This is a genomic window from uncultured Aquitalea sp. (assembly GCF_945957525.1).
Classification (GTDB): Bacteria; Pseudomonadota; Gammaproteobacteria; order Burkholderiales; family Chromobacteriaceae; genus Aquitalea.
In genome coordinates, this window is the sequence record NZ_CAMFLA010000010.1 from 113843 (window position 1) to 155916 (window position 42074).

Sequence of the window (42074 nt, forward strand, 5' to 3'; positions counted from 1 at the left end):
GCTGCGGATTCACAGGCGCAACCCTCGGCCTGCGCCTGATCATGCGCGTGATGGGCATGGTCATGGTCGTGGCTGTGATCATGGGCATGGTCGTGCCGATGCGCTTGGCTTGCATCGTCACGACCATGCTCCGACTCGCCGCCGCAGCCGCTTACGGGCGAGTGCGCGGGTTCGCCCTGGCTTCGGCAAACCTCGCCTGTATTTTTCAAGTTTTTATTGCTACATTTATCATCAAGTATTGAATGTAGTTTCGCATCGCCGCAGCAGGCGCCGGAACCGGTCTGGTGCGGCGGATTGTGGCGATGTGTAGCGTTCTGATGCTGGGACATGGCTGAGTCCTTTCTTGATTCACGCTATCATTGAAAACCCTGAAGTGGCTATAGGGTCAAGCACCATTTGGAGAACATCATGCTGATAGGCGAATTGGCCAAGATGACCGGCTGCGAAGTAGAGACGATTCGCTACTACGAGAAAGAAGGCTTGCTGACGCCGCCAGCGCGCACGCCTTCCGGTTATCGGCGCTACACCAACGACCAATTGGGCGAGCTCAACTTCATCCTGCACTGTCGCAGCCTGGGGATGCCGCTGGCCGACATCCACACGCTGGCGCGCTTCAAGGCGGACAGTTCGCTGGCCTGCGACGATATCAACGAGCTGATCGATCAACAGATCGGCAAAGTCCATCGCCAACTGGAAACCCTGCAACTACTGGAACAACAATTGCTGTCCTTACGCCGCAAGTGCCATGACCACAATCAGGGCGAACCCTGCGGCATCCTGCAAACGCTGGTGGAGGCCTCCGAAGGCAGCCCCTGCCCTTGCCACACCCCGTTCGATCAGGAGCCGCATCCCGCTCATCGCCACGGCGTGCACGAGTAGCCCTCCCGCGCTGTCTCTCAAGCCGCGGACAAAAAAAATGGGCCGGCTGTATAGCCGGCCCGAACAACGCTCGTTTGGGAGAACAAGAGGAGAGACACCCCGCATCACTCCCGATGATGCAAGGCTTACAGATAATCTTGGCGAATACGCCGCCTTCGCGTTTCACCCATCAAGACCCGCCGGTTGGCGCAGTGCTGGCCTACATGAAATGGCTGATCAGCGGCGCGGCAAAAATGGTGAACACACCGCCCAGCATCATGGTGAGACTGGCCACTACACCTTCTTCAGAGCCGATTTCATTGGCTTTGGCCGTACCTGCACCATGCGCTGCAGCACCCAGCAAAGCCCCGCGCGCCAAGCGGGAACGCACCGGCAGCAGCAGCAGCATCGCTTCGCCCAACAGCATCCCGCACACGCCGGTCATTACCACGAACACCGCCGTCAGATCCGGCGCGGCCCCCAACGAAGGCGCGGCGGCCAAGGCGAAAGGCGTACTGATGGAACGCGGCGCCAAGCTTTTTTGCAGCAGATCGGACAGATCAAACGCACGCGCCAGCCAGACCGAACTCAATACCGCCACCGGCATGGCCACCAGCACGCCGCCGGTCAGCGACAAGGCATGCTTGCGGATCATGGCGCGCTGCTCATACACCGGAATGGCGAAAGCCACCGTGGCCGGGCCCAGCAACCAACCCAGCCAGTGCGTATCCAGCGCGTAAGTCTGGTAGGGAATCCGCCACAGCATCACCATGGCGATCACCAGCACCGGCACCGCCAGAATCGGCGCAAAAATCCAGTGGTGCGTCTTGCGGTACAAACGCTTGGCCAGACCGTACAACACCAGTGTCAGCAACAGGCACAGCAGCGCAGTGAGATTAAACATGGCTGGCCGCCTCCCGCAGTCGACGGCGACGCTTGAGCACCACTTCCAGCTTGTAGCCGGCATCCACCACCCAGGCCGTCACCGCCATCACCAGCACGGTCGAGAGCAGGATCACCAGCAGAATGCGCAGGCCGGAGGCCATCATCAATTCGCGGTACTGCACCACAGCCACCGTGGCCGGAATGAAAAACAGCAGCATTTCAGCCAGCAACCAGCGCGCGCCCTGGCGACACCAGGACAAGGGCAGCCAGCCTGAAGCCAGCGCCATGAATACGGCAAACATGCCCAGCACGCCCGCCGGCACCGCCGGCAGAAACCGATGACTGACACCATTGGCCAACCACCATACGCCGCACAGCAGCAGCACTTGCGAAAGCGTGGCAAGCTTGCCTGCAAGTACATGTTCCATAAGGCGTTTCATGGCGAAGTCCGGTAAAGCATCAAGTGGATTCGAGTATAGACTTCTCCGCAGCATTCAAAAAATGAATTAAAATTATTCCATTCATTCCATATTGGAATCAAAATGGACGCCAAAGCCCTGCGTTACTTTGTGGAAGTGGTCAAACAGCAAAGCTTCACCCGCGCTGCCGAAGCCTTGTTCGTCACCCAGCCCACCATCAGCAAAATGGTCAAACAGCTGGAAGAAGAACTGGGCATGCCCTTGGTGCTGCGCGAAGGGCGCGGCTTCCGGCTGACCGATGCCGGCAAGGTCACCTATGAACGCGGACTGGATGTGCTGTCCGCCATGAGCCAGCTCAAGCACGAGCTGGCCGACTTGGCCGGTCTGGGCAAGGGCGAACTGGTGGTGGGCTTGCCGCCCATGGTGGGCGTGGCTTTCTTTGCGCCGGTGGTGGGCGCTTTCCGCCAACGCTATCCGGGCATTGAGCTCAAGATGGTGGAAGACGGCGCGCTTGCCATTGAAAACAGCATTCGCGGCGGCGAGCTAGAAATCGGCGTGGCGGTATTGCCGGTGGACAACAGCATCTTCCAGCAATTTGCCGTGGTGCGGGACCCGCTGTGCCTGGTGGCGCCGGCCGGCTCTCGCTGGCAAGGCAAGTCCGCCATTACCCTGCCCGATATCGCTGACGAATCGTTTGTGCTGTATCCGGAAGACTTCACCCTCTCCAGTCGCATTCACCACGCCTTCCGCGAAATGGGCAAGCCGCTGAACGTGGTTGGCCGAAGCGCGCACTGGGACTTCATCGTAGAACTGGTCACCGCCCGGCTGGGCGTCACCTTGCTGCCGCGCAGCGTGGTGGGCAGGCTGGACCGGGAACTCTATGATGTGATTCCGGTATCCAACCCCTGGTTGATCTGGCACCTTGCCCTGATCTGGCAAAAGGACGGTTATTTATCCCATGCCGCCCGCGCCTGGCTGGCCGTTACTCGCGACGTGCTTGGCGGGCTCGAATAAAGGACGCTTTTCATGCTGAGAAAACTGCTCGTACTTGCCGCACTGCTCGGTCTGGCCGCTTGCGCCGGCCTGGGTCTGAAAAAACCCGACATCAGTCTGGCCGACATCAAACCCGTCAGCGCCAGTTTGCTAGAGCAAAGCTTTGACGTGACGCTGCGCCTGCAAAATCCCAACAACCTGCCGCTGTCGGCGGATGGCCTGCAATTCGACCTGCTGCTGGCCGGCAACAAACTGGCTACCGGCGTCAGCAACCAGCCCATCAAAGTGGCGGCGCTCGCCGACACCACCTTTACCGTGAGGGTGCACACCTCGCTGACCGGCTGGCTCAAGCAGGTGGGCAAACTGATGGACGGCAACACCCGCCAGCTGGACTACCAGATCAATGGCCGGCTGGAAGGTCTCAACGGCTTTGGCAGTCTGCCCTTCACCAGCAAGGGCGAATGGAAGCTGCCGCAATGACAACCCGTCTCCTCATCACCTGCTGAACCCTGGCCCTGAAAGCGCCTTCGGCCAACCTTGTCAGGTTGGCCGAAGGCTGACAGGACGCTATCCAACGAGCTTTACTGACGCGGCGGCGCCAGGCAGTTGTTGCCCTCGAAGCTCACCGACTCCACCTCCTGCGTCTTCTTGTCCACCACAAAGTTGGTGACGCAGCGGTAAGTCATCACACCGCCCCCAGTCATGCCGTCGTACACCCAGCGCCCCGGCGTTTCAATCACGCGGGACTGACCGTTGTCGTTCACCGTGATGCGGGTGCCCGGCTCATAACGGCGGTTCTCGAACATCGGCTGCTGCTGGACGGAAGATTTGTTGTAGGTGTAGAGGGTATTGCCGTTGGGCATGGTCATCGTCTTGTCCGGCGCCCCCCAGGTGGCCAGCAACTCATTGGCGTCCCTGCCTTGCCACGCATATACCTTTTGCGCATAGCCCTCCTTGGTGGGCAGGCTGCCGCAAGCGGCGGTCAACAAGGCCAGCAGGCCTATCCATTTTTTCATGCGCATTCCCTTCAAAAACTATTCCCAAAGCTTAGCCCAATGGGCCGGCAAACCCCATAGACCAGCGCAAACGATGCCGGTTCAGCCAAAAAAAACGCCGCCCGAAGGCGGCGTTCTTGCGTCAGGCGTGAAGCCGGATCAGATCATGCCCTTGGACTTCAAGAGTTCAAACATGGTCTTGCCGATTTCAGCCGGGCTGCGGGTGTAAGCAATGCCAGCCTTCTCGAAGGCCTTGAACTTCTCTTCCGCAGTACCCTTGCCGCCGGAGATGATGGCGCCGGCATGGCCCATGCGCTTGCCCTTCGGCGCAGTAACACCGGCGATGTAGCCAACTACCGGCTTGGTCACGTAGGCCTTGGCGAACTCGGCCGCTTCTTCTTCGGCGGTGCCGCCGATTTCACCGATCATCACGATGGCGTCGGTGTCCGGATCGTCCTGGAACAGCTTCAGGGCGTCGATGTGGCTAGTGCCCGGGATCGGGTCGCCGCCGATACCGATACAAGTGGACTGACCCAGACCCAGCGCGGTGGTTTGCGCCACGGCTTCATAGGTCAGGGTGCCGGAACGGGACACGATGCCGATACGGCCCGGGTTGTGGATGTGCCACGGCATGATGCCGATCTTGCACTCGCCCGGGGTGATGATGCCGGGGCAGTTCGGGCCGATCAGGCGTACGCCGGCTTCGTCAACGGCCTTCTTCACGTACAGCATGTCCAGGGTGGGCACGCCTTCGGTGATGCAGACAATCAGCTTCACGCCGCTGTCCACGGCTTCCAGGATGGAGTCCTTGGCGAAAGCCGCCGGAACGTAGATCACGGAAGCGTCAGCCTGGGTTTGACGCACGGCGTCCTTCATGGTGTTGAACACCGGCAGACCCAGATGCTCGGAACCGCCCTTGCCCGGCGTTACGCCGCCCACAACCTTGGTGCCTACCTTCAGCGCCTGTTCAGCGTGGAAAGTGCCGTTCTTGCCGGTGAAACCTTGCACCAGCACTTTGGTGTCTTTGTTTACCAATACGCTCATTTTGAAATCCTTATGCGGTGCAGGTGATTAGAGGGCAGCCACGGCGGCGACGATTTTCTCGGCGGCGTCGTTCAGACCTTGGGCGGAAACCAGCTTCAGGCCGGATTCATCCAGCAGCTTGGCGCCCAGTTCGGCGTTGTTGCCTTCCAGACGAACCACGACCGGCACGGTCACGTTCACTTCCTTCACTGCAGCGATAATGGCTTCGGCAATCATGTCGCAACGCACGATGCCGCCGAAGATGTTGATCAGCACGCCCTTCACGGAGGTGTCGGCCAGAATCAGCTTGAACGCTTCGATCACGCGTTCCTTGGTGGCGCCGCCGCCCACGTCCAGGAAGTTGGCCGGCTGGCCGCCCTTCAGCTTGATGATGTCCATGGTGGCCATAGCCAGGCCGGCGCCGTTCACCATGCAGCCGATGTTGCCTTCCAGCGCCACGTAGTTCAGGTCGAATTCGGAAGCCTTCACTTCACGCTCGTTCTCCTGGCTCTTGTCGCGCTGAGCCAGCAGGGCCGGGTGGCGGTACAGGGCGTTGGAATCGAGGTTGATCTTGCCGTCCACGCAAGCCAGCTGGCCGTTTTCGCGCAGCGCCAGCGGGTTTACTTCGAACAGGGCGAAGTCGTTTTCAACGAAAGCCTTGTAAGCGCCCAGCATCAGCTTGGCGAAAGCGGCAACCTGGTCGCCCTTCAGCTCCAGCGCGAAAGCCGCGTCGCGAGCCTGGAACGGCTGCATGCCGACCAGCGGATCGATTTCGATCTTGATGATCTTTTCCGGGGTCTCTTCGGCAACCTTTTCGATTTCCACGCCGCCTTCGGTGGACACCATGAACACCACGCGCTGGCTGCCGCGGTCAACCACGGCGCCCAGGTAGAGTTCGCGCTGTACCGGGTACATGTCTTCGCATACCAGCACGCTGTTCACCGGCTGGCCGGCTGCGTCGGTCTGGTAGGTCACCAGATTGGTGCCGATCAGGCCTTTGGCGATTTCCGCGGCTTCTTCGCGGCTCTTTACCACTTTCACGCCACCTGCCTTGCCGCGACCACCGGCATGCACCTGGGCCTTGACGACGGCGAATTTGCCGCCCAGTTTGTCGTAAGCAGCAGCGGCTTCTTCCGGCGTGGTGGCCAGAATGCCCTGTTGTACCGGCAAGCCGTATTTGGCCAGCAGCTCTTTCGCTTGGTATTCGTGCAGGTTCATCTATGGTTTCCTTTCGGTGGAAATCAGATGGAGGCTCGGCCCCATCCTAATCTGCTTCCGCCGCATTTGCGGCAGTCATTTTTATTGTGGGGAAACGTTTTACCACCTTGTCAGTCCCCATAACAAGAGAGTTCCGACAAGCGCTACCCCCAGCGGCAAAGGCAGGCGGCCTCTCGCCTTTCCTGAACAGATAAACACCGAACAGGGAAAACTAAGGGCCGCCACAAGCAACATAAGTCCATGCAAGCCATCAAGCGTACCCGCCTCGTCAAAGGCGATCTTTATCACCCAGATCAGCGCGCCCACCATCAACAAGATCGCGATAATGGCCAAATACATGGTGATACTCATGCAAGTTCCCGCCTAACTTAACCGTGCAGCGCGCGCTTGTCGGCCGCCAGGGCAGCCTCGTGCACCACTTCGGACAAGGACGGGTGAGCATGGATGATGCGGGCCAAGTCTTCGCTGGCCGCCTTGAATTCCATGGACACCACGCCTTCGCTCACCAGTTCGGACACCATCGGGCCAATCATGTGCAGGCCGAGGATGCGGTCGGTCTTGGCGCAAGCGAGGAGCTTCACCGTACCTTGCGCATGACCCATGCCCAGCGCGCGGCCGTTGGCGCCAAAACCGGAAGTGCCCTTCTTGTACTCGATGCCTTCGGCCTTGAGCTGTTCTTCGGTCTTGCCCACCCAGGCGATTTCCGGGCTGGTGTAGATCACCCACGGAATCACGCCGAAGTCGACGTGCGGCTTCTGACCGGCGATGCGTTCAGCCACGGCCACGCCCTCTTCGGACGCCTTGTGCGCCAGCATCGGGCCGCGCACCACGTCGCCGATGGCCCAGATGCCCGGCAAGTTGGTGTGGCAGTGATCGTCCACGGCGATGAAGCCGCGCTCGTCCAGTTGCAGACCGACATTGTCCGCGCCAAGGCCGGCAGTGTTGGGCACGCGGCCGATGGAAACGATCAGCTTGTCAAACTCGACAGCGTGGCTTTCACCATTCAGCTCGTAGTTAACGGTAACGTGTTTCTTGGTGGCCTTGATCTCGCCAATCTTCACGCCCAGCTTGATATCCAGACCGGTATCCTTGGTCAGGGCCTTGAAGGCTTCCTTGGCGATCTGCTGGTCGGCTGCGGCGAGGAAGGTCGGCGCGGCTTCGAGGATGGTGACCTCCGCGCCAAGACGCTTCCACACGCTGCCCATTTCCAGGCCGATGACGCCGGCGCCGATCACGCCCAGGCGCTTGGGCACGGCGGAAAGCGCCAGCGCGCCTTCGTTGTCCAGCACCATGTGGTTGTCGGTGGGCACGCCCGGCAGCTGGCGCGGCGTGGAACCGGTAGCCAGAATCACGTGCGTGGCTTCCAGAGTGTCTACCACGGCGCCGTTGTCGCTCACTTCAATCAGCCACTTCTCGCCCTGACGGGCTTTCAGCGTGCCAAGACCGTGGATATTGGCGACCTTGTTCTTCTTGAACAGGAAGCTGATGCCGGCGGCGTTCTTGCTGATGATGCCGTTCTTGCGTTCCAGCATCTTGGCCACGTCGATCTTGGCGCTGGAAGCGGTGATGCCGTGATTGGCGAACTCATGCTGGATGGCATGGAAGTTTTCCGAAGACTGCAGCAGCGCCTTGGAGGGAATGCAACCCACATTCAGGCAGGTGCCGCCGAGGCTGGGCTTGCCTTCCGGGTTCTTGAAAGCATCCACGCAAGCGGTGCTGAAGCCGAGCTGGGCAGCGCGGATGGCCGCCACATAGCCGCCAGGGCCGCCGCCGATCACTACCACATCAAACTGTTGGCTCATTGGTTCGTCCTTGTTTTTCAGATCTTGCCGACTTTGAACAGCAAGAGGCCGAAAGCGATCATGAACAACGCGATGATGATCTTGCCAACGAAGGTGTAGGTGTCTTCGCGAATGCCGCGCTGCCGTTTTTTCCAGGTGAGGAAGCCGATTGCGACACCGGCGAGCAGGGAGGCCACGGCGTAAAGCCAGTCGGGCAGGATCATTGCGTCTCCATTACAGGTTCGAAAGGGCCGGAAGCGCGCTTCCGGCCTATGTGATTACAGGTCGAGGATCAGGCGGGCCGGATCTTCAATGGCGTCCTTGATGGCCACCAGGCTCAACACGGCTTCGCGGCCGTCGATGATGCGGTGGTCGTACGACTGGGCAAGGTACATCATCGGGCGCACCACCACTTGACCATTCTCAACCACAGCGCGCTCCTTGGTGGCGTGCATGCCGAGAATGGCGGACTGCGGCGGGTTGATGATCGGGGTGGACATCATGGAACCGAAGGTGCCGCCGTTGGAGATGGTGTAGGTGCCGCCGGTGAGCTCTTCAACGGTCAGCTTGCCTTCCTGGGCACGTTTGCCGAAGTCGGCGATCTGCTTTTCGATCTCGGCCAGGCTCAGCTGGTCGGCGTTGCGGATCACCGGCACCACCAGACCGCGCGGGCTACCCACGGCCACGCCGATGTCGAAGTAACCGTGGTAGATGATGTTGTTGCCGTCCACGGACGCATTGACGATCGGGTACTTCTTCAGCGCGGAGACCACGGCCTTCACGAAGAAGCCCATGAAGCCCAGCTTGATGCCGTGCTCTTTCTCGAACTTGTCCTTGTACTTGTTGCGCAGGTCCATCACCGGCTTCATGTTCACTTCATTGAAGGTGGTGAGGATGGCATTGGTCTGTTGCGACAGCACCAGACGCTCAGCCACGCGCTGGCGCAGGCGGGACATCGGTACGGCCTGCTCCGGACGGCCGGCCAGCATGCTGGACACGTTCACGGCGGCCGGCGTGGTGCTCAGCGCGGCGCCGCCCACTGCGGCAGCCGGGGACAGCACCGGGCCGGCCTGGGCCGGGGCAGCCGGCTTGGCGGCGGCGGCCACGTCTTCCTTCAGGATACGGCCGTCGCGGCCGGAACCGGCCACGTTGGCCAGGTTGACGCCGGTTTCAGCGGCCAGTTTGGCCGCGGACGGCATGGCCGGCGCGCCTGCGGCGGCAACCGGAGCCGGCGCGGCGGCGGCCGGAGCAGGAGCGGCAGCGGCCGGAGCGGCTGCGCCTGCGGTGGCGGCGGTGTCGATACGAGCGATCAGTTGGCCGGATACCACGGTAGCGCCGTCCTGTTCGATGATTTCAACCAGCACGCCGGCTTGCGGCGCCGGCAGTTCCAGCACCACCTTGTCGGTTTCCAGATCGATGACATTTTCGTCGCGGTTGACGAATTCGCCGGCCTTCTTGTGCCAGGTCATCAGGGTGGCTTCGGAAACGGATTCCGGCAGTTGGGGGACTTTGACTTCAATCAGCATGTTCTTCTCCATGGCGGGGCGGCTGGCGGGCCGCCCCCATCTTTTGACTGGTTAGGCGAGAGCTTACTTGGCAACCGACATGGCTTCTTCGACGAAGGACTTGAGCTGGGCGATGTGCTTGCTCATGTAACCCACGGCCGGGGAAGCGGACGACGGACGGCCGGCGAAGGACAAGAACTGCTTGCCGATCAACAGGCCCTCAAGGCGATGGCGGATCTGGTACCAGGCACCTTGGTTGCGCGGCTCTTCTTGCACCCACATCACTTCCTTGGCTTGCGTGTAGCGCGCCAGTTCGGCGGCCACTTGCTCGGTCGGGAAGGGATACAGCTGTTCCACGCGCACAATGGCGATGTCGTCTTCCAGGCCCTTTTCCTTGCGGGCGGCGGCAAGGTCGTAATACACCTGGCCGGCGCACAGCAACACACGCTTCACTTTCTTCGGATCCTGTGCCGTGCTGTCGCCGATCACCGGGCGGAAACTGCCGCTGGTGAAGGCTTCGATCGGGCTCATGGAGTCCTTGAAGCGCAGCAGGCGCTTGGACAGGAAGATCACCAGCGGCTTGCGGTACGGGCGCAGCACCTGACGGCGCAGCACGTGGAACATCTGGCTGGCTTCGGACGGCATCACGATCTGCATATTGTGCTCGGCGCACAGTTGCAGCCAGCGCTCCAGGCGGGCGGAGGAGTGCTCCGGACCCTGGCCGTCGTAGCCGTGCGGCAGGATAGTGGTCAGGCCGCACAGACGGCCCCACTTGGTCTCGCCGGAGGAAATGAACTGGTCGATGGCCACCTGGGCGCCGTTGGCGAAGTCGCCAAACTGGGCTTCCCAGATCACCAGCTTGTCCGGAGCGGAGCAGGCATAGCCGTATTCATAGGCCAGTACCGCTTCTTCGTTCAGGATGGAGTCGATCACCAGGAAGTCGCCCTGGTTGTCGGACAGATTGCGCAGCGGCACATAAGAGCCCTGATCCCAGCGCTCGCGGTTCTGGTCGTGCAGCACGGCATGGCGGTGGGAGAAGGTGCCGCGGCCGGAGTCTTCGCCGGACAGACGTACACCGAAACCGTTGGTCACCAGACTGGCGTAAGCCAGCGTCTCGGCCATGCCCCAGTCGGCGTTTTGTTCGCCGGCGGCCATCGCCTTGCGGGCGGCCAGTACTTTTTGCACGGTCGGGTGCGGCTTGAAGCCTTCCGGCACAGCGGTCAGCTTGTCGGTCAGGCGGATGATGTCGGCCTGCGGCAAGGAGGTGTCGGTCGGGTGCGCCCAGTGCGTGCCCATGTACTGGCTCCAGTCCAACGCATGTTCGCGGCGGTAGTTGGTGAGGGCGGTCTGCTCCACGTGCTCGCCCTTGTCCAGCGCATCGCGGTAGGCCTGGATCATGGCCTCCGCTTCTTCCGCCTTCAACACGCCTTCCTGCACCAGACGCTCGGCGTACATGGCGCGCACGCCCTGATGCTTGGCGATCTTCTTGTACATCATCGGCTGGGTCAGGAAGGGATCGTCGCCCTCGTTGTGGCCCAGTTTGCGATAGCACACCAGATCGATCACCACATCCTTGTTGAAGGTCATGCGGTAATCGAGCGCGGCCTGCATCACGTAACAGACGGCTTCCGGATCGTCGCCATTAACGTGGAGGATCGGAGCCTCCACCATTTTGGCCACGTCGGTACAGTACAGCGTGGAACGCATGTCGCGCGTGTCGGAAGTGGTAAAGCCCACCTGGTTGTTGATCACGATGTGAATCGTGCCGCCCGTGCCGTAGCCGCGGGTTTGAGACAGGTTGAACGTACCCTGGTTGACGCCCAGGCCCCCGAATGCGGAGTCGCCGTGAATCAGCACAGGCACGCAGGATTTGCGATCGTTGTCCTTGCGGCGGTCCTGACGTGCGCGCACGGAACCTTCCACCACTGGGTTGACGATTTCCAGATGGGACGGGTTGAACGCCAGCGACACGTGCATCGGACCATTGGCGGTCGGGATGTCGGAGGAGAAGCCCATGTGGTACTTCACGTCGCCGGACGCCATTTGCTGGGCGGCCTTGCCTTCGAATTCGGCAAACAGGTCGCGCGGCAGTTTGCCCAGCGTGTTGACCAATACGTTCAGACGGCCGCGGTGGGCCATGCCGATGATCAGTTCTTGTACGCCCTGGCCGGTGCCGGCCTGAATCAGGTAGTCCAGCGCTGCAATGGTGGATTCGCCGCCTTCCAGCGAGAAGCGCTTCTGGCCCACGTACTTGGTGTGCAGGTAGCGTTCCAGCGTTTCGGCCGCGGTAATCTGCTTGAGGATGCGCTGCTTCTTGGCCGCGTCATAGCGCGGGGTGGACAGATCGCCTTCAAAGCGTTTCTGCACCCAGTGCTTTTCGTCGGACTTGGTGATGTGCATGAACTCCAGACCGATATTGCCGCAGTAGGTCTGTTTCAGGCGGGAAATGATGTCGGACAAGGGCAGCTTCTGCGGGCCCACCAGCGAGCCCACATTGAACTGCACCGCCATGTCGGCGTCGGTCAGGCCATGAGTGGCCGGATCCAGTTCCACCATGGCGGCCTGATCCATGCGCTTGAGCGGGTCGAGATTGGCCTGACGCGAACCCAGTACACGGTAAGCCGAAATCAACTTGAGCACGCCCACCTGCTTCTGCATGGTCTCCCACTCACCCACCGCGCTGCTGCGCTGGCCGGCAATCGGCTTCTTGGCCAACTGGATGAAGGATTCCTGAATCGGCTGGTGCGGAACGTCGCGCTCCGCCGCGCCCGGGGACTGGGCCAGCTTGTCGAAATAGTCACGCCATTCGGCGGGCACCGAGTTGGGATCAGCGAGGTACTGCTCGTACAGCTCCTCGATGAACGGTGCATTCCCACCGAACAGGTAGGAATGACTGTACATGGATTGCATCATTGTTCGACCCTTTGTTTTCTACATTGCAGCGTGGAGAAAGCGTTGTGGAAAAGACGCAGCAAGGGCTTCACTCAAGGGGGAAAACCGTCTCCGTTCTTTTCCGCAGCGCTCTGTCGGCGTCTGTCGTTTCGGCGCCGGCCAACAGGCCGGGTAGTACGAAAAGGTTGGCCGAAGCGCCTTCGGCCAACCTTTCAAACAAGCTTAACGCTTGGAGATTTCCTGTACGTCGCGACGCGGAGCGCCGGTGTACAGCTGACGCGGACGACCAATCTTCATGCCCGGATCAGCGATCATTTCGCTCCAGTGAGCGATCCAGCCCACGGTGCGGGCCAGCGCGAAGATCGGGGTGAACATGGATACCGGGATGCCGATGGCGGACAACACGATGCCGGAGTAGAAGTCCACGTTCGGGTAGAGCTTGCGCTCGATGAAGTACGGATCTTCCAGGGCGATCTTTTCCAGCGCCATTGCCAGCTTGAACTTCGGATCGTTGTGCAGACCCAGTTCTTGCAGCACTTCGTCGCAGGTCTGCTTCATGATGGCGGCGCGCGGGTCCATGTTTTTGTACACGCGGTGGCCGAAGCCCATCAGCTTGTAGCGCTTGTCCTTCACGCCTTGCATGAAGTCGGCCACGTTGTCGACGCTGCCGATTTCATCCAGCATCTTCAGCACGGCTTCGTTGGCGCCGCCGTGGGACGGGCCCCACAGGCAGGCGATACCGGCGGCGATACATGCGAACGGGTTGGCGCCGGAGGAGCCGGCCAGACGTACGGTGGAGGTGGAAGCGTTTTGCTCGTGGTCGGCGTGCAGGGTGAAGATGCGATCCAGCGCGCGGGCCAGCACCGGGTTCACCTTGTACTCTTCGCACGGGGTGGAGAACATCATGTGCAGGAAGTTCTCGGCGTAGGTCAGACCATTCTTCGGATAGGAGAACGGCAAGCCCTTGTTGTAGCGGTACGCCTGGGCGGCGATGGTCGGCAGCTTGGCTACCAGACGATGCGCGGAGATACGGCGGTGTTCCGGGTTGGCGATATCCAGGGAGTCATGGTAGAAGGCGGACAGCGCGCCCACTACGCCCACCATCACAGCCATCGGGTGCGCGTCGCGACGGAAACCCTTGAACAGGCTCATCAGCTGATCGTGCAGCATGTTGTGGCGCATGATGCCGCGCTCGAATTCCTTGCGCTGGTCTGCGGTCGGCAGTTCGCCGTTCAGCAGCAGGTAGCAGACTTCGAGGTAGTCGCTCTTCTCGGCCAGTTGCTCGATCGGGTAGCCGCGGTAGTACAGCTGGCCCAGATCGCCGTCGATGAAGGTGATGCCGGATTCGCAGCTGGCGGTAGCCAGGAAGCCCGGGTCGAAGGTGAACATGCCGGTCTTGGCGAAGGTGCGAATATCAACGACGTCCGGACCCAAGGTGCCGCCCAGTACGGGCAGTTCCAGGTTTTCCTTGCCGTCGTTGTAAGTGAGCGTCACTTTGCGGTTGTTTTCCACAGCAATACTCCCAGTCAGTTGTTTTGTGGTGTTGTAATCGTTTTGGGCCCTGCACTCGTGCGATCAGATCGCCCGAAGGATCTCCACGATCGCCATCTCTTCCGGATCGTCAAGATCGGCCTTGCCGTTCACAACGTCCAGAAAATCGGTGTCGGGCAGATCGAGGAGACGCTTGTAGGCGTCGATCTCCGCCGGGGAGAGCAGATCAAAGCGCTGGGCGAAAAACTTTTCCAGCACCAGATCCAACTCCAGCAAGCCCCGGCGGGACCGCCAACGGATCCGCTTGAGTTCAATCGGATCGTAAGCGGTCATACTGCACGCTTGACCATCAGATCCTTGATCTTGCCGATGGCCTTGGTCGGGTTGAGGCCCTTCGGACACACATCAACGCAGTTCATGATGGTGTGGCAACGGAACAGACGGTAAGGATCTTCCAGGTTGTCCAGACGTTCGTTGGTGGCAGTGTCGCGCGTATCCGCAATGAAGCGGTAAGCAGCGAGCAGGCCGGCCGGGCCGACGAATTTGTCCGGATTCCACCAGAACGACGGGCAGGAGGTAGAGCAGCAGGCGCAAAGGATGCACTCGTAGAGGCCATCCAGCTCCTTGCGGTCTTCGGGAGACTGCATGCGCTCACGCTCCGGCGGCGGCGTATCGTTGATCACATACGGCTTGATCGAGTGGTATTGCTTGAAGAACTGGGTCATGTCGACGATCAGGTCGCGCACGACAGGCAGGCCCGGCAGCGGTCGCAATTCGATCGGCTGCTTGAGGTCCTTGATGTCGGTCAGGCAGGCCAGACCGTTCTTGCCATTGATGTTCATCGCGTCGGAACCGCAGACGCCCTCGCGACAGGAGCGACGGAAAGAGACGGTATCGTCCTTCACCTTCAACTTCACCAGCGCGTCCAGCAGCTTGCGATCGGTGGAGTCGATCTCCACGCTGATATCCTGCATGTACGGCTTGGCGTCCTGGTCCGGGTTGTAGCGATAAACGCGGAATTGCACGGTTTGCGTTGTCATCTGTCGGCGTCCCTTAGTACGAGCGGGTCTTGAGGGCGATGGTGTCGACGCTCAGCGGCTTGAGGTTCACCGGCTTGTAGTCCAGACGATTGCCGTCGCGGCTCCACAAGGTGTGCTTCAGCCAGTTGGCGTCGTCGCGACCGTTCGGGGTCTCGGCGGTATCCGGCGCGTCGTCGCGCACGTGAGCGCCGCGCGATTCGGTACGGGCATTGGCCGAAATCATGGTGGCCTTGGCGACTTCAATCAGGTTTTCCAGTTCCAGCGCTTCGATGCGCGCGGTGTTGAACACCTTGGACTTGTCGCTGATTTCGGTCTGCTGAACCATTTTTTCCACTTCCAGGATTTTGCTGACGCCTTCGGCCAACATGTCCTTGAAGCGGAATACGCCGCAGTGGTTCTGCATGGTGCGCTGCATGGCGACGCGGGCGTCGTTCACTTGCACGCCGTTTTTCTGGTTGTCCAGACGGGCGACACGGGCCACAGAGCGCTCCACGTCGGCGGTAGCCAATTCCGGCAGCTCCAGCGGTTGCTTGCGGATGAACTCGATCATGGAGTTGGCCGAGCTCTTGCCGAATACCAGCAGGTCCAGCAGCGAGTTGGTGCCAAGACGGTTGGCGCCGTGCACGGAAGCGCAAGCGCATTCGCCGGCGGCATAGAAGCCGGATACCGGCTTGCTGTCGACAATCACTTCACCGTGGTAATTGGTAGGGATGCCGCCCATCTGGTAGTGGCAAGTCGGCACCACCGGGATCGGGGCCTTGATCGGGTCAACGCCGGCGAACTTGATGGAGATTTCGCGAATGCCCGGCAGCTTGGACATGATCACTTCCGGATCCAGGTGCGTGATGTCGAGCAGCACGTGGTCCTTGTTCGGGCCGCAACCACGGCCTTCGTTGATCTCGGTCACCATGGCGCGGGACACCACGTCGCGGGAAGCCAAGTCCTTGGCGTTCGGCGCGTAGCGCTCCATGAAGCGTTCGCCTTCGCTGTTGCGCAGAATGCCGCCTTCGCCGCGCACGCCTTCGGTAATCAGCACGCCCGCGCCGGCCACGCCGGTCGGGTGGAACTGCCAGAACTCCATGTCTTCCAGCGGGATGCCGGCGCGAGCCGCCATGCCCAGGCCGTCGCCGGTATTGATGAAAGCGTTGGTGGAAGAGGAGAAAATACGACCTGCGCCGCCTGTGGCGAACAGTGTTGCCTTGGCCTGGAAGACGACGATTTCGGAGGTTTCCATTTCCATGGCCACCACGCCCTGCACATTGCCGTCGGCGTCGCGCACCAGATCCAGCGCCATCCACTCAACGAAGAAGTGGGTGTTGGCGCGCACATTGCGCTGATACAGCGCGTGCAACATCGCGTGACCGGTACGGTCGGCGGCCGCACAGGCGCGACGCACCGGCTTCTCGCCGAAGTTGGACATATGGCCGCCAAAGGGGCGCTGATAGATGGAGCCGTCGGCGTTGCGGTCGAACGGCATGCCGAAGTGTTCCAGTTCGGTCACAACCTTCGGTGCCTCGCGACACATGAATTCGATGGCATCCTGGTCGCCCAGCCAGTCCGAACCCTTGACGGTGTCGTACATGTGCCAGTGCCAGTGATCTTCCTCGGAATTGCCGAGGGAAGCGGATACGCCACCCTGTGCCGCAACAGTGTGCGAACGGGTGGGGAAAACCTTGGACAACACGGCCGTTTTCAGACCGGCTTCCGACAGCTGCAGGGCAGCCCGCATGCCAGCGCCGCCGGCGCCGACGATTACCGCATCAAAATGACGAACAGGTACGCCCATTACAGCCCCCAGACAACTTTAACGGAATAGATGAAACAGGACACCAGCCAGACGATGGTGAAAACATGCAGCGCCAGGCGCAGGCCCACCGGCTTGATGTAGTCCATCCACACATCGCGGATACCCACCCAGACATGCAGGAACACAGCCAGCAGAGTGGTTTGCGTCAGCACTTGCACCCAGGTCTGGGCGAAGAAGTCTTTCCAGCCGGCGTAGCTGGACGGGATGGTCAGCAGGAACAGGGCCAGAGCTACGGTATAGATCACCATGATGGTGGCCGTCACGCGCTGCATCACCCAGTCGCGCAGGCCGTAGTGAGCGCCGACTACGTTGCGGTTTACCATAGAGCAACCCCCAGAATCAGAGTCAGAGCCAGGCTGACGACCACAACGGTCTTGGCCGTGGCGCGAGCGGTTTGCAGTTCCAGACCCTTGTGCACATCAAGGAACAGGAAACGGATACCGGCGCAGAAGTGATGCATGTAAGCCCACAGCAAGCCGATGAGGATGATCTTCATCAGCGGGTGGGCGATTACCGCGCGGTAGGTTTCGAAGGACTCTGCCGAACTGAGCGAACCATGAAGGAGGTAGATCAACAGCGGGAGGGAAAAGAAGAGCGCCACACCACTGACCCGGTGCAAGATCGAGACGATGCCCGGGATGGGCAGTCTGATCGTGGCCAGATCCAGGTGCTTCGGTCGTTGCTTCTGCATATGGCTTCCTTGGATGTTCATGAACCAAGTGGTTATATCCGGGCCCCTGTCTGGAAGCCCGCCAGAAAGGTCCGCCCTTGTTGTGCTCGGGAGGTCCCTTTCAATGCTTTTCATCATAAAACCCGATGCTGCAAGGCAATATGACTTCGAAATTCTAGCAAAAATCGTCCTGACCCGGCCCGCTTTTTGCCCAATTCGCGACAATTAGATGCCATCAGGCGACATCAGGGGCGATCCACCATCACCGCCGCCTCACTGCTCAGACAGTAACGCTGCCGCCACTCCACCCGCTCGTCCGCCGCCGAAAACGACAGCCGGAGCAGGCTCAGCACCGGCTCTTCAACCGCCGCGCCAGTCAGCCCCAGCAGCGTGGCATCTTCTCTGGGCAGCAACACCCCGCGAAACTGATCCTGACTGCGCACGACGCGCACACCGAAACGCTGCTGCAACACCGCATATACGCCCGAGGCGCCGCGAAACCACCGCGCCTCCAGCCCTTCAAAGCGCTCGGCGCACAGGAAAGCCTCATCCAGCGCCACCGCCCTGCCCTGTCTGCGCCACAGCTGCCGGATGCGGAACATCGGCGCCAGTCGGCGCAAGCGCAACGCCGAAGACATGTCGTCGCTGGCATTCACGCGCGACACACCAAGAAACTCACAAGCCAGCCGGTCCGGCGACTCATCAAACAGGCCCGGCGTCCGTAGTTGGCCGAAGCCCCAATCACTGACGATGGCCGACACAAACGTGCCGCGCCCTTGCTGCCGATACAACAACCCCTCGGCCACCAGCTCGGTCAGCGCCTTCCTGACCGTGCCCTGACTGACAGAAAGCTCGGCGGCCAGATCCCATTCGCTGGGCAAAGCGTCATGTTCTTGCCATTCGCCTTCAGCGATCCTGTTGGCGACAAGCTGACGAATCTGGGCATAAAGCGGCAAGCGCCGGGGCGATGTAGTGATCATGTAACAGGCTTTTTATCATCAAACAAATCAAGCGTAAAGGTTAGTCTTATATAAGACATAAGTATTAATGAAGTCTATCAGAATTTCTGATGACGAATCCGCCGCCATGCGGCAAAGACTCGTGCTACACTCCTTGCACACCTATAGTGCAGAGCAACATCTGCTGTCTGTTGAACCGTTTTCGGATTTCTAAACAAAGGAGAGTCCATCCATGAAAGCTCCCGTACGCGTTGCCGTCACCGGCGCTGCCGGCCAAATTGGCTACAGCCTGCTGTTCCGTATCGCCAGTGGTGAAATGCTGGGCAAGGATCAACCCGTCATCCTGCAACTGCTGGACCTGCCGCAAGCGCAAACCGCCGTCAAAGGCGTGATGATGGAACTGGAAGACTGTGCCTTCCCGCTGCTGGCCGGCATGGTTGCCACCGACGACCCCAATGTTGCTTTCAAGGATGCTCAAGTCGCTCTGCTGGTGGGCGCGCGTCCGCGCAGCAAAGGCATGGAACGCAAGGACCTGCTGGAAGCCAACGGCGCCATCTTCACCGTTCAGGGCAAGGCGCTGAACGACCACGCAGACCGCAACGTCCGCGTTCTGGTGGTGGGCAACCCGGCCAATACCAACGCCTGGATCGCCATGAAGAGCGCTCCGGACCTGAATCCGAAAAATTTCACCGCCATGTTGCGTCTGGACCACAATCGCGCGCTATCGCAACTGGCCGCCAAGACCGGCAAGGCTGTCGCTTCCATCGAAAACCTGGCCGTGTGGGGCAATCACTCCCCGACCATGTATGCCGACTACCGCTTCGCCACCGTCGATGGCCAGTCCGTCAAGGGCCTGATCAACGATGAAGCCTGGAACCGCGACGTATTCCTGCCCACCGTGGGCAAGCGCGGCGCAGCCATCATCGAAGCGCGCGGCCTGTCTTCCGCCGCATCGGCTGCCAACGCCGCCATCGACCACATCCACGACTGGGTGCTGGGCAGCAACGGCAAGTGGGTAACGATGGGCATTCCGTCCGACGGCTCCTACGGCATCCCGGAAGGCGTGATGTACGGTTTCCCGGTTGTGTGCGAAAATGGCGAGTACAAGATCGTTCAGGGTCTGGAAGTGGACGAGTTCAGCCGCGAACGCATGAACTTCACCCTGGCGGAACTGGAAGAAGAGCGTGCAGCCGTCGCTCACCTGTTTGGCTAAGCCTTAGTCCGATCAGAACAAAAGCGCACCGAATGGTGCGCTTTTTGTCTTTCATCAAAACGTCCACGCATATTTGAATTTACTAATACTGACTGCCACTGGAGCAAGAGCATGATTGAAGTTGAAGTCCTGAACCAGATCGCGGCCACCATCGACAACCTGGCCCAGCGCGCCGCCGATATTCGGGGGTATCTTTGACTACGACGGTAAAAAAGACCGTCTGGAAGAAGTTTCCCGCCTGACCGAAGACCCCGATATCTGGAACGACCCCAAGCGCGCCCAGGAACTGGGCCGCGAGCGCAAACAACTGGAAGACGTGGTGTTGGTGCTGGACAGCATCATCGCCAGCGTCGCCGACAGCCGCGAACTGTTCGACATGGGCCGCAGCGAAGAAGATGACGACACCATCTTCGCCGTGCGCGAAGACCTCGAAGCCGTGGAGGCCAAAGTGGCCCAGCTCGAGTTCCGTCGCATGTTCCACGACCCGATGGACCCGAACAACTGCTTCCTGGACATCCAGGCCGGCGCCGGCGGCACCGAAGCCCAGGACTGGGCCGGCATGTTGCTGCGCATGTACACCCGCTACGCCGAACGCAAGGGCTTCAAGGTGGATGTACTGGAAGTATCCGAAGGCGAAGTGGCCGGCATCACCAGCGCCACGCTGAAGATCGAAGGCGAATACGCCTTTGGCCTGTTGCGCACCGAAGTGGGCGTGCACCGCCTGGTGCGCGTGTCGCCGTTCGACTCCAACGCGCGTCGCCACACCTCCTTCTCGTCGGTATTCGTTTACCCGGAAGTGGATGACAGCTTCGAGATCGAAATCAACCCGGCAGATCTGCGCGTCGACACCTACCGTGCTTCCGGCGCGGGCGGGCAGCACATCAACAAGACCGACTCGGCCGTGCGCATCACACACAACCCGACCGGCATCGTCGTGCAATGCCAGAACGACCGCTCGCAGCACCGCAACCGCGACGAAGCGATGCAAATGCTGCGCGCCAAGCTGTATGAGCTGGAACTGAAAAAGCGCAACGAAGCCAAGCAGGCGCTGGAAGACACCAAGACCGACGTGGGTTGGGGTCACCAGATCCGCTCCTACGTATTCGACCAGTCCCGCATCAAGGACCTGCGCACCAGTTACGAAGTGGGCAACATCAAGGGCGTCATGGACGGCGACCTTGACGGCTTCATCGAGGCCAGCCTCAAACAGGGCGTGTAAGCGCCAAGGGGCCGGCTTAGCCGGCCCCATCCAAATCTCAAACCGCAAGTTGGCCGAAAGGCCCGCAGTTACCCTGCCCTCACCAAGAGGTAGTCAACGGAGTCATCATGTCGGAACACGAACAAGCATCAGTGGTCGCTCAAGACGAAAACCAGATCATGGCGGAACGTCGCCTGAAACTGAAAGCGATCCGCGAGAAAGGCATCGCCTATCCCAACGACTTCAAGCGCAGCCACTTCGCCAAACCGCTGCAAGACGCTCATGCCGAGAAAGAGGCTGAAGCGCTTGCCGCCGAAAACGTCGAAGTCGCCATCGCCGGTCGCATGATGCTTAAACGTGTGATGGGCAAAGCCAGCTTCGCCACCTTGCAGGACAGCAGCGGTCGCATCCAGGCGTTCATCTCCCGCGACAACGTGGGTGAAGACGTGTACGCCGACTTCAAGCGTTGGGACCTGGGCGACATCATCGCGATCAAGGGCACCCTGTTCAAGACCAAGACCGGCGAGCTGACCGTGCAAGCCAGCGAAGTGCGCATGCTCTCCAAGAACATTCGCCCGCTGCCGGAAAAATTCCACGGCATTACCGATCAGGAAACCAAGTATCGTCAGCGCTACGCCGACCTGATCATGAACGAAGAGAGCCGCGACACCTTCATCAAGCGCTCCAGAATCGTGCAAAAAGTGCGCGACGTAATGGTGAGCGAAGGCTATCTGGAAGTGGAAACCCCGATGATGCACCCGATTCCGGGCGGCGCCTCGGCCAAGCCCTTCGTCACGCACCACAATGCGCTGGACATGCCGCTTTACCTGCGCATCGCGCCGGAGCTGTATCTGAAACGTCTGGTGGTAGGCGGGCTGGAACGCGTGTTCGAAATCAACCGCAACTTCCGCAACGAGGGGATGAGCACGCGCCACAACCCCGAGTTCACCATGATCGAATTCTACGAAGCGTACAGCGACTACCAGCGCATGATGGAGATGACCGAAACCATCATCCGCGAGTGCGCACTGGTATCCTGCGGTACCACCACCGTGACCTACCAGGGCAAGGAAGTGGACCTGGGCAAGCCGTTTGACCGCTTTACCATCGTGGAAGCCATCAAGCACTACAACCCGCAATACACTGACGAGCAACTGGCCGACGCAGCCTGGGTAGCCGCCGAGATCAAGCGCCTGGGCGGCAAGCTGCCCCCGGCGCCGGGCCTGGGCAGCCTGCAACTGGCGCTGTTTGAAGAATGCGCCGAAAGCCTGCTGTGGAACCCCACTTTCATCGTCGACTACCCGGTGGAAGTTTCCCCACTGGCGCGCGCCTCCGATACCAAGGAAGGCCTGACCGAACGCTTCGAGCTGTTCATCGTCGGCCGCGAACACGCCAATGGCTACTCCGAATTGAACGATCCGGAAGACCAGGCTGCACGCTTCCAGGCTCAGGTTGAACAAAAAGACGCAGGCGACGATGAGGCCATGCACTACGACGCCGACTACATCCGCGCCATGGAATACGGCCTGCCGCCGACCGGCGGTTGCGGCATCGGCATCGACCGCCTGGTCATGCTGCTGACCGATGCGCCGTCCATCCGCGATGTGATTCTGTTCCCGCACATGCGTCCCGAGTAAGCTTCGGCCAACCTCGGCAAAACACCCCGCTTCGGCGGGGTTTTTCATGCTTTTCGCTTGCTCTGGGCACAGCACTGCCGCCTGTGGCGTCATGAACAAGCACAAGGAATCCCCATGCAAACTCCTGAACTGGAAATCATTGATCTCGTCATCGGCGACGGCAAAGAAGCCGTACGCGGCGCGCTGATCATCACCCACTACACCGGCTGGCGCAGCGCTGACGGCGTCAAGTTTGATTCCTCGCTGGACAAGGGCCGTCCGTTTCAATGCGTCATTGGCACTGGTCGCGTCATCAAGGGCTGGGATATCGGCCTGATGGGCATGAGGGTGGGCGGCAAGCGTCGCCTCAAAGTGCCGGCGCATCTGGCCTATGGCGAACGCCAGATCGGCGAGCGCATCCCCCCGAACTCCGCTCTGGAGTTTGAGATTGAGTTGCTGGAGGTCTTGACTCGCGACGACTGAAGCACGCGCAGATGCCGCAGGCCGGTGGTAGCATGCAGGTTTGCCGAAGGGAGGGCCTGAACATGCAAGACGACAGCACGATGGATATCGCTGACAAAGACGCCATTTACCTCAACGGCTGGCTGGTGCTGTCCCTGCTGCTCATCATGGCCGCCGCCGTGCTGGCCAGCAGCTATCAGCGCCTGAACAGCGGGCAGCCGCCCTTCCCGCAAGTGCTGCTGTTCGGCTTGCTGATCTTCCTTTCCAAAGGCTTTGTCATCATCGGTCCCAATCTGGCGGCGGTGCTGACCTTTTTTGGCCGCTACAGCGGTACTGTGGCCCGCGACGGCTTTTTCTGGTGCAACCCGCTGGCCAACCGCAATATCGTTTCCCGCCGCATCAACAACTTCACCACCGAAACCATCAAGGTCAACGACAAGAACGGTAACCCTATCGAAATTGCCGCCGTGATTTCCTGGCGAATCCAGGACACCGCCAAGGCGGTGTTCGCCGTCAGCGATTGCGCCAGTTATGTGCAGATGGCCTGCGAGTCCGCCATTCGCGAGCTGGCCTCCGGCCGCGTTTACGATCACTCGCTGGACGGCGACGAGCACGGCAAGACCCTGCGCGGCGATCTGGACGGCGTAGCGCGTGAACTCGAGATGAAAGTGGAAGAACATGTGCGTGCGGCGGGCATCACCATTCTCAGCGCCAAGATCACGCATCTGGCCTATGCGCCGGAGATCGCTATGGCCATGCTGCGCCGCCAACAGGCCGCAGCCGTAGTGGCCGCACGCAAGCAGATCGTGGCGGGCGCCGTAGGCATGGTGAAGGACGCACTGGACGAGATTCGCGAGCAGAACATCGTAACGCTGGAAGAGGGGCAGAAAGCCGCGCTCGTAGCCAATCTGCTAACCGTACTGGTATCGGAGTCGGAAACCCAGCCCGTACTCACGCTGAACAAATAAGCCAAACAACGCCGGCCCGCCACATCTCATGACAAGCCGACGTCAGGCAGGTTGCCGGCTTGCAAGGCTAGGCGGGCATCGCCGGCGCGGTGCGATTGCGCCCCGCGCGTTTGGCCTGATAGAGCGCGGCATCCACCTGCTGCAGCAGCTCATCGACACCGGCCCAGAGCGTCTGATCGGTAGCCGCGTAGCCCACGCTCACCGTCGGACGCAGCACCTGTCCTCCCCATTCCAGCTCCAGCGCCGCAATAGCGGCGCGCACCCGTTCCGCTTCTATCTCTGTGTCCTGAAGGCACTGGCCGGGCAAAATCAGCAAAAACTCTTCACCGCCCCAGCGAATGACGCGAGCGCCCAGCCCCATTTCCTGATAGAGGCAATTCGCCACCGACACCAGCACCTGATCACCACAAGCATGGCCGAATTGATCGTTGAAGTGCTTGAAGTGGTCGATGTCGCACAGCATCAGCGCAAACGGTTCGCTCTGTTTGCGCCAGCCTCGCCAAGCCTGTTCCAGCAGAGCCATGCCTTCGCGCCGGTTGAGCAACTGGGTAAGGAAATCAGTACGCGACAGCCTGCCGTTCTCATCCATCATGGACTTGATGTCATGCACATCGCGAAAGGTCACGACATGCCAATTGCGAGTGAGGTCGGCGTGAATCTGCGCCGTCACAATAAACCAACGCTGGCGGCCGGAAGCGCAGGTGATCAAGGCCGTCATTTCCGCCGTGTCTTTACCTCTGGCTATGCAGTCTGCGACGATAGCGGCCCACTCTTCCATCACTGCCGCCCGGTACATCGGGTCCGGGTAAGCCATCAGGAACCAGCTGGCCATGCCGGGCATGGTGTCCAGCGTATAGCCCAACTGCTGATGAAATGCCCGATTGAGGAAAACATGATTGCGGTCGACCGACGCCGGCTCGGATTCTGAAATCAGTATCGGTAGCGGAATGTAATCCAGGCTGCGGAAGAAATCCGCTTTGGACAGCGACTGCGCGCTGCGCTCCCCCACAGTGCTTCTCAAGGCACTCCCCCTCTCAAACGTGCCAGCCTGTCGGAGGAGCGCTTCGCGTCTTTTCCGTCCGTCAGGTGATGAATCCGGATTGAACCGCTGGCAGTATCTTGCGAATCGCCCACCGGACACCGGCAAGACTGGCGGTAGCCATCGAAGAGGCTGCCTGCGGCCACAAGCAGATTATGTCACCGGATGCTGACTCAACAGTAGCATGCGCGGCTAGCCGGCGCACACGCAAAGCAAATGGCTGCAGAAATTAAAAAGCCGGCAAGAAGCCGGCTTTTTAATTGCATGCCGCAGCGGCGCTCACACGCCTTCGGGCAACAGGAACTCCTTGGCCAACAAGCGCGCGAACTCTTCCGCCGGCATGGGTTTGGCCACCAGATAACCCTGGATCAGGTCACAACCCTCCTGCCGCAAGAAGCGCCATTGGTCGATAGTCTCCACCCCCTCCGCCACCACCTGCATATTGAGGTTTCTCGCCATGTTGATGATGGCGCGGGCAATCGCGGTATCGTCCACATCATTGGGGATGTCACGCACGAAGGAACGGTCGATCTTGAGCTTGTCCGCCTTGAAACGCTTGAGATAAGACAGACTGGAATAACCGGTGCCAAAGTCGTCAATCGACAGCTGAAGGCCCATGCCCTTGATGATGTCGATGGTTTGCACCGTACTGGTGACATCTTCCATGATCACGCTTTCGGTCACTTCGATATCCAGCATGTCGCCCGTCAGGCCATTGGCGGCCAGTGCCTTCTCCAGCACCTCGGCCAGATCCTGCTGGCGGAACTGCAAAGCAGACAGATTGACCGCCAAGGACAGCTTCGGCAAACCCTGGCCGTACCAGAGTGCCAACTGACGGCAGGCTTCGCGAATCACCCAGTTGCCGATCTGCACGATGAAACCACGCTCTTCGGCTACTTCGATGAAGCGGGCCGGGCCCAGAATGCCCAGCGACGGGTGATTCCAGCGGATAAGCGCTTCCGCGCCCAGAATGCGCCCACTGACCATGTCCACCTGCGGCTGGTAGTGCAGCACAAACTCCTCGCGCTCCAGCGCAAAGCGCAACTGGCTTTCAATGGCGAGAATTTCCCGGGCACGTGCATTCAGGTCGGCCGTGTAGAACTTGTAGCTGTTGCGCCCGGAAGATTTGGCGTGATACATCGCCGCATCGGCGTTGCGCACCAGCGTTTCGAAATCCCGACCGTCGTCCGGATACACGCTGATGCCAATGGACGGCGTAATGGTGATGACGTGATTGTGCAGCTCGATAGAGGCGTTGAAGGCCTCGCGGATGCGCTCGGCAGCCAAGGCCGCTTCACTGGGTTCGGAAATGGCCGGCAGCAAGATGATGAACTCGTCGCCCCCCTGTCGCGCCACGGTTTCACCAGCAGCAAGGGAGGACTTGATGCGATCGGCCGCGACCTGCAGCAACACGTCGCCGGCGGAGTGTCCCAGTGACTCGTTGATGGTCTTGAAGCGGTCCAGATCCAGCAGCAGCAGGGCCATGCGTTCGTTATCGCGCAGCGCGTTGTGAATGGCCAACTCCACCCTGTCGTGCATGTGCGCGCGATTGGGCAAGCTGGTCAGCACATCGAAGTGGGCAAGGAACTGGATGCGCTCGTCAGCTGCCTTGCGCTCGGTGAGATCGCTGAAGATGGCCACGTAATGGGTAATCTCCGCCAGCGCGTTGCGCACGGCGTTGATGGCCAACCACTCTGGATACACTTCGCCGTTCTTGCGGCGATTCCAGATTTCGCCTTGCCAGGAGCCCTGGGTATTGATGGCCAGCCACATATTGTCGTAGAAGGCGCCATCGTGCCGTCCTGACGACAGGATGCTGGTTTTCTGCCCCAGTACTTCCTGCTGGGTGTAGCCGGTAATTTCCGTGAAGGCGCGGTTGACGCTTCGGATGCGCTTTTCGCCGTCGGTAATCATGATGCCTTCCACGGTGTTTTCGAACACCTTGGCGGCCAATTGCACCCGCTCTTCCGCCGCGCGCTTCTCGGAGATGTCGCGCACCATGCGCCAAACGGCATTGATGCGGCCAAAGGCGTCGCGCATGGCGACGGTTTTCACGCTGACCGGCACCGGATTGCCGAAACGGTTCATATAGATGGCTTCGAATTCATCGCAGTAACCGAAGCGCAACACCTTGTTGTCCAGATTGAAGCGCTCCAAGGCCTCGCTTTCCTGCCCCACCAGCGACCAGAAATTCTGCAGCTTGAGTTGATCAAGGCTGTAGCACATCAGGTTGAGGAAGGCCGGGTTGGCGTCGATCACCTGGCCATCCAGCGAGCTGATGACGATGCCGTCAAGATTGGACCAGAACAACTCGCGGTACTTGTTTTCCGAGCGGCGCAGCGCGTCTTCCACTTCGCGGCGGCGGGAAATGTCCGCCTCCAGCGCCAATGTCTTGGCGCGCAACTCGTCAATCAGACGCTTGAGTTCGGAACGGGTCCATTCCAGATGCTTGCCGAGTTTGCCGATTTCATCGCGGCGCGACCAATAAAAAGGCGACTCCAATTTGAGTTCGGCCAACTGCGTCGCCTGCTCGGTAAGGCTGTGCATGGGTCGCAGGAAACGGGAATGCAGAATACTCATGATGAGCAAGATGGACAGCACCAGCTGCGCCACAAGAATCAGCAGGATGTTCTTGACCTGGGTGTGCAGCGCATTGACCAGATGCTCGGTATCGAACTCCAGCGTTACCTGGCCGATTTCCTCGCCGCGGTACACCACCGGCTTTTGTACGAAAGACACGCCGCCCACGCGGCGCTCGCCGCGCACAGCGGAGAGGAATACCTGGTTGGACTGGGTATCGGTAACGCGAATGGACACCACGCGCGGGTCTTCCATCACGGAGGCGATCAGCGGGGTGCCGGCCTGTCGGCTGAGATTCCACAGCGGCTCTTGCATGCCCAGCGCGACGATGTCGAGCAAGCGCTTCTCGTCGGTTTCAAGTTGGGCAGTGAGGTTGTCGCGCTGGATATTGATGCTGAGATAACTGATGATCGACGCGGGAATGAGCAAGCCCAGCACGACGGCGATAAGAAACACCGTCCGCAAGGAAAGGCTGGAGGCTACTGTCTGCTTTTCTTCTTGGGTTGCCATTGAGTTGGTCGATCGATGACTTTGTCTTTAAATACGGCGCATGGCCGCAGCACGGAGGTTACAGCGCGCCAGTATACAGCAGGCTTACTGCATAATAAGACATTGCGCAGGCTGTTATAAGCATAATCTTCGTGCAACAAACGCGGCCTTTGCCGCCAAGGCGCTGATTTGCCTTGCACCGGCCCGCAGCCTACAATCCTGCCATCTTGAAATCAGGTTGCCGCCATGTCCGAGACTCGCTACGACACCATTATTTCCGCACGCTGGATCATTACCGTTGAACAGGACAACGAAGTCCTGGAGAACTACGCACTGGCCATCAAGGATGGCAGAATCGCCGCCATTATTCCAGCAGCCCAAGCCGCCTCCCTGAGCTGCGACAAGCGCCTTGATCTGGGCAACCATGTGCTGATGCCGGGCCTGATCAATCTGCACGGCCACTCGGCCATGACCTTGCTGCGCGGCATGGCGGACGACAAGGCGCTGATGGACTGGCTGAACAACCATATCTGGCCGGCGGAAGGCAAACATGTTCGCGACGACTTCGTCTTCGACGGCTCGCGTCTGGCCATGGCGGAAATGATTCGCGGCGGCACCACCACCATCAACGACATGTACTTCTATCACGGTGCGATGGCTCGCGCCGGCATTGCCTCCGGCATGCGCACGTTTGTAGGCTGTTCCATCCTGGAATTCCCCACCAACTACGGCAACAACGCGGACGATTACATTCGCAAGGGCATGGATGAACGCCGCGCGTTTCTTGGCGAAGACCTGATCACCTTCACTCTGGCGCCGCACGCTCCCTATACCGTCTCGGACGACACCTTCCGCAAAGTGGTCACGCTGGCCGAGCAGGAAGACATGCTGATTCATTGCCACATCCATGAAACGGCCGACGAAGTGGCCGGCAGCGTCAAGGAACACCACCAGCGCCCGATGGCGCGCCTCAAGCAGTTGGGTTTGCTGTCGCCCCGCCTGATCGCTGCGCATATGGTTCACCTTAATGATGAAGAGGTAGAACTGGCCGCTCGTCACGGCGTCTCCGTCGCCCATAATCCGGCCTCCAACATGAAACTGGCCTCAGGCATCGCGCCGGTGCAAAAACTGCTGGCAGCCGGCGTGGCGGTAGGCATCGGCACCGACGGCGCGGCATCCAACAACAAGCTGGACATGATGGCGGAAACCCGCCTGGCCGCGCTGCTAGCCAAAGTCGGCACGCTGGACCCCACCGCGGTGCCGGCCGCCACCGCCATTCGCATGGCCACCCTCAACGGCGCGCGCGCGTTGGGCATCGCCGACAAGGTCGGGTCCATCAAGGAAGGCAAGGACGCGGATCTGATCGCCATCGATCTTTCGGCGCTGGAAACCGCGCCGGCCTTTGATCCGGTGTCCCATGTGGTGTACGCCGCAGGGCGCGAGCAGGTAAGTCACGTCTGGGTGAAAGGCAAGGCGCTGCTGGCCGAGCGCCGCCTCACCACGCTTGACGAGCAGGAACTGAAAGCCAGCGGCGAGAGCTGGCGCAACCGCATTCTGGCGAAATGACATCATGAGCAACGTAGACGAACTCGAAATCGACAAATTCAGCCAACTGGCCCACAAGTGGTGGGACATGGAAAGCGAATTCAAACCGCTGCACGACATCAACCCGCTGCGTTTGGAGTACATCGACTCCTTTGCCGGCATTGCCGAACGCCGCGTGGTGGACGTGGGTTGCGGCGGCGGCATTCTGGCGGAGAGCATGGCGGTAAAGGGGGCGATAGTCACCGGCATCGATCTGGCGAAGAAATCGCTCAAGGTGGCGCAATTGCACAGCCTTGAAAGCGGTGTGCAAGTGGACTACCGCTGCGTGGCGGTGGAGACGTTGGCCGAAGAGGCGCCGGAAAGCTACGACGTGGTCACATGCATGGAAATGCTGGAACACGTGCCGGATCCGGAAAGCGTGGTGCGCAGCTGCGCCCGCCTGGTAAAGCCGGGTGGCTGGGTGTTTTTCTCCACCCTCAACCGCAACGCGCGCGCCTATTTACTGGCCGTCGTAGGCGCAGAATATGTGCTCAACATGCTACCGCGCGGCACGCATGATTACGCGCGCTTCCTCAAGCCCTCCGAGTTGTCGCGCATGGCTCGCCATGCCGGTCTGGAAATCTGCGATGTCCGTGGCATGAGCTACAACCCGGTAACCCGCATCTACGCGCTGGGCGAAGACACCCAGGTCAATTATCTGATGGCCACCCGCCGGCCCGCGAACTGACGAAAAAAAGGCCTTCGCCGCTGGCGAAGGCCCCAATCATCCCCCGGTATAACCGGATACAACCCGCTAGATTTGAGAAAACACACAGCCACACACGGTGCGGCCAAGCTTGCCTCAAAGCATGTTTGTTTAGCCCCAATGCTCTCGTGTCAGCCATTCAAACAAGCGTTTCAATCGTATGATTGATTCATCTCCCGCACAAGATTTTTCCTTTACCTCCAGGCACAACCGCCGCCTCATGCATCCTTCGCGCAACACCCAAGACCGCAATGCTGCGCCTCATGCCTGCTTTCTGACATACTCCGCCCGATTGCCTGACAATTTCACATTTTGATTGCCCGGCCAGCGCATATATAGGAAAATAATAATATTCCTTATTGGAGACGTTGATGACGTTCAAAGCCAACGATTCACTGACTGAACAAATCGCCCAATATCTCGGCAAACAAATCATTCAAGGGGAAATGGCCCCTGGCGAGCGCATTCAGGAACTGCGCATCGCCGCAGAACTGGAAGTCAGTCGCGGTTCTGTACGCGAAGCGCTGTTGATCCTGCAGCGCCGCCATCTGGTGGAAATCTACCCGCGCCGCGGCGCGGTGGTATCCAGCATCTCCGCGCAAGACGTGCGCGACTTCTTCGACCTGTGGTTCATGTTGCTGGACCGGGTGGTGACCAATCTGGCCGCCAGCTGGCGCAACGATGACCTGGCGCGTTTTTTCGAACTGATGACCGAGCTTGGAGAGTGCCAGCGCAAGGATGACTTGCAAGGCTATTACGATAACGGCGTGGAATTCCTGACCTCGCTGTACAGCTTCTCCAACAACCGCTACGTCACCGACACGCTGTTTGATTTGCTGCCGCTGACCCAGCGCTGCCTGTACGCCATCCTGCGCGCGGGCAAAAGCCAGATGGATAGCACCCACCGCTTCCTGGAAGACTTGCTGAAAACCATCATTGCCCGCGACAGTACCAAACTGCGCGTGATGGTGGCCGAGTTTGGCCAGGAATACAGCAAGCTAGCGCAGAAGTCGGCCGAAGCGCTGGCCGGCATGCGCTAATCCTGCGCCAACCGCCGCCCGAAAACGAACAAGGCCGCCCAATCGGGCGGCCTTGTTCGTTCGGCATGCAGTCCATGCCGGCGTGTTCAACAACTAGCGGCGAACATAGTCAACAAAAGCATAAGCAAGGCCCTTTTCGCTGACATGGTTCTCGCGAGCCTGCTCCCGCCACAACGCCGACGCGACTTCGGGAAAATGCGCATCGCCCTCGTACGCATCGGCGATTTCCGTCAACTTCAAGCGGTCGGCAAAGCTGATGGCCTGACGATACAAATCAGCGCCGCCGATCAGACACACCTCCTCCACGCCTTCGGCCAACTGCAATGCCTCTTCCAGCGAATGCGCCACCTCAACGCCGTCAGCGCGCCAGTCGAGCTGTCGGGTAATGACGATGTTGCGCCGTCCGGGCAAAGGACGCCCGATGGAGTCGAAGGTCTTGCGCCCCATCAGCACTGGCTTGCCCAGGGTACTGGCCTTGAAATGCTTGAGATCTTCCGGCAAGTGCCAGGGCAAGGTGTTGTTGATGCCGATGGTGCGATTGGCGGCCATGGCGGCCACCAGGGTCAGGATGGGCTTGTTCATACCGCCACCGGCGCCTTGATGTGAGGATGCGGGTCGTAGCCTTCTAGCTGGAAGTCTTCGAAACGGAAAGCCAGCAGATCCGTCACCGCCGGATTGATCTTCATCACCGGCAACGGGTGCGGCTCGCGCGACAATTGCAGGCGCGCCTGCTCGAAGTGGTTGCTGTACAGATGCGCATCGCCCAGCGTGTGTACGAAATCGCCTGCCTGCAGTCCGGTAGCCTGCGCCACCATCATGGTCAGCAAGGCATAGGAGGCGATATTGAAAGGCACGCCCAGGAAGATGTCGGCCGAACGCTGATAGAGCTGGCAGGACAGCTTGCCGTCCGCCACATAAAACTGGAACAGGCTGTGGCAAGGGGGCAGCGCCATTTCATCCACCAGCGCGGGATTCCACGCCGACACGATCAGCCTGCGCGAATCCGGATTCTTGCGGATCATCTCCACCACGTTGGCGATCTGGTCGATATGGCGTCCGTCCGGCGCCGGCCAGCTGCGCCACTGATAGCCGTAAACCGGGCCGAGGTCGCCGTTTTCGTCGGCCCATTCGTCCCAGATCGATACACCGTTTTCCTTGAGATAACGGATATTGGTATCGCCGGACAAAAACCAGAGCAGTTCGTGGATGATGGAGCGCAGGTGACACTTCTTGGTGGTCACCAGCGGAAAGCCGTCAGCCAGGTTAAAGCGCATCTGATAACCGAACACCGAACGGGTGCCGGTACCGGTGCGATCCGATTTGTCATGCCCGTGCTCAAGCACGTGGCGCATCAGGTCAAGGTACTGTTTCATGCCGTGCATCCGCGTAAAGTTCGCCAGATTGTACCGCAAATAACTGGCTTGACAGGGCCGGCATACGATACCATCCGCTTAAAAATAACCGTAGCGCCAGCAGGGGCCCAATGGCAGAAGATTCCGACCTTGAACGTACCGAACCCGCGTCAGACAAACGTCTGCAAACCGCGCGGGACGAAGGCAATGTTCCTCGATCGAAGGAGCTGTCCACGTTCGCCATCACCATGACCGGCGTCGTCCTGCTGATGGTCATGGGCGGACGCCTTGCGCGCGGCCTGATGGACACCATGAGGGATATCCTCACCTTCAATCAGACCACGGTGCGCGATGCCACGCCCGCCTTGCTGCGTTTCAAGGAAGCCCTGTTCGCCAATCTCTGGCAGCTAGCGCCGCTGTTGGGCGTGCTGGCGCTGGTGGCGCTGGCCACGCCCATCGTCATTGGCGGCTGGAACTTCACCACCAAGCCGCTGGAACCCAACCTGTCCAAGCTCAATCCGGCCAACGGCATCAAGCGCATCTTCTCGCTCAACTCCGCCACGGAAGGGCTCAAGGCCATTCTTAAAAGCATGCTGATCGGCGGCGTGGCCACCTGGTATATCTGGCGCGAACGCGCCGACATCATCGGTCTGCTCACCCTGCCGCTGGAGCCCGGCATCATCAAGATGACGGACATGCTGATCACCACCTTTTTCACCGTGACCGCCGCCATGATCATGCTGGTGGCCATCGACGTGCCTTACCAGCTGTGGAGTTATCACAAGCAGCTGCGCATGACCAAGGAAGAGATCAAACAAGAGTTCAAGGAGATGGAAGGCTCGCCCGAAGTGAAGGGCCGCATCCGCCAGCTGCAGCGCGAAGCGGCGCGCAAGCGCATGATGCAGGCAGTGCCTTCGGCCAACGTTATCGTCACCAACCCTACACATTACGCGGTAGCGCTGAAATACGATGACGGCATGCCTGCGCCGCAAATCGTGGCCATGGGTTCGCTCAAACTGGCCGAACGCATAATCGCCCTGGGACAGGAACACAAAGTTACCGTCATGCGCGCGCCCAGCTTTGCCCGGGCGCTCTACTTTAACGGCGAGCTGGGACAGGACATCCCCGCCAGGCTGTATACCGCCGCGGCACAGATCCTGGCCTACGTCTTCCAGCTCAAGGCCTATGAGAGCGATGGCGGCCTGGCGCCGGTATACCCCGACAATCTGCAGGTTCCCCCCGAACTTGACCCGGAAAGCAAACGCCAGCAAGATGCTGCCCCGACAGCGAGACCGTAATCCCGCATGGAAACCATCCTCCTCCAGTTGAAGCAACTCAACATCGCCAAGCTGGCCGGCCCCATTCTCATCATTCTGATCCTGATGATGATGGTGCTGCCCTTGCCCCCGGTGTTGCTGGACATTTTCTTCACCTTCAACATCGCGGTGTCGGTCATTGTGCTGCTGGTGGGGATCAACGTGCGCAAGCCGCTGGACTTCTCCGCCTTTCCCTCGGTGCTGCTCATCACCACCTTGCTGCGTCTCTCGCTGAACGTGGCCTCCAGCCGCGTGATCCTGCTGGATGGTCACACCGGCCCTGACGCCGCCGGCAAGGTCATCGAATCCTTCGCCCACTTCCTGATCGGCGACAACGTCGCCATCGGTATCGTGGTATTCGTCATCATCACCATCATCAACTTCGTGGTGATCACCAAGGGCGCCGGCCGTATCGCGGAAGTGTCCGCACGCTTCACTCTGGACGCGATGCCCGGCAAGCAGATGGCCATCGACGCCGACCTCAACACCGGCCTGATCGGTGAAGAAGAAGCCCGCAAGCGCCGCGCCACCATCGCGGAAGAAGCCAACTTCTTCGGCTCCATGGACGGTGCCTCCAAATTCGTGCGCGGCGACGCCATGGCCGGCATTCTCATCATGGTGATCAACATCGTCGGCGGCCTCATCGTCGGCATCGTGCAGCACGATCTGGACGCCGGCGTCGCCGCCAAAACCTACACCCTGCTCACCATCGGCGATGGTCTGGTGGCGCAAATCCCCGCCCTGATCATCTCCACCGCCGCCGGCATCGTTGTCTCGCGCGTGGGTACCGACAAAGACATGTCGGAGATGTTTCTCGGCCAACTGTTCTCCAAGCCGCCGGTGCTCTACATCACCGCTTCCGTCATCGGCATGATCGGTCTCATCCCCAACATGCCGCACTTCTCCTTCCTCTTGATCGCCACCGGCCTCGCCTTATTGGGCCGCAAAATGGAAAAGCAGGAGAAAGCACAACAAGAAACCGAGCAACGTCAGGCCGCCGCTGCGGCGGCGCCGCCAGAACAACCGATGGCCGAAGTCAGCTGGAACGACGTTCAGCACGTGGATTCACTGGGGCTGGAAGTGGGGTATCGGCTCATTCCGCTGGTAGACCGCACGCAGGATGGCGAACTGCTGCGCCGCATTCGCGGCATACGCAAGAAAATCGCCCAGGAATTGGGCTTCCTCGTACCCGCCGTGCACATCCGCGACAATCTGGAAATCAAACCCAACGCCTATCGCATATTGCTCAAGGGCGTGGAAATCGGCGTTGGCGAGGCCTATATCGGCCAGTTTCTCGCCATCAATCCGGGACGGGTCAACGGCGAGATGCCGGGCATGGCCACCACCGACCCGGCCTTCGGCCTGCCTGCGGTCTGGATCGACGCGGCCCGTCGCGACGAAGCGCAACAAATGGGCTACACCGTGGTGGACGCCAGCACCGTGGTGGCCACCCACATTTCCAACCTGCTGCAAACCCATGCAGCTGAACTGATGGGCCGCGAGGAAGTACAGGCCCTCATCGACCATCAGGCCAAGGAATCGCCCAAACTGGTGGAAGAACTGGTGCCCAAGGTGGTGCCCATCGGCATCCTGCAAAAAGTGCTGCAGCAACTGCTGGTGGACGGCATTCACATCCGCGACTTCCGCACCATTCTGGAAACTCTGGCCGATCACATCGGCACCACCCAGGACGTGGACGACCTCACCTCGGCCGTGCGTACCGCGCTGGCCCGCGTGATCGTCCAGCAACTCTTCCCCGGCGAAAACGAACTGCCGCTGATGACGCTGGACCCGGCCTTGGAAAACGTGCTGAACCAGGCCGTGAATTCCAAGACCGGCGGCGGTCTGGAACCCGGTCTGGCCGAAAGCCTGCTGGCCAGTGCCGCACAACAGGCGGAGCAAGTGGAGATTCAAGGTTACAATCCCGTACTGTTGACGCCGCCGGGATTGCGGCCGCTTCTGGCACGATTCTTGAGACGGGCACTCCCGCAATTGCGCGTGATCTCGCATAATGAGATACCGGACAATAAATCCATTCGTATAATTGCGGTAATCGGGGGAAGCAAGGGCTAACAACAGATGGTGGTAAAAAAATTCTTCGGAAAAACCACACGAGACGCGCTCAGACAAGTTCGTGAAGAACTGGGCGCCGATGCCCTCATCCTGTCCAATCGCCCGACGATGGGCGGTGGTGTGGAAATCATGGCCGTTGCCGATGCCGATGTGGCCAACCTCGCTTCCAGCCTGCCCTCTTCCGGCAGCAAGCACCCGCCGCGCAATGCGCCGGCGGTCAGCCGTCCCGCGCCCGCCATCACCCCCAGCGCCGCCGGGGCCGCCAACCGTGCCATCGCCCGCACCTACGCCATGCCGGTCGAGCCACTGGAAAGCCCCTCCGCTCCGCCTCGCGTCGAGCCGCCAATGCGCGCAGCGCCCCGTATCGAACCCTCGCTGGCGCAAGCCGCCAGTTTCAATGTTTCACCCACGCCGCCACGCGCCACCCCCGCCAGCATCGTCCCAGACTCACTGGTAGGCATGGCAACGGTAGCAGCCGGCCCAGCGCCCTCGCCCGCCAGACAGCCCGCGCCTGCCGCGCCCGCCAATCCTGCACCAGCCCAGCCGCCGGCGCTCAATGGCAATGAGCAGGAACCGGAAGTCATGGCGCAGGAACTGCGCCAGATCGGCGATGAGATCAAACTGCTGCGCAGCCTGCTGCAAAGCCAGTTGGCCAGCTTCGCCTGGGCCGACATGGAGGGCAAATCGCCCAATCGCATCGAGCTGTTCAAACATCTGCTCGGCATGGGCTTTTCGGCCAACCTCATCCGCCAGCTCATCGAGAAGATGCCGGCCCAGTACGAAGGCGATATCGCCATCAAGTGGGCGCGCTCGGCGTTGATGCACAACCTCAAGTGCGTGGACGCCAACCACGACATCATGGATCGCGGCGGCGTATTCGCACTGGTTGGCCCCACCGGGGTGGGCAAGACCACCACCGTGGCCAAACTGGCCGCGCACGCCACCATGCGCTACGGCGCCCAGCATGTGGCGCTGGTCACCACCGACAGCTACCGTATCGGCGCACAGGACCAGCTGCGCATCTACGGCAAGATTCTCGGCATTCCGGTGTTCTCCATACAGAACGAAGCCGACCTGCAACTGACGCTGGCCGATCTTTCCAGCCGCCATCTGGTCTTTGTCGATACGGTGGGGATGAGCCAGCGCGATGCCCGCGTGGCCGGACAAGCCGAAATGTTCCGCGCCGCCGGCCGGCAAGTGGAACGCCTACTGCTGATTGCCGCCAATGCCGACGGCCATACGCTGGAAGACGTGGTGCGCCACTATCGCGGCAATGGACTGGCCGGCTGCATTCTGTCCAAGATCGACGAAGCGGTCAGCATGGGTCCCAGTCTGGACGTCATCATCCGCAACCGACTCAAGCTGTTTTACATCACCAATGGTCAACGCGTGCCGGAAGACCTGCATTCGGCCAACGCCGCCTTCCTCGTGGACCGCGCGCTGCGCCCGCCGCAACCGGGTTCGCCGTTCAGCCTGCAAGGCGATGAAATGACCATCATGAATTCCGCGCAGGCGGGCTGGATGTGATGGCCATGCAGGATCAGGCCGCCAGCCTTCGCCGTCTCACCGCCCGCGCCGGGCGCGCGCCAAGCTTTGCCTTTGTCGGCTCGGAAAAAGCCGGCGTCAGCACCGTCGTCACCGAACTGGCGCAGGGCCTCGCGCACGCCGGCCATCGCCCTTTGGTGGTTGATTGCACGCTGGGCCAGGTGCTGTGCCGCCGCCTGGGCGTGCCCACAACAGCCACACTGGAAAGCCGCATGACCCATCCCGGGGGACTGGACGAGATGATGGCCACCACACGTCATGGCGTGCAACTGGTCAACCTCTATGCCCGCCCGGAAGAACGGGCGCTGTTTTCCGCTCAGCTGTGGCTGCGGCTGGGCAGTGAATTCGCCGCGCTGGAACGCGACACCTCCTTACTGCTGGTGGACGTGCCTTCCATGCTGACCGATCCGGTGCCCGCCAGCGTCGCCGACAACATCGTGCTGGTGCTCAGCCCCGCGGCCGACTCCATCACCACCGCCTACGCCAACATCAAGCGGCTGGCCGGCTATGGCCGCCAGCGTTTCAACGTGCTGGTGAACCGCGCCCGCCACCTGGAAGAAGCACGGGAGCTGTTCACCCGTCTGTCCGCCGTCACCAGCGAATTCCTCGCCGTGTCCTTGCGCTGGGTGGGCTTCGTGCCGGCGGACAACGCCGTGCGCCGCAGCCACACTCTGCACCGCCCCTTGCAAGAGGCCTTTCCCGACAGCGAGGCCGCCATCGCCTTCAGTCAGCTGGCGGCGGTCATGCCACAATGGGATTCGCCGGACATAGCGCGCACCGACACCGGTTTCATGGATCTGCTGATCGCCGCTTCGCGCGACTGGGCCGAAGCGGAAGGAGCCTCCTTGCGATGACACTGCCGTCCCATCGTCGCAAAGGCTACGCCAGCGTAGCCACTGCGGAAATCAATATCGAAGAGCACACGCCGTTGGTGCGCAAGCTGGCCAGCATGATGATGGCGCGCCTGCCCGCCTCGGTGGAGCTGAACGACCTGATCCAGGTAGGCATACTTGGTCTGATCGATGCCGCCCGCCAGTTTGATCCTACCCAGGGCGTGCAATTCGAAACCTTCGCCAGCCAGCGCATACGCGGGGCCATGCTGGATGAACTGCGCCGCGAAGACTGGCTGCCGCGCCAGGCTCGCCGACAGGCAAGACAGATAGAAGACAGCATCAACCGGCTGGAACAACGCTTGGGCCGCCCGCCGCGCGAATCGGAAATCGCCGAAGACCTCACCATGTCGCTGGAGGATTACCAGGACGCGCTGGGCGACTGCAAAGGCCTGAGTCTGGTGCATTTTGAAGACTTCTCCGACGGCGAAGGCGAGGCGCTCAACGATCCGCTCGCCAACATTGAAGACGAAAACTGCCTCACCCCGCTGGAAACCCTGACCGACGGCGCTTTCCGGCAGGCGGTGGTGGACGCCATCAAATCCCTGCCGGAACGGGACCAACTGGTCATGGCGCTCTACTACGAGCAAGAGTTGAATCTGAAGGAAATCGGCGCAGTGCTGGAAGTGTCGGAATCGCGGGTCAGCCAGTTGCATTCGCAAGCCGTGGCCCGTATTCGGGCCAAACTCAAGGAATGGCTGTAGCCGCCCCATGCGCTGTGAATACCTGCCGCAACACGGCAGTGCTTGCGCCGGCAGCCACAGCAAACCGCCCCGCCGTCGCGGGGCGAGCAAGAACAACGGGAAAACCGCGTGGATAAAATAAGCATCATCGCCCTGGTCATGGGGCTGACCGCCATCATCGCCGGCCAGGCGCTGGAAGGCGGCAACATCGCTTCGCTGCTGCAACTCACCGCCTTTCTCATCGTTATCGGCGGCACCATCAGCGCGGTCATGCTGCAAAGCACTCCTCGCCAGTTCGTCGCCGGCGTGCGCATGCTGAAATGGATTTTCCAGCCGCCGCCCTTCGATCATGAAAAAATGATCCGAGAAGTGGTCAACTGGAGCCAAACCGCCCGGCGCGGCGGCTTGCTGGCGCTGGAAGGCTTCGTCAACCAGCAAAAAGACCCCTTTACCAAGAAAGCGCTGCAAATGCTGGTGGACGGTGCCGAACCGGACATCCTGCGCTCGGTGATGGATGTGGAAATCGCCATGTTCGAACACGCCCGCAAGCAGGCGGCGCGCGTGTGGGAATCCGCCGGCGGCTACTCGCCCACCATGGGTATTCTCGGCGCGGTGCTCGGCCTGATCCACGTGATGGAAAACCTGTCCGACCCCTCCAAGCTGGGCGCCGGCATCGCCGTAGCCTTTGTCGCCACGGTGTACGGCGTGGGTTCGGCCAACCTGTTTTTCCTGCCGGTGGCCAACAAGCTCAAGCACTTGGTGGCGGCGGAAATCGCCATGAAAGAGTTGGTGGTGGAAGGCCTGGTGGCCATCGCCAACGGCGAAAATCCGCGCATCATCGAAAGTCGCCTGCGCGGCTTCCTCGCCATGCATGAATAAAGGCCGGCTCATGCCATAAAAAAGGCGCTCTCCCGAGCGCCTTTTTACGTTCTTGCGGGGCCGCATCCGGCTGCCCCCGCCGGCTTCCGGCCCGAAACGCCGCTACAACAGGTGCAACTCGCTTCCCTCGGCAGGCTTCTTCAGCCAGCCTTCCAGCAGCTTGTAAGTATCCAGATCAAAGCGCGGCGTACCTTGCAACCCGGTAGCGCCGTCGATGCGCGAGCCCAGATAGCACCAACGGTCAAACTGGTGCTCCACCGCATCGCCGGTCACTTCGTCCCGTTCGATAATCGCCACAGGCCCGGCATAAGGCCAAGCCTTCACCTTGATCCGGCCCAGCGCCTGCAACAGACGCACATTGTGCGTCATCGGTTCCTCGTGCCCGACACAAGCTCCGCGACAGCGGCCCTGTTTTAAAGCGCTGCAGCCCGCCCCCTTGCGGCTGGTCACCTGCTCCACGCCCAGCACCGCCGCACACAGACTGTTGGCCGAAGCCAGATCCGCCAGCACGCGCCGCGCCTCCTTGGGCGAGCGGAACAGTCCGTACAACTCGGCCGTGCGGCTGAAATCCAGTTGATCCGCCATCACCACGCGCGGCCGTACAAACGCATCGCCCACCATATCCAGCTGGATGGAGCACAAATCCGTCGCCAGCCTGGCGCGATGGTTATAGAAAGGCTGCAGCTCGCGCACCAGCTGATTCTCCAGCAATTGCGCCTGCAACTCCCCCACCGTCTCGTGGCAATCAATGCGGCTGATCGGCAAACGGATGGCCGGCTCCTTGCCCTGCTTGCCATCCTGCGCCAACTGAGACACCACCTTGGCGCGCACATTGCCGCCCCGTCCCACAAACAGCGCTTGCCCCTCCTGTCCATACACCGCGTACACGCCGGGCAAATCCGGCAAATCCTCCACCAGCCGCGCGTCCACCCCAGGCGGCAACTCGGGCATGGCTTGCACGGCCTCGATGCCGGAGCGCACTGCCGCATCGCCCAGCTCCGCCATCGCCGACTGCAAAAAACCGTACAGGGCCTCGGCATCGGCCATGGCCCGGTGACGCTCCGGCAGCACCAGTCCGTGCCGCTCGATGATGCTGTCCAGATTGTGCTTGTAATGCTGAGGATAAAGCTTGCGCGACAATTTCACGGTACACAGGGAATCAGCCTGCAAGCGCATGCCGACCCGGCGGAATTCGTTGCGCAAAAAACCGTAATCGAAACGGGCGTTGTGCGCCACCAGCAAGCGGCCTTTGAGCTTGTCCAGCAAGGCTTCGGCCAACGCGGCAAAGGACGGCGCGCCGGACACCATCTCATTGCTGATGCCGGTCATGTCTTGGATGAAGGGCGGAATGGTTTTGCCCGGGTTCACCAACGTCTGATAACGCTCCACCCGCTCGCCATCCAGCAGCAAGAGGCCGATTTCCGTAATGCGATCGCGGCCGATGTGGCCGCCGGTGGTTTCCAGGTCGACAATGGCCCAGGGGATGTCAAACAGCATGCGATTCCGTGATCTGCGGTGGGATGAAAGACGGCGCCGCCCACAGCCCGCGCCGAACGCGCATTTTATCACTCCCGGCCCCGGCAGCCCGCCGCCGGCGGGAAATTTCCGCCGGATTGTGGCGAAAGTGTTGACACGTCATAGCGCCACCGGTATAGTTCGCTTCCTCGCAAGACGACAAGTTTTGCGAAACAGCGCACCCGTAGCTCAGTTGGATAGAGTATTTGGCTACGAACCAAAGGGTCGGGCGTTCGAATCGCTCCGGGTGCGCCAGCTGTCCCTATAGTTTAGCGGTTAGAACACCGCCCTTTCACGGCGGTAGCCGGGGTTCGATTCCCCGTGGGGACGCCACTGCACCCGTAGCTCAGTTGGATAGAGTATTTGGCTACGAACCAAAGGGTCGGGCGT

The 42074-nt window shown here is 60.6% G+C and carries 40 protein-coding genes and 2 tRNA genes (1 of these 42 cut by a window edge); 19 read left to right on the forward strand and 23 right to left on the reverse strand.

Going from position 1 to position 42074, the window contains the following annotated elements:
* Positions 1-209, reverse strand: the start of a protein-coding gene (locus Q0P52_RS11500; RefSeq protein WP_293762253.1) for a heavy metal translocating P-type ATPase. Its footprint begins 2149 nt before the window's first position; the window shows 209 of its 2358 coding nt (coding positions 1-209); its start codon is at positions 207-209; its stop codon lies beyond the left edge, outside the window.
* Positions 210-408: 199 nt separating this feature from the next.
* Between Q0P52_RS11500 and Q0P52_RS11505 the strand changes: the two genes are divergently transcribed.
* The gene (locus Q0P52_RS11505) at positions 409-879 is read left to right on the forward strand and encodes a MerR family transcriptional regulator (protein ID WP_293762251.1); all 471 of its coding nucleotides are present in this window, start codon (positions 409-411) and stop codon (positions 877-879) included.
* A gap of 199 nt (positions 880-1078) precedes the next feature.
* Here Q0P52_RS11505 and Q0P52_RS11510 read toward each other — a convergent pair whose 3' ends face one another.
* Both Q0P52_RS11510 and Q0P52_RS11515 read right to left on the reverse strand, forming a co-directional pair.
* Positions 1079-1762 carry an LrgB family protein gene (locus Q0P52_RS11510; RefSeq protein ID WP_293762248.1) on the reverse strand — a complete coding sequence of 228 codons (684 nt, stop codon included), beginning with the start codon at positions 1760-1762 and terminating at the stop codon, positions 1079-1081.
* Positions 1755-2171, reverse strand: a complete 417-nt coding sequence (locus Q0P52_RS11515; protein ID WP_293762245.1) for a CidA/LrgA family protein — start codon at positions 2169-2171, stop codon at positions 1755-1757. The genes Q0P52_RS11510 and Q0P52_RS11515 overlap by 8 nt, the downstream gene beginning before the upstream one ends.
* A 114-nt stretch (positions 2172-2285) precedes the next feature.
* On the opposite strand from Q0P52_RS11515, the gene Q0P52_RS11520 reads away from it, so the two are divergent.
* The gene (locus tag Q0P52_RS11520; protein ID WP_293762242.1) at positions 2286-3176 is read left to right on the forward strand and encodes a LysR family transcriptional regulator; all 891 of its coding nucleotides are present in this window, start codon (positions 2286-2288) and stop codon (positions 3174-3176) included.
* Positions 3177-3188: 12 nt separating this feature from the next.
* Positions 3189-3635, forward strand: coding sequence for an LEA type 2 family protein (locus Q0P52_RS11525; protein WP_293762239.1), 447 nt, complete (start codon positions 3189-3191; stop codon positions 3633-3635).
* Between the two features lie 101 nt (positions 3636-3736).
* On the opposite strand, the gene Q0P52_RS11530 is transcribed toward Q0P52_RS11525, so the two are convergent.
* The 15 genes from Q0P52_RS11530 to Q0P52_RS11600 all read right to left on the reverse strand — a co-directional run bounded on the left by Q0P52_RS11530 (position 3737) and on the right by Q0P52_RS11600 (position 18557).
* Positions 3737-4171: a hypothetical protein gene (locus Q0P52_RS11530; RefSeq protein WP_293762236.1), complete on the reverse strand. Its 435-nt coding sequence runs from the start codon at positions 4169-4171 to the stop codon at positions 3737-3739.
* A gap of 138 nt (positions 4172-4309) precedes the next feature.
* Positions 4310-5194: a succinate--CoA ligase subunit alpha gene (gene sucD, locus Q0P52_RS11535; protein WP_293762234.1), complete on the reverse strand. Its 885-nt coding sequence runs from the start codon at positions 5192-5194 to the stop codon at positions 4310-4312.
* Between the two features lie 27 nt (positions 5195-5221).
* Positions 5222-6391: an ADP-forming succinate--CoA ligase subunit beta gene (sucC, locus tag Q0P52_RS11540; RefSeq protein ID WP_293762231.1), complete on the reverse strand. Its 1170-nt coding sequence runs from the start codon at positions 6389-6391 to the stop codon at positions 5222-5224.
* Positions 6392-6490: 99 nt separating this feature from the next.
* Entirely contained in the window at positions 6491-6742 is a 252-nt protein-coding gene (locus Q0P52_RS11545; protein ID WP_293762229.1) for a hypothetical protein, read from the reverse strand.
* A 17-nt stretch (positions 6743-6759) separates the two neighbouring features.
* Positions 6760-8193: a dihydrolipoyl dehydrogenase gene (gene lpdA / locus Q0P52_RS11550; RefSeq protein ID WP_293762226.1), complete on the reverse strand. Its 1434-nt coding sequence runs from the start codon at positions 8191-8193 to the stop codon at positions 6760-6762.
* Positions 8194-8210: 17 nt separating this feature from the next.
* A complete protein-coding gene (locus Q0P52_RS11555) occupies positions 8211-8396 on the reverse strand; it encodes a hypothetical protein (RefSeq protein WP_293762223.1) in 186 nt (61 codons plus the stop codon).
* A 54-nt stretch (positions 8397-8450) separates the two neighbouring features.
* A complete protein-coding gene (odhB, locus tag Q0P52_RS11560) occupies positions 8451-9698 on the reverse strand; it encodes a 2-oxoglutarate dehydrogenase complex dihydrolipoyllysine-residue succinyltransferase (RefSeq protein WP_293762220.1) in 1248 nt (415 codons plus the stop codon).
* A gap of 63 nt (positions 9699-9761) precedes the next feature.
* Complete coding sequence (locus Q0P52_RS11565) at positions 9762-12590, reverse strand: 2-oxoglutarate dehydrogenase E1 component (RefSeq protein WP_293762217.1); 2829 nt, start codon at positions 12588-12590, stop codon at positions 9762-9764.
* A 201-nt stretch (positions 12591-12791) separates the two neighbouring features.
* Positions 12792-14081, reverse strand: coding sequence for a citrate synthase (gene gltA / locus Q0P52_RS11570; RefSeq protein ID WP_293762214.1), 1290 nt, complete (start codon positions 14079-14081; stop codon positions 12792-12794).
* A gap of 63 nt (positions 14082-14144) precedes the next feature.
* Positions 14145-14393: a succinate dehydrogenase assembly factor 2 gene (locus Q0P52_RS11575; protein WP_293762211.1), complete on the reverse strand. Its 249-nt coding sequence runs from the start codon at positions 14391-14393 to the stop codon at positions 14145-14147.
* Positions 14390-15100, reverse strand: coding sequence for a succinate dehydrogenase iron-sulfur subunit (locus Q0P52_RS11580; RefSeq protein WP_293762209.1), 711 nt, complete (start codon positions 15098-15100; stop codon positions 14390-14392). Before Q0P52_RS11580 ends, Q0P52_RS11575 begins: the two co-directional genes overlap by 4 nt.
* A 13-nt stretch (positions 15101-15113) precedes the next feature.
* A complete protein-coding gene (sdhA, locus tag Q0P52_RS11585) occupies positions 15114-16886 on the reverse strand; it encodes a succinate dehydrogenase flavoprotein subunit (protein WP_293762206.1) in 1773 nt (590 codons plus the stop codon).
* On the reverse strand, positions 16886-17230 hold the full coding sequence (gene sdhD / locus Q0P52_RS11590) for a succinate dehydrogenase, hydrophobic membrane anchor protein (protein ID WP_293762203.1): 345 nt from the start codon (positions 17228-17230) through the stop codon (positions 16886-16888). Before sdhD ends, sdhA begins: the two co-directional genes overlap by 1 nt.
* Positions 17224-17598, reverse strand: a complete 375-nt coding sequence (sdhC, locus tag Q0P52_RS11595; RefSeq protein WP_293762201.1) for a succinate dehydrogenase, cytochrome b556 subunit — start codon at positions 17596-17598, stop codon at positions 17224-17226. Before sdhC ends, sdhD begins: the two co-directional genes overlap by 7 nt.
* A gap of 224 nt (positions 17599-17822) precedes the next feature.
* Positions 17823-18557 carry a GntR family transcriptional regulator gene (locus Q0P52_RS11600; RefSeq protein ID WP_293762198.1) on the reverse strand — a complete coding sequence of 245 codons (735 nt, stop codon included), beginning with the start codon at positions 18555-18557 and terminating at the stop codon, positions 17823-17825.
* A 211-nt stretch (positions 18558-18768) separates the two neighbouring features.
* Between Q0P52_RS11600 and Q0P52_RS11605 the strand changes: the two genes are divergently transcribed.
* The 5 genes from Q0P52_RS11605 to Q0P52_RS11625 all read left to right on the forward strand — a co-directional run bounded on the left by Q0P52_RS11605 (position 18769) and on the right by Q0P52_RS11625 (position 23993).
* Positions 18769-19749 (forward strand): malate dehydrogenase, encoded by a 981-nt coding sequence (locus Q0P52_RS11605; protein ID WP_293762196.1) that lies wholly within the window; start codon positions 18769-18771, stop codon positions 19747-19749.
* A 111-nt stretch (positions 19750-19860) separates the two neighbouring features.
* Positions 19861-20968, forward strand: a protein-coding gene (gene prfB, locus Q0P52_RS11610; RefSeq protein WP_293762194.1) for a peptide chain release factor 2 whose coding sequence is annotated in 2 segments (ribosomal slippage) — positions 19861-19944 and positions 19946-20968 — 1107 coding nt in all. Because the reading frame shifts where the segments join, the coding sequence is not laid out codon by codon here.
* A 107-nt stretch (positions 20969-21075) separates the two neighbouring features.
* A complete protein-coding gene (gene lysS, locus Q0P52_RS11615) occupies positions 21076-22584 on the forward strand; it encodes a lysine--tRNA ligase (RefSeq protein WP_293762191.1) in 1509 nt (502 codons plus the stop codon).
* Positions 22585-22698: 114 nt separating this feature from the next.
* Entirely contained in the window at positions 22699-23046 is a 348-nt protein-coding gene (locus Q0P52_RS11620) for an FKBP-type peptidyl-prolyl cis-trans isomerase (RefSeq protein WP_293762188.1), read from the forward strand.
* A 62-nt stretch (positions 23047-23108) separates the two neighbouring features.
* Positions 23109-23993 carry an SPFH domain-containing protein gene (locus Q0P52_RS11625; protein WP_293762185.1) on the forward strand — a complete coding sequence of 295 codons (885 nt, stop codon included), beginning with the start codon at positions 23109-23111 and terminating at the stop codon, positions 23991-23993.
* Between the two features lie 67 nt (positions 23994-24060).
* On the opposite strand, the gene Q0P52_RS11630 is transcribed toward Q0P52_RS11625, so the two are convergent.
* Together Q0P52_RS11630 and Q0P52_RS11635 are read right to left on the reverse strand one after the other, a co-directional pair.
* Entirely contained in the window at positions 24061-25014 is a 954-nt protein-coding gene (locus Q0P52_RS11630) for a sensor domain-containing diguanylate cyclase (RefSeq protein WP_293762183.1), read from the reverse strand.
* 297 nt (positions 25015-25311) lie between these two features.
* Positions 25312-28122, reverse strand: a complete 2811-nt coding sequence (locus Q0P52_RS11635; protein ID WP_293762181.1) for a bifunctional diguanylate cyclase/phosphodiesterase — start codon at positions 28120-28122, stop codon at positions 25312-25314.
* Positions 28123-28347: 225 nt separating this feature from the next.
* Between Q0P52_RS11635 and Q0P52_RS11640 the strand changes: the two genes are divergently transcribed.
* The 3 genes from Q0P52_RS11640 (at position 28348) to Q0P52_RS11650 (ending at position 31431) form a co-directional block, all read left to right on the forward strand.
* The gene (locus Q0P52_RS11640) at positions 28348-29667 is read left to right on the forward strand and encodes a TRZ/ATZ family hydrolase (RefSeq protein WP_293762178.1); all 1320 of its coding nucleotides are present in this window, start codon (positions 28348-28350) and stop codon (positions 29665-29667) included.
* A gap of 4 nt (positions 29668-29671) precedes the next feature.
* Positions 29672-30373: a bifunctional 2-polyprenyl-6-hydroxyphenol methylase/3-demethylubiquinol 3-O-methyltransferase UbiG gene (ubiG, locus tag Q0P52_RS11645; protein WP_293762175.1), complete on the forward strand. Its 702-nt coding sequence runs from the start codon at positions 29672-29674 to the stop codon at positions 30371-30373.
* A 389-nt stretch (positions 30374-30762) separates the two neighbouring features.
* Positions 30763-31431 carry a GntR family transcriptional regulator gene (locus Q0P52_RS11650; protein WP_293762173.1) on the forward strand — a complete coding sequence of 223 codons (669 nt, stop codon included), beginning with the start codon at positions 30763-30765 and terminating at the stop codon, positions 31429-31431.
* A 93-nt stretch (positions 31432-31524) separates the two neighbouring features.
* Here the strand turns inward: Q0P52_RS11650 and Q0P52_RS11655 are convergent, their stop codons facing one another.
* Both Q0P52_RS11655 and Q0P52_RS11660 read right to left on the reverse strand, forming a co-directional pair.
* On the reverse strand, positions 31525-32013 hold the full coding sequence (locus Q0P52_RS11655) for a dihydrofolate reductase (RefSeq protein ID WP_293762171.1): 489 nt from the start codon (positions 32011-32013) through the stop codon (positions 31525-31527).
* Entirely contained in the window at positions 32010-32804 is a 795-nt protein-coding gene (locus tag Q0P52_RS11660; protein ID WP_293762168.1) for a thymidylate synthase, read from the reverse strand. Before Q0P52_RS11660 ends, Q0P52_RS11655 begins: the two co-directional genes overlap by 4 nt.
* 110 nt (positions 32805-32914) lie before the next feature.
* On the opposite strand from Q0P52_RS11660, the gene flhB reads away from it, so the two are divergent.
* The 6 genes from flhB to Q0P52_RS11690 all read left to right on the forward strand — a co-directional run bounded on the left by flhB (position 32915) and on the right by Q0P52_RS11690 (position 40169).
* Entirely contained in the window at positions 32915-34081 is a 1167-nt protein-coding gene (flhB, locus tag Q0P52_RS11665) for a flagellar biosynthesis protein FlhB (protein ID WP_293762166.1), read from the forward strand.
* 6 nt (positions 34082-34087) lie between these two features.
* Positions 34088-36172, forward strand: a complete 2085-nt coding sequence (gene flhA / locus Q0P52_RS11670) for a flagellar biosynthesis protein FlhA (protein WP_293762164.1) — start codon at positions 34088-34090, stop codon at positions 36170-36172.
* Between the two features lie 6 nt (positions 36173-36178).
* On the forward strand, positions 36179-37699 hold the full coding sequence (gene flhF / locus Q0P52_RS11675; protein WP_293762161.1) for a flagellar biosynthesis protein FlhF: 1521 nt from the start codon (positions 36179-36181) through the stop codon (positions 37697-37699).
* A 5-nt stretch (positions 37700-37704) separates the two neighbouring features.
* Entirely contained in the window at positions 37705-38571 is an 867-nt protein-coding gene (locus Q0P52_RS11680) for a flagellar synthesis regulator FleN (protein WP_293813714.1), read from the forward strand.
* Positions 38568-39311 (forward strand): RNA polymerase sigma factor FliA, encoded by a 744-nt coding sequence (locus Q0P52_RS11685; protein ID WP_293762156.1) that lies wholly within the window; start codon positions 38568-38570, stop codon positions 39309-39311. Before Q0P52_RS11680 ends, Q0P52_RS11685 begins: the two co-directional genes overlap by 4 nt.
* 108 nt (positions 39312-39419) lie before the next feature.
* Positions 39420-40169 (forward strand): flagellar motor protein, encoded by a 750-nt coding sequence (locus Q0P52_RS11690; protein WP_293762153.1) that lies wholly within the window; start codon positions 39420-39422, stop codon positions 40167-40169.
* A gap of 102 nt (positions 40170-40271) precedes the next feature.
* On the opposite strand, the gene Q0P52_RS11695 is transcribed toward Q0P52_RS11690, so the two are convergent.
* A complete protein-coding gene (locus tag Q0P52_RS11695; RefSeq protein ID WP_293762150.1) occupies positions 40272-41666 on the reverse strand; it encodes an exonuclease domain-containing protein in 1395 nt (464 codons plus the stop codon).
* A gap of 196 nt (positions 41667-41862) precedes the next feature.
* On the opposite strand from Q0P52_RS11695, the gene Q0P52_RS11700 reads away from it, so the two are divergent.
* Together Q0P52_RS11700 and Q0P52_RS11705 are read left to right on the forward strand one after the other, a co-directional pair.
* Positions 41863-41939, forward strand: a tRNA-Arg gene (locus tag Q0P52_RS11700).
* A 3-nt stretch (positions 41940-41942) separates the two neighbouring features.
* A tRNA-Glu gene (locus Q0P52_RS11705) sits at positions 41943-42017 on the forward strand.
* Positions 42018-42074: the final 57 nt, after the last annotated feature.

Bases quoted from the DNA above. Each gene is read 5' to 3' on its own strand.
- Q0P52_RS11505 (WP_293762251.1), top strand. From the start codon at position 409: ATGCTGATAGGCGAATTGGCCAAGATGACCGGCTGCGAAGTAGAGACG.
- Q0P52_RS11510 (WP_293762248.1), bottom strand. From the start codon at position 1,762: ATGTTTAATCTCACTGCGCTGCTGTGCCTGTTGCTGACACTGGTGTTG.
- Q0P52_RS11515 (WP_293762245.1), bottom strand. From the start codon at position 2,171: ATGGAACATGTACTTGCAGGCAAGCTTGCCACGCTTTCGCAAGTGCTG.
- Q0P52_RS11520 (WP_293762242.1), top strand. From the start codon at position 2,286: ATGGACGCCAAAGCCCTGCGTTACTTTGTGGAAGTGGTCAAACAGCAA.
- Q0P52_RS11525 (WP_293762239.1), top strand. From the start codon at position 3,189: ATGCTGAGAAAACTGCTCGTACTTGCCGCACTGCTCGGTCTGGCCGCT.
- Q0P52_RS11530 (WP_293762236.1), bottom strand. From the start codon at position 4,171: ATGAAAAAATGGATAGGCCTGCTGGCCTTGTTGACCGCCGCTTGCGGC.
- sucD (WP_293762234.1), bottom strand. From the start codon at position 5,194: ATGAGCGTATTGGTAAACAAAGACACCAAAGTGCTGGTGCAAGGTTTC.
- sucC (WP_293762231.1), bottom strand. From the start codon at position 6,391: ATGAACCTGCACGAATACCAAGCGAAAGAGCTGCTGGCCAAATACGGC.
- Q0P52_RS11545 (WP_293762229.1), bottom strand. From the start codon at position 6,742: ATGAGTATCACCATGTATTTGGCCATTATCGCGATCTTGTTGATGGTG.
- lpdA (WP_293762226.1), bottom strand. From the start codon at position 8,193: ATGAGCCAACAGTTTGATGTGGTAGTGATCGGCGGCGGCCCTGGCGGC.
- Q0P52_RS11555 (WP_293762223.1), bottom strand. From the start codon at position 8,396: ATGATCCTGCCCGACTGGCTTTACGCCGTGGCCTCCCTGCTCGCCGGT.
- odhB (WP_293762220.1), bottom strand. From the start codon at position 9,698: ATGCTGATTGAAGTCAAAGTCCCCCAACTGCCGGAATCCGTTTCCGAA.
- Q0P52_RS11565 (WP_293762217.1), bottom strand. From the start codon at position 12,590: ATGATGCAATCCATGTACAGTCATTCCTACCTGTTCGGTGGGAATGCA.
- Q0P52_RS11575 (WP_293762211.1), bottom strand. From the start codon at position 14,393: ATGACCGCTTACGATCCGATTGAACTCAAGCGGATCCGTTGGCGGTCC.
- Q0P52_RS11580 (WP_293762209.1), bottom strand. From the start codon at position 15,100: ATGACAACGCAAACCGTGCAATTCCGCGTTTATCGCTACAACCCGGAC.
- sdhA (WP_293762206.1), bottom strand. From the start codon at position 16,886: ATGGGCGTACCTGTTCGTCATTTTGATGCGGTAATCGTCGGCGCCGGC.
- sdhD (WP_293762203.1), bottom strand. From the start codon at position 17,230: ATGGTAAACCGCAACGTAGTCGGCGCTCACTACGGCCTGCGCGACTGG.
- sdhC (WP_293762201.1), bottom strand. From the start codon at position 17,598: ATGCAGAAGCAACGACCGAAGCACCTGGATCTGGCCACGATCAGACTG.
- Q0P52_RS11600 (WP_293762198.1), bottom strand. From the start codon at position 18,557: ATGATCACTACATCGCCCCGGCGCTTGCCGCTTTATGCCCAGATTCGT.
- Q0P52_RS11605 (WP_293762196.1), top strand. From the start codon at position 18,769: ATGAAAGCTCCCGTACGCGTTGCCGTCACCGGCGCTGCCGGCCAAATT.
- lysS (WP_293762191.1), top strand. From the start codon at position 21,076: ATGTCGGAACACGAACAAGCATCAGTGGTCGCTCAAGACGAAAACCAG.
- Q0P52_RS11620 (WP_293762188.1), top strand. From the start codon at position 22,699: ATGCAAACTCCTGAACTGGAAATCATTGATCTCGTCATCGGCGACGGC.
- Q0P52_RS11625 (WP_293762185.1), top strand. From the start codon at position 23,109: ATGCAAGACGACAGCACGATGGATATCGCTGACAAAGACGCCATTTAC.
- Q0P52_RS11635 (WP_293762181.1), bottom strand. From the start codon at position 28,122: ATGGCAACCCAAGAAGAAAAGCAGACAGTAGCCTCCAGCCTTTCCTTG.
- Q0P52_RS11640 (WP_293762178.1), top strand. From the start codon at position 28,348: ATGTCCGAGACTCGCTACGACACCATTATTTCCGCACGCTGGATCATT.
- ubiG (WP_293762175.1), top strand. From the start codon at position 29,672: ATGAGCAACGTAGACGAACTCGAAATCGACAAATTCAGCCAACTGGCC.
- Q0P52_RS11650 (WP_293762173.1), top strand. From the start codon at position 30,763: ATGACGTTCAAAGCCAACGATTCACTGACTGAACAAATCGCCCAATAT.
- Q0P52_RS11655 (WP_293762171.1), bottom strand. From the start codon at position 32,013: ATGAACAAGCCCATCCTGACCCTGGTGGCCGCCATGGCCGCCAATCGC.
- Q0P52_RS11660 (WP_293762168.1), bottom strand. From the start codon at position 32,804: ATGAAACAGTACCTTGACCTGATGCGCCACGTGCTTGAGCACGGGCAT.
- flhB (WP_293762166.1), top strand. From the start codon at position 32,915: ATGGCAGAAGATTCCGACCTTGAACGTACCGAACCCGCGTCAGACAAA.
- flhA (WP_293762164.1), top strand. From the start codon at position 34,088: ATGGAAACCATCCTCCTCCAGTTGAAGCAACTCAACATCGCCAAGCTG.
- flhF (WP_293762161.1), top strand. From the start codon at position 36,179: ATGGTGGTAAAAAAATTCTTCGGAAAAACCACACGAGACGCGCTCAGA.
- Q0P52_RS11680 (WP_293813714.1), top strand. From the start codon at position 37,705: ATGCAGGATCAGGCCGCCAGCCTTCGCCGTCTCACCGCCCGCGCCGGG.
- Q0P52_RS11685 (WP_293762156.1), top strand. From the start codon at position 38,568: ATGACACTGCCGTCCCATCGTCGCAAAGGCTACGCCAGCGTAGCCACT.
- Q0P52_RS11695 (WP_293762150.1), bottom strand. From the start codon at position 41,666: ATGCTGTTTGACATCCCCTGGGCCATTGTCGACCTGGAAACCACCGGC.